This is a genomic window from Clostridium manihotivorum (assembly GCF_004015185.1).
Classification (GTDB): domain Bacteria; phylum Bacillota; class Clostridia; order Clostridiales; family Clostridiaceae; genus Clostridium_AR; species Clostridium_AR manihotivorum.
In genome coordinates this window covers 3402206-3459876 of sequence record NZ_CP025746.1, presented here as the reverse complement: position 1 = coordinate 3459876, position 57671 = coordinate 3402206, and the positions used below count along the sequence as shown (strand labels likewise).

Annotated in this window: 48 protein-coding genes (2 of these 48 running past the window's edge); 31 read left to right on the top strand and 17 right to left on the bottom strand. The window is 31.2% G+C overall.

What is annotated here, in order from left to right; all coding sequences use genetic code 11:
* The 9 genes from C1I91_RS15730 to C1I91_RS15690 form a co-directional block, all read left to right on the top strand.
* On the top strand, nucleotides 1-159 hold the 3' portion of the coding sequence (locus C1I91_RS15730; protein WP_128213710.1) for an extracellular solute-binding protein. It extends 1116 nt beyond the left edge of the window; 159 of the gene's 1275 nt are visible here — the last part of the coding sequence; its start codon lies off the left edge, out of view; it ends in the stop codon at nucleotides 157-159.
* A 4-nt stretch (nucleotides 160-163) separates the two neighbouring features.
* Nucleotides 164-1960 carry a sensor histidine kinase gene (locus C1I91_RS15725; RefSeq protein WP_128213709.1) on the top strand — a complete coding sequence of 599 codons (1797 nt, stop codon included), beginning with the start codon at nucleotides 164-166 and terminating at the stop codon, nucleotides 1958-1960.
* A gap of 4 nt (nucleotides 1961-1964) precedes the next feature.
* On the top strand, nucleotides 1965-2768 hold the full coding sequence (locus C1I91_RS15720; protein ID WP_128213708.1) for a response regulator transcription factor: 804 nt from the start codon (nucleotides 1965-1967) through the stop codon (nucleotides 2766-2768).
* 745 nt (nucleotides 2769-3513) lie between these two features.
* Nucleotides 3514-5088, top strand: a complete 1575-nt coding sequence (locus C1I91_RS15715) for an ABC transporter substrate-binding protein (RefSeq protein ID WP_128213707.1) — start codon at nucleotides 3514-3516, stop codon at nucleotides 5086-5088.
* A 72-nt stretch (nucleotides 5089-5160) separates the two neighbouring features.
* Nucleotides 5161-6114 carry an ABC transporter permease gene (locus tag C1I91_RS15710; RefSeq protein WP_128213706.1) on the top strand — a complete coding sequence of 318 codons (954 nt, stop codon included), beginning with the start codon at nucleotides 5161-5163 and terminating at the stop codon, nucleotides 6112-6114.
* Between the two features lie 5 nt (nucleotides 6115-6119).
* Complete coding sequence (locus C1I91_RS15705; RefSeq protein WP_128213705.1) at nucleotides 6120-6971, top strand: ABC transporter permease; 852 nt, start codon at nucleotides 6120-6122, stop codon at nucleotides 6969-6971.
* A gap of 4 nt (nucleotides 6972-6975) precedes the next feature.
* Nucleotides 6976-7956 carry an ABC transporter ATP-binding protein gene (locus tag C1I91_RS15700; RefSeq protein WP_128213704.1) on the top strand — a complete coding sequence of 327 codons (981 nt, stop codon included), beginning with the start codon at nucleotides 6976-6978 and terminating at the stop codon, nucleotides 7954-7956.
* Nucleotides 7957-7967: 11 nt separating this feature from the next.
* A complete protein-coding gene (locus C1I91_RS15695) occupies nucleotides 7968-8966 on the top strand; it encodes an ABC transporter ATP-binding protein (RefSeq protein ID WP_128213703.1) in 999 nt (332 codons plus the stop codon).
* A 569-nt stretch (nucleotides 8967-9535) separates the two neighbouring features.
* Nucleotides 9536-10717: a serine/threonine-protein kinase gene (locus C1I91_RS15690; protein WP_128213702.1), complete on the top strand. Its 1182-nt coding sequence runs from the start codon at nucleotides 9536-9538 to the stop codon at nucleotides 10715-10717.
* A gap of 115 nt (nucleotides 10718-10832) precedes the next feature.
* On the opposite strand, the gene C1I91_RS15685 is transcribed toward C1I91_RS15690, so the two are convergent.
* Complete coding sequence (locus C1I91_RS15685; protein WP_128213701.1) at nucleotides 10833-11690, bottom strand: cation diffusion facilitator family transporter; 858 nt, start codon at nucleotides 11688-11690, stop codon at nucleotides 10833-10835.
* Nucleotides 11691-12266: 576 nt separating this feature from the next.
* Here C1I91_RS15685 and C1I91_RS15680 point away from each other — a divergent pair.
* Complete coding sequence (locus tag C1I91_RS15680) at nucleotides 12267-13217, top strand: alpha/beta hydrolase (protein ID WP_128213700.1); 951 nt, start codon at nucleotides 12267-12269, stop codon at nucleotides 13215-13217.
* 407 nt (nucleotides 13218-13624) lie between these two features.
* On the opposite strand, the gene C1I91_RS15675 is transcribed toward C1I91_RS15680, so the two are convergent.
* A complete protein-coding gene (locus C1I91_RS15675) occupies nucleotides 13625-14584 on the bottom strand; it encodes an alpha/beta fold hydrolase (RefSeq protein WP_128213699.1) in 960 nt (319 codons plus the stop codon).
* Nucleotides 14585-14891: 307 nt separating this feature from the next.
* Between C1I91_RS15675 and C1I91_RS15670 the strand changes: the two genes are divergently transcribed.
* From C1I91_RS15670 to C1I91_RS15630, 8 genes are all read left to right on the top strand, one after another.
* A complete protein-coding gene (locus C1I91_RS15670; protein WP_128213698.1) occupies nucleotides 14892-15323 on the top strand; it encodes a MarR family winged helix-turn-helix transcriptional regulator in 432 nt (143 codons plus the stop codon).
* 97 nt (nucleotides 15324-15420) lie between these two features.
* A complete protein-coding gene (locus C1I91_RS15665; protein WP_128213697.1) occupies nucleotides 15421-17160 on the top strand; it encodes an ABC transporter ATP-binding protein in 1740 nt (579 codons plus the stop codon).
* Between the two features lie 31 nt (nucleotides 17161-17191).
* Entirely contained in the window at nucleotides 17192-19066 is a 1875-nt protein-coding gene (locus C1I91_RS15660) for an ABC transporter ATP-binding protein (protein ID WP_128216013.1), read from the top strand.
* Between the two features lie 405 nt (nucleotides 19067-19471).
* The gene (locus C1I91_RS15655) at nucleotides 19472-20191 is read left to right on the top strand and encodes a nitroreductase family protein (RefSeq protein ID WP_128213696.1); all 720 of its coding nucleotides are present in this window, start codon (nucleotides 19472-19474) and stop codon (nucleotides 20189-20191) included.
* A gap of 308 nt (nucleotides 20192-20499) precedes the next feature.
* Nucleotides 20500-23499: an exonuclease domain-containing protein gene (locus C1I91_RS15650; RefSeq protein WP_128213695.1), complete on the top strand. Its 3000-nt coding sequence runs from the start codon at nucleotides 20500-20502 to the stop codon at nucleotides 23497-23499.
* 309 nt (nucleotides 23500-23808) lie between these two features.
* Nucleotides 23809-24513, top strand: coding sequence for a histidine phosphatase family protein (locus C1I91_RS15645; protein WP_128213694.1), 705 nt, complete (start codon nucleotides 23809-23811; stop codon nucleotides 24511-24513).
* A 605-nt stretch (nucleotides 24514-25118) separates the two neighbouring features.
* Nucleotides 25119-25445: an ArsR/SmtB family transcription factor gene (locus tag C1I91_RS15635; RefSeq protein ID WP_128213693.1), complete on the top strand. Its 327-nt coding sequence runs from the start codon at nucleotides 25119-25121 to the stop codon at nucleotides 25443-25445.
* Between the two features lie 131 nt (nucleotides 25446-25576).
* Entirely contained in the window at nucleotides 25577-27925 is a 2349-nt protein-coding gene (locus C1I91_RS15630) for a YhgE/Pip domain-containing protein (protein ID WP_164880553.1), read from the top strand.
* 104 nt (nucleotides 27926-28029) lie between these two features.
* Here C1I91_RS15630 and C1I91_RS15625 read toward each other — a convergent pair whose 3' ends face one another.
* Nucleotides 28030-28782, bottom strand: coding sequence for an SDR family oxidoreductase (locus C1I91_RS15625; RefSeq protein ID WP_128213691.1), 753 nt, complete (start codon nucleotides 28780-28782; stop codon nucleotides 28030-28032).
* Between the two features lie 590 nt (nucleotides 28783-29372).
* On the opposite strand from C1I91_RS15625, the gene C1I91_RS15620 reads away from it, so the two are divergent.
* Nucleotides 29373-33128 (top strand): alpha-L-arabinofuranosidase C-terminal domain-containing protein, encoded by a 3756-nt coding sequence (locus C1I91_RS15620; protein ID WP_128213690.1) that lies wholly within the window; start codon nucleotides 29373-29375, stop codon nucleotides 33126-33128.
* A 219-nt stretch (nucleotides 33129-33347) separates the two neighbouring features.
* On the opposite strand, the gene C1I91_RS15615 is transcribed toward C1I91_RS15620, so the two are convergent.
* Together C1I91_RS15615 and C1I91_RS28980 are read right to left on the bottom strand one after the other, a co-directional pair.
* The gene (locus C1I91_RS15615) at nucleotides 33348-34217 is read right to left on the bottom strand and encodes an IS4 family transposase (RefSeq protein ID WP_238475796.1); all 870 of its coding nucleotides are present in this window, start codon (nucleotides 34215-34217) and stop codon (nucleotides 33348-33350) included.
* 162 nt (nucleotides 34218-34379) lie between these two features.
* The gene (locus C1I91_RS28980) at nucleotides 34380-34661 is read right to left on the bottom strand and encodes a hypothetical protein (RefSeq protein ID WP_238475795.1); all 282 of its coding nucleotides are present in this window, start codon (nucleotides 34659-34661) and stop codon (nucleotides 34380-34382) included.
* 398 nt (nucleotides 34662-35059) lie between these two features.
* Between C1I91_RS28980 and C1I91_RS15610 the strand changes: the two genes are divergently transcribed.
* Both C1I91_RS15610 and C1I91_RS15605 read left to right on the top strand, forming a co-directional pair.
* Nucleotides 35060-35407, top strand: coding sequence for a hypothetical protein (locus C1I91_RS15610; protein WP_128213689.1), 348 nt, complete (start codon nucleotides 35060-35062; stop codon nucleotides 35405-35407).
* Nucleotides 35408-35425: 18 nt separating this feature from the next.
* Complete coding sequence (locus C1I91_RS15605) at nucleotides 35426-35794, top strand: hypothetical protein (RefSeq protein ID WP_128213688.1); 369 nt, start codon at nucleotides 35426-35428, stop codon at nucleotides 35792-35794.
* A gap of 185 nt (nucleotides 35795-35979) precedes the next feature.
* On the opposite strand, the gene C1I91_RS15600 is transcribed toward C1I91_RS15605, so the two are convergent.
* The 5 genes from C1I91_RS15600 to C1I91_RS15580 form a co-directional block, all read right to left on the bottom strand.
* Nucleotides 35980-36276, bottom strand: coding sequence for a spore coat protein (locus tag C1I91_RS15600; protein WP_128213687.1), 297 nt, complete (start codon nucleotides 36274-36276; stop codon nucleotides 35980-35982).
* A gap of 122 nt (nucleotides 36277-36398) precedes the next feature.
* On the bottom strand, nucleotides 36399-36638 hold the full coding sequence (locus C1I91_RS15595; protein WP_238475794.1) for a spore coat protein: 240 nt from the start codon (nucleotides 36636-36638) through the stop codon (nucleotides 36399-36401).
* Nucleotides 36639-36668: 30 nt separating this feature from the next.
* The gene (locus tag C1I91_RS15590; RefSeq protein WP_128213686.1) at nucleotides 36669-37805 is read right to left on the bottom strand and encodes a zinc-dependent alcohol dehydrogenase; all 1137 of its coding nucleotides are present in this window, start codon (nucleotides 37803-37805) and stop codon (nucleotides 36669-36671) included.
* A gap of 15 nt (nucleotides 37806-37820) precedes the next feature.
* Nucleotides 37821-38183 carry a spore coat protein gene (locus tag C1I91_RS15585; RefSeq protein ID WP_205694219.1) on the bottom strand — a complete coding sequence of 121 codons (363 nt, stop codon included), beginning with the start codon at nucleotides 38181-38183 and terminating at the stop codon, nucleotides 37821-37823.
* 14 nt (nucleotides 38184-38197) lie between these two features.
* Nucleotides 38198-38416, bottom strand: coding sequence for a spore coat protein (locus C1I91_RS15580; RefSeq protein WP_338032620.1), 219 nt, complete (start codon nucleotides 38414-38416; stop codon nucleotides 38198-38200).
* 414 nt (nucleotides 38417-38830) lie between these two features.
* Here C1I91_RS15580 and C1I91_RS15575 point away from each other — a divergent pair, with 414 nt between their 5' ends.
* The 3 genes from C1I91_RS15575 (at nucleotide 38831) to abc-f (ending at nucleotide 44252) form a co-directional block, all read left to right on the top strand.
* On the top strand, nucleotides 38831-39301 hold the full coding sequence (locus C1I91_RS15575; RefSeq protein WP_128213684.1) for a hypothetical protein: 471 nt from the start codon (nucleotides 38831-38833) through the stop codon (nucleotides 39299-39301).
* Nucleotides 39302-39506: 205 nt separating this feature from the next.
* Entirely contained in the window at nucleotides 39507-41987 is a 2481-nt protein-coding gene (locus C1I91_RS15570) for a cation-translocating P-type ATPase (protein WP_128213683.1), read from the top strand.
* 624 nt (nucleotides 41988-42611) lie between these two features.
* Entirely contained in the window at nucleotides 42612-44252 is a 1641-nt protein-coding gene (abc-f, locus tag C1I91_RS15565) for a ribosomal protection-like ABC-F family protein (RefSeq protein WP_128213682.1), read from the top strand.
* Nucleotides 44253-44726: 474 nt separating this feature from the next.
* On the opposite strand, the gene C1I91_RS15560 is transcribed toward abc-f, so the two are convergent.
* Together C1I91_RS15560 and C1I91_RS15555 are read right to left on the bottom strand one after the other, a co-directional pair.
* The gene (locus C1I91_RS15560; RefSeq protein ID WP_128213681.1) at nucleotides 44727-45146 is read right to left on the bottom strand and encodes a hypothetical protein; all 420 of its coding nucleotides are present in this window, start codon (nucleotides 45144-45146) and stop codon (nucleotides 44727-44729) included.
* A gap of 47 nt (nucleotides 45147-45193) precedes the next feature.
* The gene (locus tag C1I91_RS15555) at nucleotides 45194-45727 is read right to left on the bottom strand and encodes a nitroreductase family protein (protein WP_128213680.1); all 534 of its coding nucleotides are present in this window, start codon (nucleotides 45725-45727) and stop codon (nucleotides 45194-45196) included.
* A gap of 168 nt (nucleotides 45728-45895) precedes the next feature.
* On the opposite strand from C1I91_RS15555, the gene C1I91_RS15550 reads away from it, so the two are divergent.
* Both C1I91_RS15550 and C1I91_RS15545 read left to right on the top strand, forming a co-directional pair.
* Complete coding sequence (locus tag C1I91_RS15550) at nucleotides 45896-47071, top strand: sensor histidine kinase (RefSeq protein WP_128213679.1); 1176 nt, start codon at nucleotides 45896-45898, stop codon at nucleotides 47069-47071.
* A 16-nt stretch (nucleotides 47072-47087) separates the two neighbouring features.
* Nucleotides 47088-47747 (top strand): response regulator transcription factor, encoded by a 660-nt coding sequence (locus C1I91_RS15545; RefSeq protein WP_128213678.1) that lies wholly within the window; start codon nucleotides 47088-47090, stop codon nucleotides 47745-47747.
* A gap of 46 nt (nucleotides 47748-47793) precedes the next feature.
* On the opposite strand, the gene C1I91_RS15540 is transcribed toward C1I91_RS15545, so the two are convergent.
* Nucleotides 47794-48681 (bottom strand): AraC family transcriptional regulator, encoded by an 888-nt coding sequence (locus C1I91_RS15540; protein ID WP_128213677.1) that lies wholly within the window; start codon nucleotides 48679-48681, stop codon nucleotides 47794-47796.
* Between the two features lie 264 nt (nucleotides 48682-48945).
* Here C1I91_RS15540 and fabF point away from each other — a divergent pair, with 264 nt between their 5' ends.
* From fabF to C1I91_RS15525, 3 genes are all read left to right on the top strand, one after another.
* Nucleotides 48946-50181 carry a beta-ketoacyl-ACP synthase II gene (gene fabF, locus C1I91_RS15535; protein WP_128213676.1) on the top strand — a complete coding sequence of 412 codons (1236 nt, stop codon included), beginning with the start codon at nucleotides 48946-48948 and terminating at the stop codon, nucleotides 50179-50181.
* Between the two features lie 418 nt (nucleotides 50182-50599).
* Complete coding sequence (locus C1I91_RS15530) at nucleotides 50600-50914, top strand: Hpt domain-containing protein (RefSeq protein WP_128213675.1); 315 nt, start codon at nucleotides 50600-50602, stop codon at nucleotides 50912-50914.
* 49 nt (nucleotides 50915-50963) lie between these two features.
* A complete protein-coding gene (locus C1I91_RS15525) occupies nucleotides 50964-51548 on the top strand; it encodes a response regulator (protein WP_128213674.1) in 585 nt (194 codons plus the stop codon).
* A 199-nt stretch (nucleotides 51549-51747) separates the two neighbouring features.
* On the opposite strand, the gene C1I91_RS15520 is transcribed toward C1I91_RS15525, so the two are convergent.
* The 4 genes from C1I91_RS15520 to C1I91_RS15505 are packed head-to-tail and all read right to left on the bottom strand — an operon-like array spanning nucleotide 51748 to nucleotide 56167.
* Complete coding sequence (locus C1I91_RS15520; protein ID WP_128213673.1) at nucleotides 51748-52632, bottom strand: glycosyltransferase family 2 protein; 885 nt, start codon at nucleotides 52630-52632, stop codon at nucleotides 51748-51750.
* 4 nt (nucleotides 52633-52636) lie between these two features.
* Entirely contained in the window at nucleotides 52637-53776 is a 1140-nt protein-coding gene (locus tag C1I91_RS15515) for a glycosyltransferase family 4 protein (RefSeq protein WP_238475793.1), read from the bottom strand.
* Nucleotides 53777-53805: 29 nt separating this feature from the next.
* On the bottom strand, nucleotides 53806-55020 hold the full coding sequence (locus tag C1I91_RS29785; protein WP_420808477.1) for an oligosaccharide flippase family protein: 1215 nt from the start codon (nucleotides 55018-55020) through the stop codon (nucleotides 53806-53808).
* Between the two features lie 10 nt (nucleotides 55021-55030).
* The gene (locus C1I91_RS15505) at nucleotides 55031-56167 is read right to left on the bottom strand and encodes a glycosyltransferase (RefSeq protein WP_128213670.1); all 1137 of its coding nucleotides are present in this window, start codon (nucleotides 56165-56167) and stop codon (nucleotides 55031-55033) included.
* Between the two features lie 114 nt (nucleotides 56168-56281).
* On the opposite strand from C1I91_RS15505, the gene C1I91_RS15500 reads away from it, so the two are divergent.
* Complete coding sequence (locus C1I91_RS15500) at nucleotides 56282-57373, top strand: hypothetical protein (protein WP_128213669.1); 1092 nt, start codon at nucleotides 56282-56284, stop codon at nucleotides 57371-57373.
* Nucleotides 57342-57671, top strand: partial view of a hypothetical protein gene (locus C1I91_RS15495; RefSeq protein WP_205694218.1) — the 5' portion only. The gene runs 4236 nt beyond the window's last position; the window shows 330 of its 4566 coding nt (coding positions 1-330); its start codon is at nucleotides 57342-57344; the stop codon falls past the right edge of the window. Before C1I91_RS15500 ends, C1I91_RS15495 begins: the two co-directional genes overlap by 32 nt.

Here is a 57671-nt window from a genome sequence, read left to right as displayed (position 1 = left end):
AATCTTACTGCAAGTGGAAAATATCTTCTATACTGGGATATCTATTTAGGAGAGGAGAAAGGCAATAAACATAAGGAACTTGTCTATAAGTTATTTCAGAAAAAGATAAGTCCAGAAGAATTTGCCAATGAGATGAAAAACTTGGAGGAAAAACATTAAGATTATGAAAAATAAGTCAATTAGTTTTAGCTTTAGTTTCATATTAGATAATATAAAAAGTAAATATTTAAATTCAAAGATAAGTTTAAAAATAGCCATATACTTTTCAATACTTTTTATAGTAGCTATTTTTGCTCTTACTTTTATTTATGAACATATAAATAGAACTTATAACACTGAGAAATTAAAGCAAAGTTCCTTCGAAGCACTAGATACAGCAGAAGCAAGTACAAATTTAATAATTGATAATGTTTCAAATGCATCGAAAATGATAGTGTCTAGCGATGATATACAAAATAACTTGAAAAACATAGATATCCAAAGTGATTTGGAGACTCAATATAATATAAATAAATACTTGACCCAGTTCACTAATTTTAATCCTAATATAGCATCCATTTATATTCTGGATAACTACAATAACAAATACTATTCTGAAAATAATACTTTTAAAAGCTTCAGTGTGGATGATATAAACAATATGAAGTGGTATAAGGAAGTATTAGACAAGCAAGGTGGCTTTATATTAAAGCTAAATGGTGGAGGTCTATTTCACAATAAGGAAGGAAGTTATGAGTCCTATGTATCCTTTATAAGAATAATAAATGATATCAACACTCAAGAAAAAATTGGAGTTCTCATAATTAATATAAATGAAAAAGCCTTTTATGATTCTATAGTAAGCGTAAGTAATAAGTATGGCACAAAACTGATTATTGAAGATGAAAATAACCACATAATAACTAAGCCTGATATTGATAAACAAGTATTGAGTGAGGCAGAAAAAGAAAAAGCTTATACAGAAAATAAGGGGTTTATTATTAAAAGATTAAAAAATAAAGACTACATTATATCAAGTATAAAGATGGCTAATAACAATTGGAATCTGATTAGTGTAAGTGAATATAGTCAATTGAGAGAGCAGTCTAACTATGTGAAATACTTTGTTATATTATTTATAGTTGTAAACATACTTTTAATCACCTTTGGTGCACTTGGGATATCTAGAATGATTACTAAGCCTTTAACAAAACTGCACTCATCTATGAAGGCAGTGAAGGATGGAGAGTTTAACACTGTAGACATTGAAACCTACAATGATGAAGTTGGGGCTGTTAAGGATGTATATAATTTAATGGTTTTTCATATTAAGTTTCTTTTAAATAAAATCAGAGACGATGAGAAGTTTAAAAGAAAGGCAGAACTGGATGTGCTAATGTCACAAATAAAACCTCATTTTTTATATAATACCTTTGATACCATAAGTTCCTTAGCTCTATCAGGGGAAAATAGAAATGTTTACGAAGTTATAAAAGCATTAGGAATATTTTATAGAACAAGCTTAAGTAATGGTAAAGATATCATCACCATAGATGAAGAAATAAAAACTATAAAAAGTTATTTGATGATTCAAAAGGTAAGATATAGAGATAAATTTGAAGTGATATATGATTTGGATCCAAGCTGCAGTGAATTTAAGATAATCAAATTAGTATTGCAGCCTTTAGTTGAAAATGCGATTTATCATGGGCTAAGAAACAAAAAAGAAAAAGGAATAATTAAAATTTCTAGTATATTGAAAGAAGATTTTATTCAACTATCAGTAGAAGATAATGGATGTGGCATAGATGAAGAAAGATTAAAAGATATTTTGGAAAGTTCAGCTTCTGGCATTGGAGTTAGAGCTACCAGAGAAAGATTAAAAGTATTCTATGGAGCTGAATGTAGCTTTTCTATCACCAGTGAAAAAAATATTGGTACTAATATAGTTATAACTATACCTCAGAAGGAAGTGGAGTAATAGTATGAAGGATGTATTAAAATTAATCACAGTGGATGATGAGTATTTGATTAGAAATCTTATAAAAAATTGTATTTCTTGGGAGGAAATCGGGATATATATAATCGGAGAGGCCTCAAATGCAGAAGAAGCAATAAGCTTGATTGAACAAAATACTCCAGATATAATTCTAACGGATATCTGTATGCCTTCTACAGATGGATTAGATATGAGTAGTTATATTCTAGAAAGATATAATAAAGTCAAAGTAGTTGTAATTACTGGTTACGATGAATTTGAGTATGCTAAACGTGCAATAAAAGTGGGGGTAAGTGATTTTATCCTTAAACCAATAAATGATGATGAGTTAAAAAGCACTATCTTGAAGCTGAAAAATGTTATATTAAGTGAGAGAAGTAAAGAGAGGGACTATAATCAAATTAAGGATAGAATCAACACTTTTGGATCCATTGTAGATCTAAAAGAAAATTATGAATGTGAAGACAAGTGCCTAAATATTGAAGAAATAAAAAAGTTTATACTTAAGAATATTTCAAACGATGAGCTTTCCTTAAAGCTAGTATCAGAATTTTTTTATGTAAATTCTAGCTATTTAAGTAGAGTTTTTAAAGCGAAAACAGGTATGAACTTTTCCGAATATATAATAAGTGTAAAGATGAAAATTGCTATGGATATGCTTAAAAATTCAGATTTAAAATCCTCTGAGATAGGTAGAAAGATAGGTATACATGATCCGAATTATTTTAGCGCATGCTTTAAAAAATATACAGGATTTTCAATAAAGGAATATAAGAAACTGGTTCTATAGAGACCAGTTTCTTATATTCCTTAAGAGCTTTTATCTTAGTTGAATCTGCAGATAGATAGCATGGAATTATTATATAAAAATATTGTGCTTTTTCGACTGAAAACGATTATGTTTTTGCTAAAGAAATTCTATTTTATTAATAGTTATATAATCAATTTAAAAAAATATCCAATAATAGTTGACAATAAGAAGAATATGGATTAATATTAATTCATACAAAACAGATAAGAAATATAGGTTTTAGACGATGAAGAGAAGAGTAATTTAAGAGTATTCTAAAGAGAGAAACCTCCTTGGCTGGAAGAGGTTTTAGAGGAAGCTTAGAAGAAGTGCATCTCTGAGTTCTGAATTGAAAGCTAGTAGACTTCAGCGGGAACGCCCGATATAGCGTTGCGGTATGTTTGTACCAATACATTAACTAGATTTTATGTATTATTATATAAATCAGAGTGGATAACGAAGTTTATAACCTCGTCTCTGAAAAGGAGACGGGGATTTTTTGCTGTTAAGGAAAGTTTAAAATATTTTGTTAGCTAAACCTAGCAACTCAATAGGTTTATAACAATTTGTTAAGTTATACAGTAAAAAAGAAAATGCTTCTTATAGAATTGGCTATAAATCTGTATATTAAAAAATTAATCTAAGGTTTTGTTAAAGCTGTATAGCTTCGATTAGAAAATACAAATTTTATTAAGAAGCTGTACATCTATATATTGACTTAAATTATCAAGGGGGAAGAAAACAAATGAAACTCAAAAAAGTATCAATGCTACTTACAGCATTAACTACAGCAGCTCTACTAATGACTGCTTGCGGTACAACAAAAAGTGCTTCTAATACAGCAGCAACAGCAACAAAAACAGATACCTTTGTTTATGGTATTGATGGAGATCCAGGTAATTCTGTAAATGTAATTACTACCAGTGATCGTTATGGACTTATGGAGATAAAGGCTTTATATTCTCCATTATATATGTACAATGTAGATGGAGTTAATTACTTCTTAGCAGAAAGTATGACACAATCAGCAGATAAGAAAACTTACACTGCAAAGCTTAGAAAAGATGTTAAGTGGAGCGATGGAGTTAAGTTTACCGCTGATGACGTAGTGTTTACATATAATGAGATGTTGAAGGAAAAGAATGCAGGTTGGGCATATAGCCAGCTAGTATTTAACGGAAAGCCAGTACAAGTTACAAAAGTAGATGACTACACAGTTAATTTTACACTTCCAGAAGTAAGCGCACCAGGAATGGAACTTTTAGGTAACATTTTCATAATGCCTAAGCATGTATATGAAGGTGAAACAAACTTTGAAAATAGTGCAAAAAATGCTAAGCCTGTAGGTACAGGTCCTTATAAGTTAGAAGAATACAAGGCTGGTCAATACGTTAAGATGGTTAGAAATGATGACTACTTCTTAGGAAAAGCTAAGATTCAAAACGTTGTATTCAGAGTAATTCCTGATGCTAACACAGCTAAGCTTTCCCTGCAAAAAGGAGAAATAAATGCATTATCTGTTCAATCAAGAGATTTAGATAGTCTTCTAAAAGGAAGTAATCTTACACCTTACAAGTATGACGAAGGTAGAATAGCTTACATGGTACTTAATTCTAATTCCGATAAGCTTAAGGATGCCAGTGTTAGACAAGCTATATTCTATGCTCTAAACAGAACTGATTTAATAAACGCTTCTTTTGGATCTGAAGAGTATGCTAAAAAAGCTTATTCCTTCCTTCCAAATGAAAGCAAATACCATACTGATGATGTAGAAAAGTATGAATTTAACCAAGCTAAAGCTAAGGAACTTTTATCTAAAGCTGGAGTTTCAGGTCTAAAACTTAAACTTGGCTATCCAGGAAGTAATGTACCTTACCAAAAGGAAGCTGCTATTATCCAACAAAACCTAAAAGCAGTTGGTATAGATGTTGAGCTTGCTGCTGGTGAAGATGCAGCTATAAGCAAACAAATGAAGGATCCTAAGAGTAACTACGATATGTTCCTTGGTGGATACATTATGGGTATAGATCCAGATACTTTTAATTCATTATTTACATCTGATAGTTCATACAACTATAGCCACTACAAGGATAAGCAAATTGATGACTTGTTCAATGCGGGAAGAGTGGAAACAGATGAAGCAAAGAGAAAAGATATATATGATCAAATCCAAAAGAAATTACAAGCTAATGCTTATTTCTATCCAATTCTTGAAAACAAGAGAATAGTTACAATGAGTTCTAACTTAGATGGAATAAAAGATGCTCAATTAGTACCAGTATATACTTTTGAGGATATGTCTAAGCTTTATTATAAATAAGAGTTCTGATTTTAATACATGGGGATTAATAGTCTCCATGTATAATTTATTAATTAAGGAAGTGAGAATAAAGTGGCAAAATATATACTTAAAAGAGTACTTCAAGCTATTCCGCTGCTTTTAATAATTACAATAATCTGTTTCATATTAATTCATCTGGCACCATACAATGCTGTTGATGCAATGACAACACCAAAAATGCCACAAGAAACAGTTAATCTAATAAAAGCTAAGTACGGATTTGATAAACCTGCCTATGTGCAGTATTTTTTATGGCTAAAAGGTATGGTTACAGGTCAATTTGGATATTCTATCGTAACGCATGAAGCAATTTCAAATGATTTAGCTGCAAGGCTTCCAGCTACTATGATATTAGTATTACCGGCTTATTTGATAGCCTTGGTTATTTCCATAGTGCTTGGGTTAGTTGCAGGAGCAAATAAAAATAAGTTTGTGGACAAAATCGTTGATGGCTTCTGTTCCTTAAGCATAGCAACGCCAACCTTTTGGTTTGCAATGATCTTGATCTATATATTTGGTTATAAATTTGCTTTATTACCTATATTAGGAATGAACACTATAGGGGTTGAAGGATCCGCCAGTGACTTTTTACTTCATTACATAATGCCTTGTTTAGTTTTAGTTATTGCATATACACCAGAACTTATAAGATATGTAAGATCCTCAACTATTGGACAAACTTCTGAAGGGTATGTAATGGTGCAAAATGCCTTTGGAGCTAGTAAAAAAGAAATATTGTTTAAACATATATGCAAAAATGTACTATTACCTATAATTACTAAGATAGGAATGGCATTGCCTATGTTAGTAACTGGAGCTATGATTACTGAAACTGTGTTTGGTTGGCCAGGGGTTGGACCTTATTTTGTTACTGCAGTTCGTGGGTTAGATTATCCAGTAATTATGGCGATTTTAGTATTATCCTCCTCTATGGTTATAATAGGTAATTTATTATCAGACATATTATATTCTATTGTTGATCCTAGAATAAAAGAAATGGAGTAAGAGCTATGAAAAGCATAAGATTAAAGAACGTTATAGATGAATTAAAAGGTAATAAAAGTGCTTTGTTTTCAGTAGCTTTTCTAGCTTTCATAATATTAATTTCTATATTCGCATTTTTACTACCAATGGACCCTGATGCAACAAATACAGCAATTATATTGCAAACTCCAAGCTCAAGCCATATATTTGGAACTGATGAACTTGGAAGAGATTATTTAGCAAGAACTATTTATGGTGGTAGAGTATCACTTATTGTTGGAATTCTTGCTATGCTTATCTCTACAAGTATAGGTATTGGAGTTGGTACAATAAGTGGTTATTTTGGAGGGAAGATAGATAACTTACTGATGAGATTTGTTGATATAATATCCTCAATTCCTTGGATGATACTTGTTACTGTAGTAAGTATATTTTTAAAACCAGGTTTTCAAGCAATAATTATAGTAATTGGATTGTTCTCATGGATGGAGACAGCAAGATTAGTACGTGCAGAGACTCTTTCCGTAAAGCAAAGGGAGTATGTACTATATGCAAATTCCATTGGAGAATCCTCGAAGAATATAATTTTTAGACACATTATACCAAGTGTATTTCCTACAATAATAATAGCTTCAACTTCAAGTATCGCAAATGCTATAATGACTGAATCTTCCTTAAGCTTTTTAGGTTTAGGAATTCAGCAGCCAATGTCTTCTTGGGGAAACTTATTACAAAATGCTCAAACTAATCTGCAAAATGCTCCATACATGGCTATTTTACCAGGGGTACTTATAATTTTAACCATATACTCCTTTAATAAATTAGGCAATGTATTAAGAGTATTTGCTGAACCAAGAACTTCAGGGGGTGGAAAATAACATTATGAAGGAAGAAAAGCTTCTTAAGGTTGAGAACTTAAAAACAACCTTTTATAATAAAGATAAAAGGATACAAGCAGTAAGAGGGGTAAGCTTTCAGGTTAATACTGGAGATATACTTGGTATTGTTGGAGAGTCAGGCAGCGGGAAAAGTGTTCTTATGAGGTCTGTAATGAAGATTCTTCAGGAAAATGCTAAGATTGACTCTGGTGAAATCAACTTTGAAGGAAAAGATATACTAAAACTTTCTCCTAAAGAAATGAGAAAAATTAATGGTAAGGAAATGGCTATGATCTTTCAAGACCCTATGACAGCCTTAAATCCATTAAAAAAAGTTGGAGACCATATTGTTGAGATATTGGTTAGGCATAAGGGTGTAAGTAAAAAGGAAGCAAGAGAACTAGCTGTTGGACTACTAAAAGATGTAGGAATTCCTATGCCTGAAAAGAGAATAAATCAATATCCTCATGAGTTTAGTGGTGGTATGAGACAAAGAGTTTTAATAGCAATGGCACTTGCTTGCAAGCCTAAGCTACTAATTGCTGATGAACCTACCACAGCACTGGACGTAACTATTCAAGCACAAATACTGGAGCTTTTAAAAGCTCTTAAAGAAGATAATGATATGTCTATTATACTAATCACTCATGATCTTGGGGTGGTAGCAAATATTTGCAATAGGATTGCTGTTATGTACGGCGGCTTGATAATGGAAGAGGGGCTTACAGAAGAGATATTTTATGAGACTAAGCATCCTTATACAAAGGCCTTATTAAATTCTATACCGAAGGTAGAAGGAGAAGAAAAGATAAGACTAAAACCTATTCAGGGTTCTGCGCCTTCTTTACTAAATCCACCTAAAGGATGTCCTTTCGCAGAAAGATGTCAGTATGCTGAAGAAAGATGTTTTAATGAGATGCCAAGTTATAAGGAACATTCAAAAACACATAGATCTATGTGCTTTTTATCAGAAAAGAACCTATAGTAAGGAGGATTATGGTGAATAACTCTGAAGAGATATTAATAGAAGTAAAAGACTTAAAAAAACATTTTCCTGTAAAAAACGGTCTTATAGGAGGCAGTAAAAAAGTTGTAAAGGCAGTAGATGGAGTTTCCTTTCAAATAAGAAAAGGAGAGACCTTTGGATTGGTAGGAGAGTCAGGTTGTGGTAAATCTACTCTTGGAAGGTCTATAACCAGACTTTATGATATAACAGATGGTGATATATTCTTTGAAGGCAATAATATATCCAAGCTTAATAAGAAAGATATGAAAGAATACCGTAAGAGGATGCAGATTATTTTTCAAGATCCGTATTCTTCACTTAATCCCAATATGACGGTTGAAGAACTAATCAGTGAGCCGCTGCTCTTACATACTAAGCTCAATAAAGAAGAAAGAACAAAGAAAATTGAAAGTTTACTTGAGATGGTTGGGCTTAAGAAAAGCGACATGGAAAAGTTCCCTCATGAATTCAGTGGTGGACAGTGTCAAAGAATAGGTATTGCCAGAGCTATTTCAACTGAACCAGACTTTATACTTTGCGATGAACCTATTTCAGCTTTAGATGTTTCTATTCAAGCTCAGGTAGTTAATATGCTTGAAGATCTACAAAAGAAAATGGGACTTACTTATCTATTTGTAGCTCATGACTTATCTATGGTAAGACATATATCAGATAGAATTGGAGTAATGTACCTGGGTAACATAGTAGAGATATCTGAAAGTAATAATCTTTACAATAATCCGCTGCATCCATATACAAAAGCTCTTCTATCAGCAATACCAGTAGCGGACCCTAATAAAGCAAAATTATCAGAAAGACAAGTAATTGAGGGAGACATTCCAAGTCCAATGGACATACCTTCAGGCTGCAGATTTCATACTAGATGTCCTTATGCTAAGCCTATATGTAAAAAAGTATCCCCTGAAATGATAGAGATTGAAAAGGGCCACTCTGTAGCATGCCACCTATATTTAAATAAAAATGATTAGTATACTTGTGCTAGGTATAAAAACACTAATGAAGGATTTCGTTAGTGTTTTTATATTTTGCTGTTAGGTAAAGCGTAAATTCTTTTATCATCTAATCCTAGTAATATCAATCAAGTCTTTAAAGTAGTAGTTTAGAGTAAACAGAAAAATAACTTAATTAAACGAGTACATTTTATAATAATGAATTATTATAAAATTATACCCCCTAAAAAATACTAATTCTATACGTAAAATATATAAGTGATAAAAAGCTAAAGTCATATTAAGTTTATTAATATAGGAATATTATAGATTATTGCTGAAATTAATTATTTATACAGTAGATAAAGATGTAGCCTATTAAAGTGATATTTTCAAATTTACTATAGATTTAAAATATTCTACTAAGATGTTAATAAATTCAACAAGAAATTAGTATACTACAAAGGTATATAGATTTTTAACTATTATATGTTAGTTTTATTGATTTATATATTTACTTTGAATTGGTACATCTACATATACTTAGTTTCAGCTAATATTCTAGCATTAAATATAATATTATAATAAGGATTTATACGGGGGAAACTATGCTAGCTACAGGATATATTTTAGATAATAAATATAAAATAATAAAGCTTCTTGGTAAGGGAGGTATGGGTACTGTTTATTTATGTGAAAATATAAGACTTAACAACCTTTGGGCCATAAAAGAAACCAAGAGAAATGATAAATTAGATATGAATCTTTTATCGGAAGCTAACATACTAAAAAAGCTTAATCATCCAGGTATTCCTAGAGTTGTAGATGTATTTTATGAAAATGATTTTGTTTATATGGTGGAAGATTATGTAGAAGGGCAAACATTATTTGATTATATAAATAGCAAGGATATAAGTGACTTAGAAGGTATTGTAGCTATAACACTTCAGGTCTGTGATATAATTAAATACTTGCATAGTTTTACACCAGCTATCATATATAGAGACCTAAAGCCTTCTAATATTATGATTACTAAGGAAAACAGCATTAACCTAATTGATTTTGGAATTTCAAGGATTTACAAGTTTGACAAGGATACAGATACTGTTTTAATGGGGTCAAGTGGATATGCTGCACCTGAACAGCATGGGTCGATGCAATCTTGTATGCAAACTGATATTTATGGTATTGGAATGGTAATGTATTTTATGGTAACAAAAAAAGTGCCTTTTAGCGGTGCAGAACCATTAATAGATGAGAATTATGGAAATGCTATTAGCCGAAAGCTAGTAAAGATAATACAAAAGTGTGTTCAAGTAAATATCAAAGATAGATATTCTTCTGTATTAGAGCTAAAAAATGAGTTAGTAGAATTAACTAATGAGCATTATTATGACAAGACTGCGGTTATACAAAATAATGATACAACTGTAATTGAGGAAATAAAAAAAACTAAATCAAAGAAAATCAATAAATTCATTATAGCTATTCCATTGTTAGTGATATTAATTTTAACATCGCTATATTTTCTAAATCAACACGAAAATAAGCTTAATGACTCTAAGCTTATTGATAATGCCACAAGTGTTGATAATTCTAATAATAAAGCTCAAGAAACTAAAGCTTCTAAGGAGCAAACAACGGACAGTCCTTCAAAGGAGCCTGAAGCAAATACTGATAATCAAAAGAAAGATGGTTCTACAAATGTTACAGAGCAGCAGAACTCAAATAACGCTCAAGCCCTTTATAATACCCAGAAAGGGAAGGGGCATAGTAAAAAGAAAAAATAAAAAGGTCGCTTAAGCGGCCTTTTTCAGTGAACTTATTTTGAGCATGTCTACTATCGTTTCTCATTTACAGCCTCTCTATATAGAGGTGATTAAGGTATATTATAGTATATAGATCTTATTCTGGGGATTCTAAGTGTATCATAATTTGGGTGTATCTTAATGACTGTTCTATATCATATTCAATTTTATTGCATATATCATGGGCAGCTTTTATTGAAGTATTGTCGTCAAAAACTAAATGCATTTCTACATATTTTATTCTCCCAGCTTTTCTTGTTTTAAGATCATGATAGTTACAAAATAAAGATGAATATTTATTTATAATATTTTTGATAACTTCAATTTCTTCATTTGATAGTTTTACATCTAAAAGAGGATTAAATGCCGTAATTAGTAAAGCAAAAGCTTCTCTTAATATAAACAATGCAACTAAAATTGCAACTATTGGATCTAAGTAATTAAGCTTAGTTATCCAAATAAAAAGTAATCCAATGCCAACACCTAAGGAAGTGTATACATCAGTTCGTAAGTGAAGAGCATCTGCTTCTAATGCAATTGAGTCCTCTTCTTTTGCAACTTTATATAGTTCTTTAGATACAATAAAGTTTACAACTGAAGCGAAAAACATAACTAGGAATCCAATCCCAACATTATCAACATCTTTGTAATGAATTAGTTTTTTTATGGATTCAGCAATTATCAAAAATGCTGCGCCAAAGATAAGTAATGCTTCTATTACTCCAGAAATATTTTCAACTTTACCATGGCCGTAAGGATGAAGCTCGTCTGCTGGTTTATCAGAAATTTTTACAGAAAAGAAAGCTATAATTGCAGCAAGTAAATCCATAGTTGAATGAATAGCCTCAGAAATTATGCTTACAGAACCGGTAAAAATTCCAACAGTTAATTTTAGCACTATTAAAATTGAATTTGACATAAGAGATAACCTAGCTACTTTTACTTTATTGTTCATTTAAGATACCTCCAAATATACTTAAGAATCTTATCAAGTGATAAATACATTAACTATATGATATACCATATATAAGTGAAAATCAATGATTAAGTGTTATTAGTTATTTTCAATTGATAATGAGCTGTATTATTGATATAGAATATGAATCATTAGTAACTACTATATTTGTACTGAGTCTTTATAGCTATTCAATAAATATATAATTGAGATTAATTTCTACATGATCAATCTTATAGTGCATTAAAATCATTGAAATCATAAAAATTATTAGGAGAGTATCAACTAAATCATTATAAAAAATTTAATTCTTTGTGCAAATCCATTCAAATATCTGACGATTTGACACATAATTTAAGTAAGGTATTGTTATATAGTTTTAATATTAAGTATTGTAAATTGGCTAGTTACTGAATTAAAGATTGGTAACAAATTATTCTATCTTCATAGATATTTTGTTTGGAGTTAGACATATCTATAGCTTATAATAAATAAGTAACTAATTTATTAATATCTATAATATTGGTATAAATTATTACTACATATTGACGGGGTGAAAGTAGGGGGATAAATTAAATGAAGAAAAAACACATAATTATAATAACTTCTGTTATAGTTGTATTGCTATTGGGAGCAGATATTTTTGCTAGTTTCTTTTTCTATAACTTAGCAATAGGAAGGAACAGTAAGGATTTTCTTAACAAAAGTAGTGATTTGCCTGCTTCAAACACAGGTGCAAAACCTAAGATAAGCAGTGGTGAACAATGGATTAATGATACAGGATATGAAACTGTTAGTATAAAGACAGAGGATGGACTTAACTTAGTAGGGTATTACATTAAAGCTAAGACTACTACTAATAAAACTGCTATAATAGCCCATGGTTATGGCTCTAGAGGTAAGGGAATGGGAGACTATGCTAAAATATACTATGATTTAGGTTATAATGTTTTAATGCCAGATGATCGTGGACATGGTGCCAGTGAAGGAAAGTATATCGGTTTTGGTTGGCCAGATCGTAAGGATTACTTAAAATGGATAAATCTGATGATTGAAAAGGTTGGAAAGAATTCTGAAATTCTTCTTCATGGTGTTTCTATGGGTGGAGCAACGGTAATGATGGTAAGTGGAGAAAATCTTCCTACCCAGGTAAAGGTTATAGTTGAAGACTGCGGATATACATCTGTTAAAGATCAATTAGAGTATGAGCTTAAAAGAATGTACAAGCTTCCTACTTTTCCTATAATTCCATCCACTAGTTTATTGACTGAGATTAAAGCAGGTTATAACTTTAGTGAAGCATCTGCAATAAAGCAAGTAGAAAAGGCCAAGGTACCAATGCTCTTTATACATGGAGGCAACGATACTTTTGTTCCTACAGAAATGGTTCACAAAGTATATGATGCTTGCAAGACTGATAAAGATCTTCTTATAGTTGATGGGGCAACGCATGCAGCATCCTTAGCTAAGGACCCATATACCTATAAAAAGAAGGTAGAAGAGTTCGTGGGTAAATATATAAAATAGTAGTGGTAAGTTGATAATTTGAACGAATTTTTAAAAATAAACTAATTTAAAGAAAATCATGCATAGCAAGGGTATTAACATTACATTCTCATGGAATGTAGTATACCCCTTATATGCATGATTTTTTCATATAAATAATCTAATAAAAATTAGAACAAATAGATTTATTGGTTTGAATATGTTTAAGAGAATAAATAGGTTAGAGCTGGAGTTCTCGTATAAGTTGATTGGTAAGAGTTCCATTTATAAAGTATATATGATAATAAAAATCATATGAAACTTGAATAAACCATATGCTTAAATACTGAAATTTTTAATAAATATAGGCTTGCTTAATTTCATATAGAACTTTAAGATAGCCTAAGTATAATATTTAGTGGTATATTGTACTGTAATAAACTTAATCTTTATTTGTGATTCTTTAGCATTTCTTCAATAGCATCTAATACATATTGTGGTTGCAGCAAATGGATATAATGTGTAGTATTAGGTACAAAAGTTAGCTTTGAGTAATTTGAAGAAGCAAGCCACTCTTGTCCATGTCTAGCACGCATCTCATTATATTCAGGTCCTTGTCCTGAATCAGCTGCCATTAGAATTGTCAATGGAATGTTTCTTAGAACATCTCCAGAATTTTTAGCTTGCAGTTCGCTAAGTAATATTTCATCTAAAGTTCCATCTGTTTTTGAAAATTGATTTTTAAATAAGTCTACAAGTGAAGGTTGGTATTGCTTTGCCCAGTTAATGGCGTCTCCAACTATATTTTTATTTGAAGGCTCAACCATAACTATCCCAGCAACTTCTTTAGGATATAATTTTGCAAACTCTAATACATCTAAACTACCTATTGAATGAGATACCAAAATATATGGAGCCTTTACTTTTGAAGCTTTTAGCAAGCTATGTAAATTTCTTGCCTTATCAATTGCAGTTTTTCCATGACCATAGTTATAAATTGAGCTATTATATGGTATTAGGCCTCCATTCAGTAGAGTATCTTCATCATTTTTGTTTAGATCAGGTCTATTTACAGTATCATCGCTTTTACCTATACCAGCTCTATCATAAGTCAAAGTTTTAGCGTATTTAGCTATAATCGGTTGTATCTTTCCCCAGTTTTCTAATGCTGAGCCATCAGTACTTCCATCGGTAGTAAGAATGCCGTCACCATATCCTGACTCGAATACAACAGATGCTTTGCCTTTACCTTCAATTCTTGCATTAAGTTTAATATCCCCTATAGTGTACCTTTTTTCTGTGACCTTCAAATCCTTGCTTTTTGCTAGGGCTGTACTTGAGTAAGCACCTATGCTTAATGTCATAGACAAACAAACAGTAATGACTTTTTTTAGATAATTTTTATGCATTTTAAAACCTCCTATTAATTAAATATACAGCATATATGATACCTTATTGTATCATATAAGGAAATGGTTAGTTTTAATTACCTATTATTCCATGAAGTTAGTTAGATATTGAGATGTTATAAATACAAGTTTTTAGATTATTGTTAAATTGAATTAATAATAAAAATATATAACTATACAGTTATGTATCAAATAAATTCTAGCAATCCTTAAGTAGGCAATAAATACTTATAATATTGACAATTATATAAAAGGAATCTATACTAAATAATAGTTAGATACCTAACAAAACTTTAGGAGAATTATTATGGATAGAGATGCACATATAGGAAGAATTGTTACTATTTTTGCAAACAGAATTAATAGAAGAATAGGTAGTGAGGCTTCAAAATTTGGTATAACAGGAACTCAGGGAAGAATACTTGGTTTTCTATATCATGAGTCAAAAAACAGGGATATTTTTCAGAAGGATATAGAAGAAGAATTAAACATAAGAAGGTCATCGGTAACTAGTATTTTGCAGTTGATGGAGAAGGATGGATACATAAAAAGAGTAAGTGTAGCAGAAGATGCTAGACTTAAAAAGATAATTCTTACTGAGAAGGGATTAGAGATTCAAGAAAATGTTTATAATTTTATTCTTAAATTTGAGCAGTCTTTAATTGATCAGTTAGATGATGACGAGGCTGAAATATTAATTAAGTTATTAAACCGATTATCAGATAAAATTGCAGACTAAATTTAGACAATAAATATAATTACATAAATAATAGAAAAAGCTATTGTAGCTTTTTTTTATAATAATAGTTAGAAATCTAACAATAGGAGGGATGAACATGATAAAAAAATTAGTTAGTTATGTAGGCGAATTTAAAAAAGACTCTATCTTAACGCCTCTCTTTGTAACCTTAGAGGTTGCTATGGAAGTAATTATTCCATTACTTATGTCTTGGATAATAGATAAGGGAATTGGAAAAGGAGATATAAGCTATGTTTGTGTTATTGGGACAGTAATGATAATAGCGTCCTTCTTAGCGCTTACCTTTGGCTTCTTATCAGGAAAATATGGAGCCAGTGCTTCTACAGGTTTTGCAAGGAATTTGAGAAAAGCAATGTATTACAACATTCAGGATTATTCATTTTCCAATATAGACAAGTATTCTACTGCAGGTTTAGTTACTAGGTTAACCACAGATGTGACTAATGTACAAAATGCATATCAGATGGTAATAAGAATGTTCGCTAGAGCGCCAATTATGCTTATTTCAGCTATGTTTATGTGCTTTTATATCAACTCTAAGCTTTCCTTAATATTCTTAGGAGCCATAGTTTTTTTAGGAATCTTATTATACTTTATTATGACGAAAGCACATCCTTATTTTTTACAGGTATTTAAAAAGTATGATGCCTTAAATGCTAGTGTTCAAGAGAATTTAACTGGTATACGTGCAGTGAAAGCCTATGTGAGAGAAGAGCATGAGGTAAGTAAATTTTATAAGGCATCAGAAACTTTATACAAGTATTTTATGAGAGCAGAAAAGGTTATTATACTTAACGCCCCTGCCATGCAGTTTTCAGTATATGCATGTATTCTCCTGCTTTCTTGGCTTGGTGCAAAGATGATAGTTTCTAAGTCTATGACTACAGGTGAGCTTATGAGCTTATTTACCTATACCACCAATATATTAATGAGTCTTATGATAATATCTATGGTTTTCGTTATGGTTATAATGTCTAAGTCTTCTGCAGAAAGAATATTAGAAGTTTTAGAAGAGAAAAGTGATCTAACAAACTGTGAAAGCCCTACTTACGAAGTTAAAGATGGATCAATAGCTTTCAATAACGTTAGCTTTAGTTACAACAATGATACTAATAATTTAGTGTTAGAAAACATAAATCTTTCTATTAATTCTGGTGAGACCATAGGTATAATAGGTGGAACCGGTAGTGCTAAATCAACATTAGTTCAGCTTATTCCAAGACTTTATGATGTAACAGAAGGGAATGTTTTGGTTGGTGGAGTTGATGTAAGAAACTATGATATAGAGACTTTAAGAGACAAGGTTTCAATGGTGCTTCAGAAAAACGTGCTTTTTTCTGGTACTATAAAGGAAAATTTGAGATGGGGAAATAAGAATGCTACAGAGGAAGAAGTGATAGAAGCCTGCAGACAAGCACAAGCAGAGGAATTTATAGAAACTCTACCTAATAAATATGATACCTTCATTGAACAAGGTGGTACAAATGTTTCAGGTGGACAAAAGCAAAGGCTATGTATTGCAAGGGCCTTATTAAAGAAACCTAAGATACTTATTTTAGATGACTCCACTAGTGCTGTTGACACTAAAACTGATGCACTTATAAGAAAAGCATTTAAAGAAACCATACCTAATACCACAAAAATAATTATTGCTCAGAGAATTTCTTCAATACAAGAAGCTGATAAGATAATTGTACTTAATGATGGAAAAATAGACGGTATGGGAACTCATGAAGAGTTGCTTTTATCAAACAACATATACCGTGAAGTATATGAATCTCAAGTGAAAGGAGCTGAAACCGTTGAGTCAAAATAATAATGAAAGCAAAAATACTAGCAGCACTACTATGAAAAATAAAAGAAAAGGAATTTCTCTAAAAACTCTAAAGAGATTATTAGTTTATGTTCTTAAGGAATATAAATTATTATTTTCCTTAGTAACCATAGCAATTATAATGAGTTCCATTTCAAATGTTGTTGGAACCTTATTCTTGAGAAACTTAATTGATGATTACATCGCTCCATTACTTAAAAGTTCAGAAAGAAATTTTGTACCATTGCTAAAAGCAATTACCACAATGGCTGCAATTTATGGTATAGGTGTTTTATCAACTTACGCATATAGCCGTATGATGATTATTATATCTCAGGGATCACTAAAAAAGCTTAGGGATGATATGTTTACCCATATGGAAACTTTGCCTATAAAGTTTTTTGATACCCATGCTCATGGAGATATTATGAGCTTATACACAAATGATACAGATGCCTTAAGACAAATGATAAGTCAAGGTATTCCTCAACTTTTATCAGCTTTTATCACTGTTGTAAGCATATTTTTTTCTATGATATTTATAAGCATACCACTTACCTTTATTGAAATACTAACTATAATAGCAATAGTCTATGCTACAAAGATAATTGGGGCAAAAAGCGGAAAGTATTTTGGTCTTCAACAGAAGGATTTAGGAGCTGTTAATGGATATATAGAAGAGATGATGGAAGGCCAAAAGGTAGTAAAAGTTTTTTGTCATGAGGAAGAAGCTAAAAATGATTTCGATAAATTAAATGATATGCTTTTTAATAGTGCTAATAACGCTAACAAGTATGCTAATGTTCTAATGCCAATCATGGGCAACATCGGCTATATAAGCTATGTACTTATAGCTATTTTCGGTGCAATCCTAGCAATTAGCTCTTTTGGTGGACTAACCTTAGGTGGATTGGCTTCCTTTTTACAGCTGACAAGAAGTCTTAGTCAGACCACAAGTCAAATGGCTCAGCAGTTCAATTTTGTAATTATGGCTTTGGCAGGAGCTGAGCGTATATTCAATCTTTTAGATGAAGAAAAAGAAGTGGATGAAGGTTATGTATCCCTTGTCAATGTAGAGAAAGATAAGGCTGGTAGTATACAAGAATGTAAGAATCCTACTGGTATGTGGGCTTGGAAACACCCTCATTCTGATGGTACTTTAGAGTATACACAATTGCTTGGTGAAGTTATATTTGATGACGTAGATTTTGGATATAGTGATGAAAAGATAATACTTCATAACATAAAGCTTTACGCTAAACCAGGTCAGAAGATAGCCTTTGTTGGTGCAACTGGTGCCGGAAAAACAACAATAACCAATTTAATTAATAGATTCTATGATATCCAAGATGGAAAAATAAGATATGATGGAATAAATGTAAATAAGATTAGAAAGGGCGATCTGAGAAGATCACTAGGCGTAGTTCTTCAAGATGCCCATTTATTTACTGGAACAGTAGCTGACAATATTAGATATGGAAAGTTAGATGCCACAGATGAAGAAGTTTATGCTGCTGCAAAGCTAGCCAATGCTCATGGATTTATTAAGCATTTACCTAACGGTTATGACACTGTACTTACAGGTGACGGTGGAAGTCTATCTCAAGGGCAAAGACAGTTACTTACTATAGCTAGAGCAGCTATTGCTGATCCTCCAGTGTTAATACTTGATGAGGCAACCTCGAGCATTGATACTAGAACTGAAGCTATTGTTCAAGAGGGTATGGATAAGCTTATGGAAGGTAGAACAGTATTCGTAATTGCCCATAGACTTTCTACGGTTAAGAATTCAGATGTTATCATGGTGTTAGAGCAAGGTAGAATCATTGAAAGAGGAAGTCATGAGGATCTAATTGAACAAAAAGGTAAGTACTATCAGCTATATACAGGAGCATTTGAACTGTCATAACTTAGCAAATAGTTTCATTAAGTAAAAGCATACTCATATAGGTTAATAGAAGAGATGTAAAGAAATATAATAGAAGAACTTGAATCATTATTTTTCGAAGCTCTCCGGTACTAGGGATTTTTTTGCACGAATAAATCCCTAGTTGACTAAACTTGTATATACAACTATAATTCAGTTATATGATTAATTGTTTGCAATTTAATTTATATAAGTTTTATTCAGATGTATTGAAGGAATAACCTTTGAAACATATAATTAATGCAGTAACTTGAATAAAACTCATGTAAAATTGCATACAATGACTTATTGTAAATAAAATATAAATAGAGAAGTACCACTTCATATTAAAATCTATGTTTTCAAATAGAACTGGTACATCTTTATATGAATTAATAGGAGTGTAAAATGGATAATTTGCAAGCAATTGATAAAAGAATATCTAGAAGAAGTTACTTATCTACCCCAATATCTAAAGATAAGGTTGATACTTTAGAAAGGTTTATAGCTGAATATAATAAGCAAGGAAACATTTCTATACAGTTTATAGAAGATGGAAGTGAAGCCTTTAATGGCTTAAGTAAAAGCTATGGAATGTTTTCTGGAGTGAAAGCTTTATTTGCCCTAGTAGGAAAAGCAGATGATCCTAACTTAAGAGAAAAACTTGGTTATTATGGTGAGCTATTAGTGTTAGAAGCTACTAAATTGGATCTTGGAACATGCTGGGTAGGTGGTACTTTTGACAAAAAAACACCAATAGTCACTGTAAAGGAAGATGAAGCTTTAGTTTGTGTTATACCTGTTGGTAATGTAAAAGAAGACAAAACTATTAAGGAAAAGCTTATATATAAATTATCTCATCGTAAAACAAAGGAAGTTCAAGAGTTTTACTCAGCAGACGGCGAAGTTCCCAATTGGTTTGTTGAAGGTATAAAGGCAGTACAAAAGGCACCTTCAGCTATGAACACTCAGAAGGTTAAGTTTAACTATTCCAATAATACAGTAACTGCATCTATAGAAGATACCTATGTGTTTGATCTTGTAGACCTTGGTATAGCTAAAGCTCATTTTTCTTTGGCTTCTAAAGGTAACTTTGAATTTGGAAACCCAGGTAAGTTTACTAAATAACAATGTAGAAAATTCGCTAAATATATATTATTTAGCGAATTTTTTTGCGCATATGCCTTTATGAATGTATTATTAGGAAAATCTTGCAGGAGACAACATATTGAAAGCTTTAATAGGTTAATAAGTTTTGATTTTTACTATAAAGGCAACTCACCAAAAATTCACTTGTTTCATATCTAGCTTCAAGTTATAATTAAATAGTTTTTAAATATGTATCATCTCAATCAGAATATTTAAATTTATTATGAAGTGATACATCTACATAAAATTAATTTGATAGTTTTAATTTAGAGCACTGGAGAGAAAATATGGAACCTTATAGTATATTAAATAACGTAATATTTTTAGATATTGAAACTACAGGTATAGATCCTGAAAGGGACACTATCATAGAAATTGGTGCTGTAAAGATAAAGAATAATGATATAACCAGGTTTAGTTCCTTGGTAAATCCTAATAGGACTGTTCCTCTTAATATATTGGATCTCTGTAAGGATATGACTCAAGCTGAATTAGACAAAGCTCCACAGTTAGATGTAGTTATGAGAGAATTAAAAGCTTTTATAGAAGATATGCCTATTATATGCCATAATGCTGCTTTTGAACAAAGCTTTTTGGACATTGATAATGAATTCTTAGATTCCTTAGAACTAGTTGCAATTCTGTTTCCAGAGCTGCAAGAGTTTAATCTTCAGTATTTGATTAATAGGTTTTTAAAAGGATCAATAGAAGAGAAACATAGAGGACTAAGCGATTCAGAAGATACTATTAAAGTTCTTAATATGGTTATAAGCACGTTTTATCTAGAAAGTGGTTTTACTTTGCCAATGACTATTGTAGAGCTAGAGCACTGGAAATGGTATAGATTTTTGACTAACATTAATATGGATTATGTTAAGTACTTTATAGATAATTCTTATATAGAACCTAATAATGAGACAAAGCAAAAAGCATATCCTGTATTTGCACTAAAGGATTATGAAAAGTTATTTGACAATAAAGAGATATGGACTAGAAATGGGAGAGGCTATAAACTGAGACCTCAGCAAAGGGATGCTTCTAAGTTTATTAGAGAGGGTTTACAAAATAGTAAATTCACAATCATGGAAGCCCCTACAGGTCTTGGAAAAAGTTTGGCTTATCTTCTACCTGCTACTATATATTCCTATTTAAATAATGAAAAAGTGATTATATCAACTAATACTAAAAGCTTACAAAGTCAATTGGTAGATAAAGATATACCGAACCTTTTAAAGTCGCTTAACCTAAAAGATGATGTAAGCTATGATTTGATAAAGGGTAAAAGTAATTACTTGTGTTTTGATAGATTCGAAGATATAGACTATCCTACGGATATTAATACTCTCCTTGGTTATATATATCTAAAGAGACTTATAACTGAAAAAGGCTTAGGAGACATTGAAGACATAAACTACGGTATTAAAGAAAAACTAAAGCTTAATAACCTTTTAGAACAATGCTTTTGTGATGCAGAGCTTTGTGATATAGAGAGTTGCAGTTATAGAGAAAGATGCTACTATGCATCTAAAGTAGAGGCTCTAAGGGAGTCAAAACTGGTGGTGGTCAATCATTCATTATTATTAAAGTGGCCTTATCAAAATGTAGCTCCACTTGAAAACATAATAATTGATGAGGCCCATAACCTTACACAAGAGGCCTATGACGCTTTTGAAAGTTCACTTATTTCTTACGAGTTCGAGAAATTTTTAAAAGAAATATATAATAGTAAAGAAAAAACAGGCTATCTTTACTACTTATCCTTAAGAGCAAAAGATAAGAATCTGCCACTAAAGGAGATTGAAGCGGATATCCACCAGTGTATTACTCAAATTTTTAATGTCAAAACTGCTTTTGAGAACTATATAAATCACTCAGGCATTAGTAAAGATTATAATATTAAGGAACATCTTAAAAAGAGTAATCCTAACACTGAGCATATAGTTAAAGCCTTGACCTTCTTAAAAGAAGATGTATCGTCACTTAATTTATATTTAGATAAATGCGCCTCGGTTTTAAAAGAAATAAAAGCACTTGAAAAGGATAAGAGACTTAAGGTTTTAACTGAAAAGGTTGAAGTAATAGGCAATTATATTAGGTTAATTGAAGATATTATCTTACAGAATAAAGAAGATTATTGCTTTTATTTTGAAGTTGATAAGAACCTAAATTGGTGGAGAATTTGTAGTATTCCTTTAGATGTATCTGGTGATTTTTATGATAAGATACTCAATGGAGCAAAAAGTTGTCTTTTTATTTCAGCCACTTTAAGTACAGACAATGGATACAACAATTTGAAAAACTCCTTAGGTATAAACATAGCTAAGTCTCAAAATAAAGAAATAGTTGAGGTCCCTCCTATTAATCCGGTTTTTGATTATAAAGGAAAGAGTGCGGTGTATGCTATAGAAAATATAGATCCAAACGACATAGGTTCTTTTGCTGAAGAAATGAAAAACTTTGTTCTGAAGCTACTTCATAACATAGAAGGGAATATCATAATACTATTCACCAGCAGAAAAAGATTAGAGGCTTTTAAAAACGAAAGTTTAGATTCATTTTCTTCCTTAGGCATAAGACTGGTGGAAGGTAAGAAAGATATAGTAAAGCTTAAGTCAAGAGATAATAGGTATATCCTTCTAGGTTCTAAAGGATACTTTGAAGGTATAGATATACCTGGAGATTCTATGACTACGGTGATCTTAGATAAGGTACCTAACATTAATAGTAAAGAACCTTTCTACAAATCATTAGTTGAAAATAGTATTGAAAAAGGAAAAAGCTATTGGCAGGCATACGCAAACATTAACTTTCCAATCGTATCCATAGATTTAAAACAAATTTATGGAAGAATTATAAGAACTGAGTATGATTATGGAGCACTTTTTATTATGAGCAAGTTTGACAGTACTAACTCTACTGTAAGAAAGCTTGAAAAGCAGCTTCATGGAGTTCCTATAATAAGAAAGGATGACGATGAAATATTCAAGGACTTGAAGAGAAGAACTCAGAGATGGAAGCAAATTAACCTATACAAGATAATGAAGGAAGTCAAAGAAACCATAAAAAATGATCTGAAGGAATGCAAAACTTCAATCAAGCTTGATGATCCTGGAAAAGTAGAGGAGTTCGTTAATGTCTTCTTTAAAGAGGAGTATGAGAAGAGAAATCTACAATACGATGTCCATATAAGTTTAATTCATGGAGTACATATATTTATAGCAGATAAAGAGATAAACCTTGGAAAAAGTAAAAAAGATATTGTTGCTTATTTTGACGATATTTTATGAAGATAATTAATTATTAAAAAGCACCTGTAATATATTTTACAGGTGCTTTTTGTCTTACACTTAGTAATACAATTTAGACATTACGTAGAAAGTTCCTTCTAGTAGTTATTAAAATATTTCAAAGTACAGAGATGAAAAAAGTTATTTTCAGATTTTGAAAACAAAAGGTAATAGCTTACATTTGTTAAATCGATTATAATTAATATAGAGATATTTTAAAAAATCTTTTATTAAAAGCATCAATACCTAAGGGTAAGAATATATATTTTAGTTAGATGAATTTTTAGTATGGGTGATAGGAGTGAAGTAATGAGTAAGGTAACATTATATTTAATGAGACACGGACAAACTATAATTAATAAAGCTGAAAGAGTTCAAGGCTGGTGTGACGGCGTACTTACTGAAGAAGGAATAGAAGTTGCTGAAAATGTAGCATATGCCCTTAGAGATATTGAGTTTAAGGCTGTTTATAGCAGTGATCTCGGACGAGCTATAAAGACTGCTAGAATAGTATTGAAGGAAAATAGAAATTCAGAGAATGTGGAGCTGATAGAATTACCTGAGTTGAGAGAAGTATACTTTGGCAAGTACGAAGGTGAAAAAGAAATCATAATGATGAATGACATACTAAGGCATTTAAATTTAAAAGAAATTGAAGAAATTTTTAAATTCTCAGACTCAGGAAGAGCTTTTACTGATAGTTGTGCAGCCCTAGATGAAACAGGAAAAGCAGAAAATTATGATCAAGTTATAGAGAGAATAATGAAAGCCGTAAAATTAATATGCACTAAGGCTGAAGACAATGGTGGAGGAAATGTTCTTGTTGTAGTTCACGGGGGAATACTTATGAACTTACTGGAGAATTTGGACAAGAATTTAGAGCTTACTGGAATTGACAACTCAAGTATTTCATTAGTTGAGTATGAGAATGGTAGCTTTAAGGTAGTTTCAGTAAATGATATGAGTTATTATAAAAACGGGTTAGAAATAAGAAAGACTCTAAAAACATTATAACATGTTATAAAATTCGGTTTTATTAAAATACCCTGTTGAAGTTAAGTTGGCAGTCTTTCGATGCTTTAATGAGCTTTCGAAAAAAATTAATATGACATAGCCTAAAATTAAATACTATATTAGTAGAAGTGGCATATGGTAGAGATTAAGTATTTTTTTAAATGCTTATGTTTTAATATAGTGTTGAAATATAGCCACAAAAAAATGCAGGTGGAGTTGTCCACCTATAATTCTCAATAAAAGAATATTATGAATTAATTTGTACTAATCCTGAAATATTTCCATAAGTCTTTCAGGATTGCTTAACCTATTGAATCCAAATTTTGTATAAAATTCATGTGCATCTTTTGTGGCAAGACACCAACGCCTTAAATTTTGCAAATCTGGATATTTAAAAACACATCCAATAAAAACTCGTTGCTATGTTAATTTCTACGACTTTAGCACTCTTCCTAATTAGGACTTAACGTCGGTTTTAATAAAGTAAATAAAAAAAATATAATGTAATTGTCTACATTATAATTAGTATATTGACAGTAAAAATTAAAAAATATATTATAGTATTAGTTTAAAAGATTAAACCAATCAACTAATAGGAGGTAGGTATGAGTAATAAAGAGAGCAAAGAAAAAATACTAGATCAATTTAGACTGTGTATTCCATATTTTAATGTTTTATCCGATGAAAATAGACAGAGCATAATAATGCTGTTGGCAGAAGAAGAGGAAGGTCTTAATGTAAATAAAATTACTGAAGGTATCCCACTTTCTAGACCTGCTATTTCACATCACTTAAAGATATTAAAGCAAGCAGGATTTGTAGGAATAAAGAAGATAGGAACAGAAAATTTTTATTTTTTAACACTAAAAAAACCTATAGAAGAAATTGAACAACTTCTACATTTTATCGAAGGTACTTGTCATTTTAGATAAATTTTTTATCTTATTGGTTTAACTGATTAAACGAATGAACTTATAATAAACATTACTCATATTATCTCTTAATTATAGAAGCTTTATCTTTAATGATAAGTACACGTACTAAGGTTAAGGGAGGTAAAAAGATGAATTCTAAGAATAAACCAAGTAGCAAAAAATCTTTATTTATTATTTTATCTATAGCAGTCGCAGCCGTAATGTTTATACCAATGCTTTATTCTTCTATTTACCTTGGAGCTTTTTGGGATCCATATGGTAGACTTGACAACGTTCCTGTTGCTTTTGTAAATAATGACAAGTCAGTTACAAAGGATAATAAAGAATATGCAGTAGGTAAGGAACTTGAGAAAAATCTAAAAAGCAATGATAAGGTAGCATGGAAGTTTGTAAGTTATGATGAGGCTAAAAGAGGAGTCCAGGGTGCAGATTATTATGCAATGATTGAAATACCAGAGGATTTTTCACAAAAAATTGCAGATTCTCAAGATGGAAAGTTTAGCACTCCTGAGGTAATTTATGAGGCAAACAAGGGTAGAAACTTTGTTTTCTCACAAATTTCTGAAAAGGTAGCTGAAAGCATAAAGACTGAGTTAAGTTCAAACATACAAAAGGAAGTTTCAAAGGCATTAGTTGATAGCTTATATGATGTGAAAGTTTCTTTAAAGGATGCTGGTGATGGTGCCTCAAAGCTTCAGGATGGTACTCAGAAGCTTTTAGATGGTAGCAAGACTTTAGCTGATGGACTTGGGACTGCTGCTAATGGCTCAAGCCAACTTAGAGATGGATTAAAGCAGGCAAGTGATGGTGCTTCTAATCTTCAAAATGGTACTAAACAATTGTTAGATGGTAGTACTACTTTATCAAATGGTTTAGGAACTGCTGCTAGTGGTTCAAATGATCTAAAAGCAGGACTTAATACATTAGCAAATGGTGAAAGTCAAATAGTTGATGGTTCTGGAAAATTAGTTGATGGTCTTAATACCTTAAAACAAGGATTAACTGCTAAGAATGATCAGTTACCTTTACTAGTAAGTGGAGCAGCTCAGTTAAGTGAAAAAACTAGTGAGCTAGCACAAAAAACTTCAGCTTTAAATTATGATAACTTTAGCGCCTTAGCTAACGGAGCAAAACAGACTGAACAAGCAGTTAGTAATGCCAATGCTGTTATAGATAATAAGTTGCTGTCTGATTTAAATACTAATAATTTAACTCCTCAAGATATTGCAAAGTTACAAGCTGTAATTGGTACAGTTCAGAAGGTTGATACAGTAAATAAAACAGCTAATATTGGTGCACATCTTTCAGCTATGGCTGAGGCTGTAAAGCCATTACCTAGTTCAATGCAGCTATTGAGTCAAGGGGCAAGCAATCTTTCAAAGGGAGTAAACCAACTTGTTAGTGGGCTTGCAGATACTCAAGGTAAAGCAGCAACAGGAGTAGATCAGCTTCTTACTGGAGCAAAAGCAATTCAAAGTGGTAGTACTGCTTTGAAAGCTGGCTTAAGCACAGCGGCAGAAAAAACTGGTGAACTTTCTAATGGTTTAGGTCAATTAAGTTCAGGATCTGTTTCATTACAGGCTGGATTAAAAGCAGCTAACGATGGAACAGCTACTCTTAAGGATGGGTTAAGTACTGCAGCTACTAAAACTGGAGAGTTGGCAGATGGACTTAATAAGTTAAGTACAGGGTCAGTTACTTTAAAGGATGGCTTAAATGATGCAAATGACGGTGCATTTAAGCTGAAGGATGGTTTGAACAGTGGCTACGTTAAGATGAATGATAACCTTAAGTTTAACTCAGATAATATGTCAAAGTTTGTATCAGAACCAGTTGATTTGAAGGATAGTTCTATAAATGGAGTTAAATACTACGGAGAAGGACTTGCACCATACTTCGTTTGTTTATCTCTATGGCTTGGATCTATGTTTATAAATCTTATTTTATCAATTTCTAAGAAATTAAAGGTTACTGATAACAAATTTGTTACAAGCTTTGGCGGAAAATTACTTATTGGTGCATCTTTGGCAACCCTACAAGCACTGATTTTAAGCTTTGCTTTGGTAAAAGGATTAAAAATTGATGCAACGAGTATATCAAGTTTCTATGTTAGCAATATATTCATAGCTATTGTATTCTTCAGCGTAATGTATGGAGTTTCATATGCAATAGGTATAATAGGTACACCAATAATGTTTATAGTATTCTTACTACAATTGTCTTCTTCCGGTGGAACTTTCCCTATAGAAACAGCTCCAGCATTTTATAGAGCTGTAGGACAAGTTTTCCCAATGACCTATGCTATCAGCACTCTAAGAATGATAATAGGTGGTATTAATTCATCATTATTACATAAAAATCTAATAATACTAGTAAGCTTCATGGGAGCTTTCTTAGTTGGTGGATATGTGGTTAGAGCTATTATAAATGTAACAAAGAAAACTGATGATGACATGGAAGAGTTAAAGGCAGCATAGATAACTTTTAATTAACACTTATTTTAAAGTTATAGAAGGCAATTATATAAATATATAGTAAAAGGGGCTGTCGTGCTAAATAATTAGTGGACAGCTCCTTTTTATTATTTCTTATTCATGATTTGAAAAATTGTATCTAGTTCTTGTTTTGAACTTTTTAGCGCTTTTGCAGAAGATCCATATCCAATTTCAAAAATATCATTTTCTATTCCATCTAGTACAGCTAGAGTGAATTCATTAGGTTTTAGATCTATATTAGTAAAGTTTAATCTTTTACGTGCTTCAATATTTAACTCAGTATCTACTGCTGGTGGTATTATTTCAAATACTTTTATTTTGGTATCTGAAAGTTGATGACGTAATGTCATTGTAAAAGAATGAAGACCAGCTTTTGTAGCACAATACACAGGAACTCGTGATAGTGGAGTGAATCCAAGTCCAGAAGATACGTTTATAATAGCAGCTGATTCCTGTTTCATTAGAAATGGAACAAAGAGAGCTGTCAAATATATAGGTGCCTCAAGATTTATTGCTATTTCATTACCTCCATCTAGTAAATCATCTATACCTCTTTTAAAATCAATATCTCTCTGGATTCCAGCATTATTGATAATAATATTAAGGCTTTCAAAATTGCTAGTAACCCATTTAAATAAATCCAATCTTTCTCCATCTTTTGCTACGTCACAAACTTTTATATGTAAGTTAGGTATGGCCTTTTTAGCTTCAAATAACTTATCTTCTCGACGGCCACATATTATAACTTCATTTCCTAACTTAATAAGATTTTCTGCTAACGAATAGCCAATTCCTGTAGCACCACCAGTGATCAATATTGTATTCCCTGTAAGTTTCATAGAATAACCTCCTAAATAATTTGCTCCTAAATTATATCACCTTCTAGAATTTATTCACATACAATCGGAAAGGTAGATGTGCAAGAAAACTCGCTTCAGCAACTTTTTTATAGTTTAAGTGTTTTTAAGCTATATAATTCATTAACTATTTATTTTTCTAGAGAGATATAGTATTAGTCACATATTTTCCTGCTCTATATACTTATGTATTAATAAATTGTTGTTACAGCAATCTAATGCATTCATATATAACGTTATATGGTGAAAAACAAATAGATTATAAGCTGTCTAATAATTATTTATCACTTAGAGAAAGATCATTTGTTTTATAATTTGTTGAATAAAAGAATAGTCTTGAAAATAGTAATAGAAGTGAAAAGTTTATGGAAATCATAAATGTAATATAAAAACATATGGTGTATCCTGGAATATAAAGGGGTTACTGTTGTAGCTATATACAAAACATCATATTTGTAGATAAGTTGGGGATTTAAAAGTTGACATACTGTTTTATTTCAAGGTAAAATGTTTTATATAAACATAAAACATTTTAATAGTAACTAAGTAAATAGGATGAAAGGGGTTTTTTCATGAGACAGAATGATGGTAAATCTAATTATAGGGAAAATTTAATTGCTCATTATAGATTTGATGATATAAATAATGTGGGCAAAGATAGCTCAAAAAATGGTAACCATGGTGAGGCACTAGGGGAAGTAAAGCCAAGTATAGGAAGTGTTGCAGGTAAGACAGCATTAAAGTTATTAGGTGGAAACCATAAAACTTCATATGTAAATTTGCCTTCTAACTTGCTTAAAGATGTAAATGATAACACTGGTATAACTATATCTACTTGGGTTTATTTAAATAAGGGACTAAGTGTATGGGAAAGAATCTTTGATTTCGGTAAAGGTCCAATGGGGCCATACGTGTTCTTGACTCGTAATTTACGTGGAGTATGTAATGCAGGTGCTGATATAGTTGCAGATGCAGGTCAAACTTATCCAGTAGGAGAGTGGCTACATGTTGCTTATACTATTTTAGGAACAGAAAGTGGAACTCTTAGTAGTGCAGGTCCTATTGTATATGTTAATGGTAAAATAGCTGCAAACGGTTTAATAAGCCAGACATCTAGTGGAAATTACGCAAAGTTGAGAGAGTGGTTTGAATCATTTAAGGATGAGGCTAATTACACTAGTAACAGCATAGGTAAGTCTCAACATGATGTAGATGGTGATTTTTGTGGTTCACTATCTGATTTTAGAGTTTATAGAGCAGGTTTATCAGAAGATGAAGTAATAGAAGTTATGTGTGAATCTCTTACTGACGAAGGTATAGTAAATCTTGCAAAGGAAAAGTATTTATCCTTCCCAGCAACTATTATATCGAAAGATATAAAACTACCAGAAACTTTGATGGGTGGTAAGGTTAAGGTTTACTGGAAGTCAAGCAATCAGGAAGCAATTACTGATGATGGAATAGTTAAGGGGATAAAGGAAGCTAAGGGTGTAAAAATAACGGCTAAGCTAGTAAGAGGAGAATATAGTACAGAAAAAGAATTTGAGATATCTGTTCTTCCTAAGAATCTTCCTCCGTATAGTCTGACAATTGATGGAAGTAAAGAAGTGGTTGATATTAGCCAAACACTATATGGATTGTTCTACGAGGATATTAACAACGCAGCAGATGGCGGTATATATGCTGAACTAGTTAGAAACCGTTCCTTTGAAGCATTTACCTTTGATACTTATTCTCCTGAGTCGGGAGAAAATGCAGCATCTACTGGTAGAATTCATAATCCTTTGGAAGCTTGGTTTGGGGATTTAGATAAGGTTACTGTAAAAAATGAAGGTGGATTAAATGAATTCTTTAATATTGAAGACAAAGAAATTAATTCTTATTATGTAACTGTAGCTAATGGTGCAAAACTTTACAACAGAGGTTTTTGTGATTCAAATAACTATTGTTCAATGTATATAAAAGAAGCTGCAAAGTATGACTTTACAATATGGGCAAAGGCTGAAAATGAAGGAACCATAACTCTTCAACTAAAGGATTCAAATAACGATACTATAAGTGATGTAGCAGTAATTAAAGTAGATGGTAATAACACTTGGAAGAAATACGGTGTAGAGCACAAAATTGTGTTAACTGGCGAAAAAACTACTTTAGGACAACTTTCTTTAAATTTTGAAGGTGATATATCAATAGACATGGTATCTTTAGTGCCAGAAGATGTTTGGGGAGCAGCAGAAGAAGTAACTTCAAACACTGCACATACTAACTTTAAAGGAAATTCAAACTACAGATTAAGAAGAGATTTAGTTGAAGCATTAGTAGAATTACACCCAACCTTCTTACGTTTCCCAGGAGGATGTATATCCGAAGGATCATATATATGGGAAAATGTATATGACTGGAAGGACTCTGTAGACGACGTAGAGTTACGTAAGGAAAACTTCAATGTATGGGGCTATGGAATGACTATGGGGCTTGGATACATGGAGTACTTCCAATTAGCAGAAGATCTTAATGCTACGCCACTTCCAGTTATGGCTTGTGGAGTTTTATGTCAGGCTCGTTCAGATTATGCTAATCCAGCTGGTGGAGCACTTAGAGATAAGTATATAAAGAACTTTACTGATCTTATAGACTTTGCAATAAATACAGATTTTGAGAATAATCAATGGGCAAGACTACGTAAAAAAATGGGACATGAAGCTGCTTTTGACCTACATTATTTAGGAGTTGGAAATGAAAACTGGGGTACAGAATTCTTTGCTAGCTTTGAGATCTTTAAGGCTGAAATTGATGAATACATGGAAAAGAATTACCCAGGTTATGTACTATACATTATATCAACTGTAGGTGCTCAGGCAGATGATGATGCATACCAAAACGGTTGGAAGTTCTTAAGTGGTAACCTTACAGGAACAGCGAAGGTAAGCTTTACTGACGGTAAGACAAGTACTGAAGAAGAAGTTTCTTGGTATAACACTCAAAGTCATTACATGGAAACAATTGCTGATGAACATTATTATCGTTCAAATCAATACTTACTAAATAATGTGGATAGATATAACTATTACTATAGAGCTTATAATGCAGATGGTAGCCTAAATGAAAGTGAAACTTCAAAGGTATTTGTGGGTGAGTATGCATCAACAGATAAGAATACCTTAGCAGGAGCTATAGCTGAAGCAGCTGTAATGACTGGTTTCGAAAATAATTCTGATGTTGTAAGACTTGCAGCAACAGCACCATTATTCAATAAGGTTTTAACTGACAATCTTTATAGATGGACTCCTGACTGTATTTGGTTTGATGATGAAACAGTATGGCGTACACCAAATTACTATGTACAACAGCTATTTGCAAAATACCTTGGAAAGAAAACTTTAAAAACTTCTTTCTCAACCCATAGAAAGGGTGAAAAGAAAGCTTTAATTCCTCACGGAGGTATAGAGATTGCAACTGGAAATGCAGAAGTTGTAATTAAGAGCGTAAAAGTGATTTGTAATGTAAGCGGAGAAGTTATTTTTGCACAAGACTTTAGAAAGGCTTTAAGCGATGAATGGAGTGTTATTCCAGGATCAGTAGGATATAAACTAGATTCAGAAAAAGGATTAATTCTACAACCACAAACTTCAGGTCTTAATGGATTATTTATAATAAATGAGAACTGGACTAATTACAAGGTTGAAGTAGTTGCCTCTAAAAAACAAGGGGTAGATGGATTCTATGTTGGAGTAGGCTTAACAGATATAACTTCTGAAAATAAGAACGTGTTAGAATATGCAATTGCTTATGGTGGAAATGCTACTGGTGTTAAGGTATTTAAGGACGGAATAGAAGGTTATACCCTAGGAGACTATTCATCAAGTACTGCAGCAGGCAATCTTAGAGCTTCTTCCTATGAAGAAATTAAGAATGATACAGAGTATACTATTACTGTAAACTATGGTGGAGATACAGGTGAAAACTTAATTTGTTCATATACTGATGGCAAAGCAGTAAGCAAAGTATTAGACTATAAGCTTGAGGCTTATAATAAGGAAATCTTCAGCTCTGTAACAAAAGATTCTAAGCATGTATATGTTAAACTAGTAAATGCAGATAATGTTGAAAAGAAATTAAATATAGATGTTAAGGATATAAGCTTAGCAAATACTGCAAAGGTTGTTGTTCTCACAGGTGAAGAAGAACTTGTTCACATTCCAAATGTAAATAAGAAGAATGATGAAAAGGTGGTTCCATCTGAAAAAGAATTACAATTGAGCAATGGCAATTTAGTTTTAGATTTGCCTGCAAATTCTGTGAATATTGTTGTATTGGATATTGTATAATATAACTTAAGATATCTAGTTAATATAAGATCAAAAAGTCGTTGAAGAGCCCATTCTTCAGCAATGTCATTAAGTTAATGTTTTGCCACAGCAAAATTAAAGTCAATTGAAAGTGTATATGCTTTCAACTGGCTTTTTTCTTTTGTATTGTATATTTTTTTGCATGCAAATAAGACAGAGTAAAATCTCTGTAAAAAAAAAATTTATATTAGCATAAATTTATGCTACTCTATATATGAAGCTAACTGCCGATTTGGTTTTGACTTTGCGAGGGTCTTTTCTGCCATTTCGAACAGGTAATATATTTCTTTTAATTAGTGCTTCAACATTAGGAGGTGAAGCTACATTACTACATCTGAAATATTGCATACAAACTGCTATGGCCATAGTGAAATTAACTTGATAGCTGTATTTTCTGTTTTTCTGTTGTACAACTACCTGTGTTGTTATTATTTCACAAAAGTTATACATGGTGAGTCTTGCAAATATCTCTTGTATGATGTAGTCCGCCTTTTTAGAATGAAAACTTGTTAACCCAATGGCATACTTTAATTCTCTAAATGATGTCTCAATTCCCCAACGCATGTGGTATATTTCTTTAAGATTCTCTATTGAAAACTCTTCTTTGCTAAGATTAGTAATAATAACTTCGTAAGTGTTGTCTGATATTGGAAATCGAACAACTCTAAAGTTTACCGGATAAGTTCCTTTATCTTTAACTGGAAGATAATCAAACCTTTGATTAGCAGGCATAAACTTATATTTTTCAGGATGTGCCTTTATATCATTAGTTTGACGTCTAGTCAGCAAAATACTATGCTCTATATCAAATGTTTCATCATTAGGTATAGATATTCCTGATACTATTCCATTACTATGTATATCTTTAACTCTTATAACATAATTCCAATTTTTCTTTATGATATGTTCAAAGACATTATAACTTTCGTATCCACGGTCGGCTATTATTATAGTTTTATCATTAATATTAGAGCGATCTACCATGTCAATTAATGCCTGAAATTCATTTTCTTCTCTACCTGATTGAATAACTGCATCCATATATGTTCTACTACATAAATCATACATAGCATTTAAGTGAAGAAGGTTATATCCTTTTGAATTTTCAGTAGCTTGAAAATGATTTTTTCATCTTTAGGATTATGTGCAATACATAAATCTGAACCATCAACTGCCAATAATCGATAGCCATTATAATATTTAGGGCTTACTGCTAATGATGTAAACTTACTAAAAAAGATAATTAAGTGCTTCAGGGAGAATCTTTTGCGGCCGCTGAACGAACGCGGAGCAAGTGGCTGATTCAGTATCATATGAAAAGTATTTTAGAAGCTCAAGGTTTAAGCTACTGCCTCCAATAGAAAGTAAAATATTTAGCATCTCTTTAAAATTCAACTTTCTATTTCTAGTGAAATCCTTATCGGGGTCGTTGACAAATAACCATGAGTATTCATGCATTTCCTTTAATACCGTATCTAATTTATTCTTTATAAAATCTGCATATTCGTTCATGAGCGAACCTCCTAAAAAACATTATATTTAAGGGGCTTCGCCACATTTTTCTAACTATTTGTCAAGCTTTTTCTAATATTTTGATAAAAATTAGTATATGTAAATTGTTATACAAAAAAAGAACAGGTATGTATTTGTAAACATACTCTGTTCCATAACTATAATATTTATTTCTTAACTTAATGACATTGCATTCTTCAGCGGCTTTTTTTGTGCATCTGTCTTTCCGAATAAATATGAGAAAAAATAGCAGTGGACATGATTTTTTTATTCTTTTACTTTAAATTAAGGTATTCTTAAGGAAAACCCTGTTTTGGCATTGTTTACATTAATTGTCTATAAGAGTATTATATATTTATTAGATACAAAAATATAATGAATTTTTAGAGGAGATAACTATGTGCTTTTATAATCTAACTCCTACAATATATGTTGTTAATAAGACCAACAAAGATATAGAAAATATATACTTTACACTGGATGACTATAATGTTAAAGACTCCAAGATAAAAAAGATTAAAAGTGGTGAAACTGGGCTCACTAGCGTTTACAATAGAGGCTATAGTGGAGTAAGAAACTTATATTTATACCATTTTGACGATAAATATAAGCATGAATATTTAATATATGATAAATTATCATCAAACTATGCTGGTGGAATAAGGGTAATAATTAATGGTTTGGATGAAAAGGGAAACTATAGTCTTAATGTAACTATAGATTATGATAACTTAAAAACTCATTAATGATAGGGGAGATGAACTATGCCAGGATTTGCAGGACCAGTAATAATACAAGCATGGCCTATTATTTATGTGATGAATAAAACAGATAAGCTAATTACTGACTTGTATTTTACAATGGATAATTATTCAAAAACCGATGTGAAAATAAAAAAGGTTAAAGTAGGGGCAACGGCCACAACTTCTATATACAATAGAGGATATCTGGGTACAAGAAATCTATATCTATACTACACTGATAAAAAAGGTTATAGATGTCAACATACTGTCTATGATAGTTTGCAAGCAAGCTATAATGGTAATATATTACTTACAATTACAGATGTAAATGAAGATGGTATTTTAAAGTTTAATGTTGTAATTGATTATGATCCTTTAAAGACTCATTAAAATTAGTTATTATAAGTTTCTGTTTATAATTATGTAAGGAAACTTTATAATACATATATGGCTCAATAATCCTAAGCCCAGAGATAATAATTATATCTATGGGCTTAGTTCCTTTATAAGTTTGAAGATTAAGATTGAGATGGTGAAGCATATCTTACTACATTAGAAAGTATGACCTTTTTTTGCTAATCTTTGAGTTTCAAAGCTGTATCTGTGACTTTCATATCTACTGCATATTGATTACTCATATTATAGGCGTCATAGTAGCCTTTCTTTAACATATAGTTAAATATTTTTTCATGGGTGGCAATAGCGGCATTAAGATGATTTCTTAAGGTTAATCTAAGCTCTGGGGTAGTTGCTTCGGTGAGGGCAATAGAATAGCTTCTTACAGCACTTTTAGCTGATACTAATAAATCTGTAGCTATTACCTGATCACTCATCTTATTCATTCCAGTAAGACTTTCAATTATTGAATTCATTGTGTAATCACCTCCTTGTGTTTATGCAATTATTAATAAGTTCATAGTTTAGTTGTTATTAAAAAAATTCTATACTTTATAAGTAAGAATGTACTTATGGTTGCTATAAGTTAATATAACTTTTAACTATTATTATTTTGAGCAACAGCAGATTGATCCATATATGCTTTTAACTCTCTAATCTGTAGCTGCTCAGCTGGAATGTTATCTTTAATTATAGTTTTTAGTTCATCATCTGAAACTAGTGGAGACATAGTAATGCATTTAGTTAAGCTAAGATTCTTTAAAGTAATAAGTTCATGAAGTTGTATTACTTCATGAGGTGTAATGTATTGTCCACACATATTATATTGATCACTCATAAGTTTAAGCCTCCTTAGTATGTCTAGAAATTATGGTTTTAGTACTACTTTTATACAATCTTCTGTTTTAGTGTCAAAAACATCATAGCCATGTGGAGCATCATCAAGAGATAATTTGTGAGTTATGATGTCACTTGGATCTATTTTACCTTCTGCCATTAAATTATATAAGGTAGGCATATAAGGAATTACTGGTGCTTGACCGGTTCTAAGATTTATATTACGGTTAATTAAATCTCCTAGAGGAAATGCGTTATATCTTCCTCCATAAACTCCTGTTACTTGAATCATGCCACCTTTTCTAACTGCTTGAGTTGCTATAGTAAAGCCGCTTAAAGATCCACTTTGCAGCTTAAGTCCAGATCCAACAAACTCCATTGGTGTCATCTTGCCATCCATGCCTACGCAGTCAATAACCACATCTGCGCCACCGTGAGTAATTTCTTTAATATATTCTCCTGTGTTGCCATGCTGTTCAAAGTTTACGGTTTCAACTTTGTTATATTCCTCTGCATGTTTAAGTCTATAATCTATATAATCTACGGCAATAACTCTTTCAGCTCCATGAAGCCAAGCAAATTTTTGAGCTAAAAGTCCTACTGGTCCACAGCCTAAAACTACAACAGTATTACCAGGTTTAACTCCAGCATTTTCTACACTCCAATATGCAGTGCCCATTACGTCTGCCATAAGCACTAAGCTGTCATCGCTTACTTCATTATCATCTGGTACTCTGAAAGGAGTAAAATTACCATATGGAACTCTTAAGTATTCAGCCTGACCACCAGGATATCCACCAAAGGTTTCGGTATATCCAAAGAAGCCTCCGTTTTCTCCATGAGGGTTAGAGTTATCGCACATACAGGTTAAATCATGTTTACAATAATAGCATTCACCGCAACTTACATTAAAGGGAACTACAACTTTATCGCCTTTTCTTAGTTTTGTAACATCAGGTCCAACTTCTTCTACGATTCCCATTGGTTCATGGCCTATTATGTAATCCTGATGCAGATTAGGAACCATATCATGAATGAGATGGAGATCAGAACCACAAATTGCTGTGTTGGTTATCTTTACGATTATATCATCTGCTCTTTGTATTGAAGGAGCAGGAACATCCTTAACTTTGACATTTTTTATTCCTTGAAAGGTTACAGCTCTCATAACATATCCTCCTTATTATTGATATGGTGTTGCGAAGTCTCCAAGTCTGCTTGTATCTCCAGGAAATAAATCTAGGCTGGCAATTTGAACTGCAGTTCTGGAAGATTCTTGATCCATTTGGAATTGTTTTTCTAAGTCCACTGGATGAAACCATCCTTTACGTATCATCATAGTTGTTATCTCTTCGTGAATGTTTATTGCATCATTTAACTGTTTAGTTAATTTTTCTCTTACTTCAGGAGTTGCTGCTTCAGTTAAAGCTATAGCATAATTTCTTACACCATTTTTAGCATTGAGTAAAAAGGCTAAGGCCATAGTTTCATCTACTAGTTTAGGCATACCTTCTGAATTTCTTACTTCTAAATAGTCGTTTATCATTAGTTTATAGCCTCCTATCTTAATTTTGGTGCTTTTCCTAACAGTACTTGTAAATCATTTATAGCTGTAATTGATTGTCTTACGTCTTTTTCAAATAGAGTTTTCAATTCTTGATCAAAGACTACGCCTTCCATCATTTTTGAGGAGGTCATGCATATAGTCTTAAAGTTTAGTAATTCATGAATTTGCATTGTTTCTGCAGGTGCTAAATAATTTTGTTCCAAAAAATTCACCTCCCATATTCTTATGTACCACTTCATATTAAAACTTATATTTTCAAATTCTCTTCTCAAAAACCAGAGGAGTTTTGAAAATATATATGAGACTGAGGCGGTACAGCTTTAGTAAACAAGTTTATTATTCCACTAAGGATATCTGTTATACTAAAAGCTTTTTAATGGCTAAGAATAACTGACGAATTCAAAGTCTTCACAAAGTATTGTAAAGAAATGCTTAATAAAACTTACGGATATTTTAAGATTGTTGAAAATTAACACTTACAAAATAGGAAATGAGTTAAGCGATCTGACTCTCGCATTTCCATTAATAATACATTATGTTAATATATATATTGTATCTAAGGATGTTTAATATCGATCTAAAATAAATAAAAAAGGTAGTATATACTGTTTAGGGGGAAAATTAATATGTCATATGATGAGAAAGATTTAAAAAGATTTTTAGAAAAATGGCAAGATATATTGAGATTAAGGGACTGGGATATAAGATATGTTCTTGTTAATAAAGACTGGAGAAAGTCTGGAGATATAAAGATAGATGCAGAAGATAAGAAGGCTGTACTTTTAATTAATAACTTCAACTCCAGATGGCCCAATCTTGAAGAGCTTGTAATCCATGAGCTTATACATGTGAAGCTCTATGGTATGGATCAACTTATTGAAGGTCTAATCTACCAAGTCTTCGGAAAAAATGAAGAAGATAAAAAGTTAGACTTTGCCTATGACAAATTTATGAGACTGCTAGAAACTACTACAGAAGATCTTGCAAAGAGCTTTGTTTCTGTAGGAGGAGAGGATAAAGAGTTATCCTTTGGAAAATTAAAAAGGCAAATAAATGAAGAAATTGGTGAAGGTTATGAAATTAGCAAGCTACAGTAGCATTTATCAATAAAGATAACAAATAAATTTATCAGTGACGGTATGACTATTTGAAGTATACCTATAATTCTGAAATAATTGCTTAAGGACTAAATGGTTTATAATAATACTTATTATCAATTGAAATTAACTATAGCTGAGAAAATATGCACAAATTAAGCTATATATCATAGAATACATTATATTAATTGATAATGAGGTAGTTATGTCACAGTATATTAAAGGTTTGAGCACGGAAGAAGTAATTAAGAATAAAGAAAGATATGGAACAAATGAGCTTTTTAAAAAGACAAAGTCAACATTTGTATCAAAGATTATTGATGTTTTTAAGGAACCGATGTTATTGTTGCTTTTGTGTGCAACAGTAATTTACTTTATCATAGGTCAATTTAGAGAAGGCATTGTCATGCTTGTTTTCGTTTCCTTTGTTTCAGCAATTTCTTTTATACAACAGTGGAAGACTGATAAAACTATGAATGAATTGAAGAACCTTGTATGTGCAAAGGTATATGTCTTTAGAGATGGTAAGAAAATACTAATAAATAGTTCAGATTTAGTTCCTAAAGATGTAGTTTATATATCGCCAGGTGAGAGAATTCCAGCGGATTGTGAAATTATAGAGGTCTCTAACTTCCAGGTAGATGAATCTGCTCTTACAGGTGAGTCAGAACCTGTTTATAAGCTTTGTAAGCAGGACATAACTGAGGACAAGGATCATTGGAAAAGGTACATGCTATATGCCGGAACACTAGCTGTATCAGGTACTTGTTTAGCTTTAGTAAAAACAATAGGGCTGAATACTGAATATGGAAAGATAGGAAAGTCTATATATGAAATAAAAGATGAACCAACCCCGCTTGAAAAAAAAGTTGGTAGCTTGGTAAAAAATCTAGCAAAGGTTGGAGCTTTATTATGTTTTATTGTAATAAGCCTCTCCTATATTACTAGTGGAAATATCTTAAAGAGTATAATGGCAGGAATCACTTTAGCTATGGCTATTATTCCAGAAGAGTTTCCTGTGGTTTTAACTGTATTTTTATCAATGGGAGCTTATAGGCTGGCAAAGAAAAATGTAATCATGCGGAAAATTTCGGCAGTTGAAACCTTAGGTGCTACTACAGTACTTTGCGTTGATAAAACCGGTACTATTACTGAAAACAAAATGAAGGTAAAAGAAGTTTTTTCAAAAGATCTGGGCAGTATAGGCTTAGAGAAAACTGATAAAAAGTTAGCACTATTAAGCATTTTATCTAGCGAAACAGATTCTAGTGATTCTCTTGAAAAGGCTATTTTGGAACAATATAGTAACAAGTTTTCTTTAGCTCAACTTAATGCTTTAGAGTTATATAAAAAGTTTGACTTTGACTCTAAAACTAAGACCATGGCCAATATTTATATAATGGACTCAGAGTATTACGTAGCTGCTAAGGGTTCGCCTGAAGCTATACTAGAGCTTACCAATCTAACTGATGAGGAAAAGCTTTCAATAAAATTAGAGTTTGATAAAATGGCTTCAAAAGGACTTAGAGTCTTAGCTTTTGCGGAAGGTAATGATAGTAGAATACTTGATAGCTTAAATCAATATAAGTTAGATTTTAGAGGCTTAATAGGCTTCCAAGATTCACCTAAAGCTGGTGTCATAGATGCAGTTAAAGGCTGTAATGCCGCAGGAATAAGAGTAGTAATGATAACTGGGGATTACTATAAAACTGCTATGGCAATAGGGCAGGAAATAGGCTTAAGGTTTTCTAAAAGGACTATTACTGGTGATGAAATAGAAAAAATGGATGCTTATGAATTAAGAGAAGCAGTTAAAGAATGTGACGTATTTTCAAGAGTGATTCCTGCTCACAAAATGAGAATAGTAAAAGCTCTTAAAGAAAATGGTGAAATAGTTGCTATGACAGGGGATGGAGTTAACGATGCTCCAGCATTGAAAGACTCAAATATTGGCATCGCCATGGGCAAAAGAGGAACCGAGGTTGCAAAAGAAGCTTCAGATATGATAATCCTAGATGATAGCTTTACTACTATAGTAGACACTGTTAGAGACGGTAGAAGAATTTTTACCAATATACGAAAGGCAATGATATATATTCTGATAATTCATATTCCAATAGTTGCTCTAGCACTGTTTTCTCCTATGTTTAATCTTCCTCAAATATTACTGCCGATGCATATAATGCTTTTAGAATTAATAATAGATCCAACTTGTTCAATAATTTTTGAACTGGAGCCTGAAGAACCTAATATAATGAAGCAGCCGCCGAGATCTCCAAAAGAGTCCTTAATTACACAACAAATGGTCAAGATGACTTTATTACTTGGTACTACAATGTTTTTATCAGCTTTTCTCCCATTTCACTATTTGGTAGATAAGGGTTTTTCTATAGAGTATGCAAGAAGTTTTTCTTTAGTAGTATTATTGATAGGAAATATGATTCTTGTACTAGTGAGTAGTTCAGGTTCAAAGCTCTTAATTACACAACTATTACAGAGTAAAAATAGGATAAGAACCATTGTAAATATTATATCAGTGGTTACTCTTTTGCTTATTGTATATAATCCATTCCTACAAGTATTATTCCAAACATCATCCCTAGAGTTACAAACGTTTACAATGGCTTTTATTCTTGGTTTAATATCTACAGGGTGGTGGGAAGTTGTAAAGTGTTTAAGAAAATAGAGTTTATACATTGCTGGTTTAAGTCAGTTTAATTTTTACCAGCAATGTATAGATAATATAAGAACGATGACTGTTAATTGCTGGAAGCATTCATAATTTTATTTATAGTTATAAACAAAATTATATTGACAATAATAAAAATTATTGATAAGTTACTTATTGTAGTATGTATTATTTTAAAGAAAGGGCAAGGTATTTGCAGAAATGAGATTATAATTCGCTTTCAAGACTATAAATGAATAATTTCTAGAGCTTTAATTAGCTTTATTTGTTGTACATTTTTGTGAGCGGATAGGATTTTCTGACTGTACTTGTCTTAATATTTTTAAATCTTAATAAAGACGTGGTAATGTTTGTTAATGAAATATATTTAGTTATACTTGCCGAAGGTGCTTAAAAAAAAAGCCTCTTTGTGTATGTATCTTGTTATGATTAGGATTGCTATATTTTTTCTTTTTATAGTATTTCACAGCATAAATCATATTTCATTATTATTTCCTTCTAAGTTTAGAATTTAACTATATATAAAGTTAATACATAACCTTAGTAAGCGTCAAAGATTTAAGAACAGATAATATATGGGAAATTTCTATCTTCTCCAAAATAAAAGGAGGAGATTTTTTTATGCTATTAATTGAATGTAACAAAGTTAAAAAATATTTTGGTGAACGACTAATATTAAATATAGATAATTTCAGGGTTTATTCTGAGGACAGAATTGGTATTGTTGGAATCAATGGGGTGGGTAAAACAACTCTGATTGATATTATAACTAAAAATATAAAACCGGATGAAGGAAGTGTAAAGATTTATGATAGCTACTCTTATATATCTCAGCTAAGAGAACCAGAAGATAAGAAACTTGATGAGGAAATAGCTTCGAAGTTTAACATCAATGCACAATATAAGGATAGTATGAGCGGAGGAGAAAAGACCAGATTTAAGCTTGCAAGTGCCTTTAGCAAGGATCAAGAATTAATAATTGCAGATGAACCTACAAGTAATTTAGATATTGAAGGAATAGAGTTGATAGAGAAAAGACTTGAAGAATACAAAGGTGCACTTATGATAATATCTCATGATAGAAACTTCTTAGATAAGCTATGCAACAAGATATATGAATTAGAAGATGGTAAGTTAATTTGCTATAACGGAAATTATAGTGCATATTTTGATAAAAAACTTCGAGATAAAGAAAGAGCAGAATTTGAATATACACAATATACCAAAGAAAAAACTAGACTTAAACATGCAATTGTGGATGCTAGAGAAAAATCCTCAGGAATTAAAAATGCTCCTAGTAGAATGGGAAACTCAGAAGCAAGACTTCATAAAATGGGAGGACAAAAGGCTAAAGCAAGTATTGATAGAGCTGTAAAAAACTTAAATAAACGAATAGATCATCTAGAAATAAAAGAAAGGCCAAAGGTACATGAGAAAATCAAACTTGATATTTCAAGTGTTAATGAATTGCATAGTAAAATAATTATTGAAGGGCGCAAGATAAGTAAGAGTTTTAAAGATAAGATAATATTTAATAGTGCAGATTTTGAGATATATAAAGATTCTAAAGTGGCTGTAGTTGGTCCTAATGGCTGTGGCAAAAGCACACTTGTTAAAATGATTATGCAAGGAGATAGCTCCATACGTATCTCTAACAGTGCCAAGATAGGCTATTTTAGTCAAGATATGAATATACTTGATGAAGGTTTAACAATAAAGGAAAATGTCCTTAAAGAGAGCATTTATGATGAAACCTTTGCTAGAATACTTCTATCTAGACTTTTATTTAGAAAAGATGATATCTTTAAAAAGGTTAGAGTCTTAAGTGGAGGGGAAAGAGTTAAAGTTTCTCTTGCCAAAATATTACTTAGTGATTTTAATATGCTTATTTTAGATGAACCGACAAATTATATGGATATAGATTCATTAGAGGTAATTGAAGAAGCACTAAGAGGTTATAATGGAACTTTACTTTTTGTGTCTCATGACAGAAGATTTATTGAAGAAGTTGCTGATAAAATAATGACTATGGAAGATAATAAGATTAATCTCTTCAATGGTGGCTATAAAGAGTATATAGATAAAAAATCAAAATCAAATACCATGAAGGAAGTAGAAAAAGAAAAGCAGTTAATGCTGCTGCAGAACAGGCTTTCAGAGGTGCTTGGTAGATTATCAATGCCATCTAAAAAGGATAATGTAGAAGAATTAGATAAAGAGTATTATGAACTTCTAGGGAAGATAAAAGAACTTAAACTATAGCAAAACCTAACAGCTTTCAAATATCACTGCAATTTTTATTATTTTAGTTAACGCACTGTATTAAGGTTAATTATATTTTTATTAAGATAGGGAATAACTAAGGTAATGTTGTTGAAGGTAAATCATAACTTAAACTACTAATAAGGTGATAATATGAAACTAAGACCATTACAAATAACTATTTTATCCGTACAAAGTTTAGCGCTAATTTTGAATCTATATGCAATTTTTATTAAAAAAGTAAAAGACTATAATGGTCACATAGTAGGAGCTTTTCTAATTTGTTTAATAATGGTGCTAAGCTTAAAATCCTGGTCACTTTCAGAGAAGAATAAGAATAAGATTTGATAGCAGCTTAAATTAAAAGATATGTTTAAGAATAAAATTGATAATAATATGTTTTTAATAGGACATCATATGATGTCCTATTAAACTAATTTATTAAAACTATTAATTTACTTATAATATAAAATACTAATTTTTATCATAGTAATGTTTTAATTCATTAGTAATATTTTTATTTATTTCACACCAGGTAGACTTATCGTCTACTGTATAACTCATAATAGATGATAGATAACTGGCAGAGAACTTACTTCCGTTACTGTAGGTTATTATAACACCATATCCAATACCATCACGTGGTTCCACATTTGACTTTGCAATTTTCACACTATTGACTAAGTCAATTATATTATCCCTATCAGATTTATCTTTTATTTCCTTTACTTCTCCATTTACATTGTGGATTTTAAAACTTCTTATATTATTACTGTCAATAAAATTCGTTTTGCTTTGAGTTTGGTTTTGGTGTTTGCTATCACACCCATAATATAATGAAGATAAGGTAACTATAAGTATAAAAAGTATTAAATTTTTTTTTAGCCTTTTCATATCAAGCACCTCCTTAAAACTATATACATGTAATTATAGGATTCTGCTTACCAGATTTCATTATGAACCATATCTTGAAGAGCCTTTCTAGGACGTGCTTTTGGATTCTCATTAGGATAACCTACTGTAATAACACCTATTACATATTTATCTGAAGGTATGTTTAATACTGGTCTTATCTCTTCTTGAGTAAACTCTGCAACCCAGCAAACCCCTAATCCTAAATTGTTTGCTTGTAAAAGCATATATCCAGCAGAAATTGCTGTATCTCTAATTATTCTTTTTACTTCATCTTCTGGACTGTTATCATTAATGATTACCTCTTCTTTTATCCTACAGCGCACATCTGCAACACATACAATAAATACAGGAGCAGTTAGCATCCATTTCTGATTATGGGAGGCCTCAGTTATTTTTTGTCTCATTTCTTCTGATTTTACTACTATATAATGCCAGGGCTGAGTGTTGTTACCTGATGGAGCCAATCTTGCGCTTTCTAGGATTTCAGTTATTTTTTCATTTTCAACCGGCTTGTCTATGTATTTTCTTATGCTTCTGCGCGTTTCAATTTCTTTAATCATCAATAATTTCTCCTATCCATAAGTATTTTTGTGCATTTAATTAATAAATTTTATTATACATCAAGTGGTTAATACTGGCTATAATTATCATTACTTTAGTAATATGTGGATTATGACAATAAAATGGTATAATAGAGTTAATTTCTAAGATTATGAAGGTATATATATATGAGAAAATATTCATCAACTAGGGGCAGATTATTGTTTTGCAGGATAATGGAGATTGTAGCACTTAATACAATTTTACCACATATCTTAAAAGGACATGAGGTACTAAATACATATACGTCCTTTTTGCTTTCTCTCTGCCTAATACTAGTATTAAATAATATATTTAGATACAAGTACTTAAAAGATTATAGAAATAAGACATATTACTTATCCTATGGTCTTAGTGTAGTTATCATAGGCTATTTCAACTACTATATGAAAAATCCAGGTACTGATATTTACTTCATACTTACACTTATCGAAGTAATGATAGTTAATAGGGATATTAAAACAAGATTAGTTACTTTTCATTTTATAATTTATTTAATATCTAATTTATACAAAATAGATTTGTTTGATTCCAAAGCTTTTATAAGTAGTTTAGTAAATGTTGCACTTAACTATGGTTCTTTCTTCTTAATTATCTTTCTTTTTAGAACTGTAGTAAATGAGAGGAATAAAGTTTTAGATCTTAATCAAGAGCTTCTAGCTAAGAATTTAACTTTAAATGAATACTCAGAAATAATTAAACAGTTAACCCTTGAACAAGAACGAACTAGAATAGCTCAAGAACTTCACGATTCAATAGGCCATTCACTTATAGCTTTAAAGATGAATATAGAGTATGCAGAAAATATATTAGATAAAGATCCGGAAAAAGCAAAGACCGCTATAACTAAAGCTAAGCAAGTTTCCAAAGAGTCTATGAATTCCTTGAGGGAAGTAGTTTCTATATTAAGAAAAGATAATTACGTAGATAAATTAAGAATTTCTATAAACGAAATATTTAATAATTTTAAGGAAAGTAATAGCATTGAATTTACTTTACATATGGATGAAGAGGTTGAAAAAGTAAGTCCTGACATTAAGAATTGTATATATAAAACTATTAGAGAAGCAGTTACTAATGGCATCAAACATGGCAATGCAACTAATTTTATTATAGAAATAAATAAAAAGGATAATAATATTAGTTTGCTTGTACAAAACAATGGCTTACCTTGCAGCAACATAATAAAATCAACTGGGCTAAAAGGCATAGAGAGTAGGATAAAAGCGCTGGGTGGTAATGTTAGTTTTATATCTGGTGAAATAAAGAATTTTACTATAAGTGCTAATATTCCTAATGTGTGATTGATTGGAGGATAGTATGATAAGAGTTATTATTGTAGATGATCAAGAGATTGTACGAGAAGGGCTGAAAATGATATTAAGTCTTCATGACGAGATAGAGGTAATTGGTGAAGCAAGCAACGGTAGAGAATTACTAAAATTACTAGAAACACATACTCCAAATGTAATCTTAATGGATATAAGGATGCCTGTAATGGATGGAATAGAGGCTACAAAAATAGTTAAAGTAACTTATCCGAAAATTAAAATAGTTATATTAACTACTTTCAATGAAGATGAATATATTTTTGAAGTATTGAAGGACGGTGCAGATGGTTATATTCTTAAAGATTCTGATTCTCAAGAGATTGTTAACTCAATAAAAACTGCCTATGCAGATCAAATATTACTAAATCCCAAGGTAACTATTAAAGTTATAAATCTTCTAAATTCAATTGAAGACAAGAAAAAAGCTAAAGCGAATAATAGTGAGGGAAAAAGACTTATAAATTCCCTTACTCAGAGAGAAAAAGAAGTAACTTCCCACATATTACAGGGGAAAAGTAATAAATCCATAGCAGAGGCTATGTACGTTACCGAAGGAACTGTTAAAAACTACGTTTCAAAAATACTTGAAAAGCTCCAGCTAAAGAACCGATCAGAATTAATTTTATTTTTACAAAAATATGGTGAATAAAAGCTTCCCTGAAGAATAGGCTTAATCTCTATCCTTCAGGGAAGCTTTATATATCTTCAATTGGCTGATATACATATAACTCGCAGTAATTATCTTTTGACATAGAATTATCAATATATTCAAACCTAAAGGTATCGGCAAATTTATACCCAGATTTAAAAATCCACCTGGAGTACATTTGAACTAGAAGTCGACCAACATGCCTTCCGTTTATATTATCAGGACTAAAAAAGCCAACAAACTTGAAAACTACGTATTTATGAGCAGGTATAGATATTCCAACCATACCTTCAGGAATTGATTCTAAGCTACTAACCTCAGCGCTTGGCATGTAGTATATGATGCCATTTTGATCTTCACTCCAATCTGTGTATCCAAAGTACACATTTTCTTTAGTTATATTAGTAATCTTGCTTCTTTGTTTATAGAAAAATTCTCTACCAAAGGCATTGGCGGTTTTATCTCCAGATTTACTCAATATTTTATGCTTAGTACCAATAAGGTTAAACTTTTGCTTAAATACAAACTGAGGATTGTAGGTTATTGAGTTTTCAACAGATAAAATATCCTTCGTATTTATCTTTTCCTTTATGATTAAGCTTAAGCTCATATTGTCAGATCTTAATTTTAAAGGTGTATGTCCGAAAAACTTCTTAAAAGCTCGTATATAGGATTGTTCATAATCAAAGCCATAATTTAAGGCAATATCTATTATTCTCATATCAGTATTCAGAAGTTCATTGATACTTGAAGTTAATTTTCTACCTTGAGTATATTCGATAATAGACTCACCAGTTAAAGATTTAAAAATCCTGTGAAGATAGTACTTAGAAACTCCAGTATGTTCTGACAAATCATCTAAGGAAATTTTATTATATAAATTCTGTTCAATATAAGCTATTGCGGAAACAATAGCTTCTTTTAAATCTTTCATATTTTTGCACCTTTTCATTTTAGTTTTAATATTAAAAGCAATATCTGTTCATTTTTATAAAAATACATTTACTACAATAATATTGAAAGGTGATTAACAAAACAGTGGCACTTAAATATTTGTGACAATTTTAAAGTTTACTTTCTCTACCGTAAGATGCTTTAAAATGAATTTGGAATTTAAGTGGCAGCTAATTAGATTAAATTTATTATATCTATTATATTTTGAAAAGTAAATACAGTTTGATATTTGGAGGTTTCTTATATGAGTAGAAGAGTAGTGATAACAGGTATGGGAGTAGTGTCTTCCGTTGGGATTGGAGCAAAGGAGTTTTGGCAAGATATTAAGATAGGCAAAAGTGGAATAAGTCTTATAGAAAGAGTGGATGTCTCAGAAATTCCAACAAAGGTAGCCGCTGAGATAAAGAACTTTGAACCTGGTGATTTTATAGAACGTAAGGAAGTAAAAAGAACTGATAGATTTTCTCAATTTGCTTTGGCTGCTACAAAAATTGCAATGGACAACTCAAAGCTTAACTTAGATAAAGTTGATGAAGAAAGAATGGGTGTAATTATAGGAACTGGGGTTGGAGGAATAGAGACTACCTTAGCTCAGCACAATATATTTCTTGAAAAAGGTCCTAGTAGGGTTAGTCCATTCTTAGTTCCTATGATGATACCAAATATGGCCTCAGGCTTGGTAGCTATAAAATACGGAGCAAAAGGCTTTAATGAGTGTACGGTGACAGCCTGTGCTACTTCCACTAATTCTATAGGAGATGCCTTTAAAGCTATTCAAAGAAGTGATGCTGATGTTATGATAGCTGGTGGAGCTGAGGCACCTATTACAGGTCTTACTCTTGCAGGTTTTTCTTCTAGTAAAACTATGACAACAAACATAGATCCTAAAAGTGCCAGTAGACCTTTTGATCTTAATAGAGATGGATTTGTGTTAGGTGAAGGCGCTGGCATAGTAATCTTAGAAGAACTTGAACATGCCTTGAAAAGAGAGGCAGATATAATAGCCGAAGTTGTGGGATATGGATGTACCAATGATGCTTATCATATTACTTCCCCTTCAGAAGGAGGAGAAGGTGCCGCAAGATGTATGAAGAGAGCGTTAGAAGATGCAAGTGTAGATATTTCAGCTATTGGCTACATAAATGCTCATGGTACTTCTACAAAAGCTAATGATAGAAGTGAAACTTCAGCAATAAAAACCGTTTTTGGAGATGCTTCTTATAACCTCATGATAAGTTCAACAAAATCTATGACAGGGCATCTTTTAGGAGCAACTGGAGCTGTTGAAGCCATTATAACAGCATATGCTTTGCAGGAAGGCTTTGTGCCTCCAACAATAAACTATAGTACAAAAGATCCTGAATGTGACTTGAATTATGTTCCTAATGAAGGAAAGAATTTTGATTTTAACTATGCACTATCCAATTCCTTTGGGTTTGGTGGGCATAACGCTACCTTAGTATTAAAGAAGTTCAAATAACAGTATTATAGAACAACACCTTAGACATCATCTAAAGGGTTACAAGATAAAACCTTAAGTTATGAGCTTTACTCACAATAGATTTTGCAAGACTTTAACGGTGAGTATAACTTAAACTTCGAGCCGTTAAACCTATATAGTGTTCCTATATCGAAACTTAAGTTATACATGTTCCATAATACCTGCGTCTGGGAATTATCGAGCATGCATAAATTAATAGTTGAAGTTGGTTCCCTATAGAAGCTAAATTATCTAGAAATATAATTTAGCTTCTATAATTTGAATAGTGTATCCATATTGTTGGTAATAATATATTTAGTAGCATATTTAACAGTATATAATTACGTTAATTCTTATAAAATTAAGTTTATGATGTTTATAACAAAAGATCCAGACTATTAATTAACAGGAGAAGGATATGAATATAACAGAAAAGGACTTAGTAGTTGAGGTTAAAGAGAAATACAGGGATCTTGTACCTATATTTTTAAATGCTAGATTATCAGATGTGGAAAAGCTAGAGGTCGCAGTTGAATTTTCTGATTTTGAGACTGTAGGGTTAATAGGTCATTCTATTCACGGAGCTGGTGGAAGTTACGGTTTTCAGTTCGCTTCAAAACTAGGCGAAGAGCTTGAGGCAGCTGCGGCTAGAGAGAATAGTACCGAAATAATAGCCATAATAAACTCATTAAGAGAATATCTTGCATCTGTAAAAGTTACATATATAGATTGATGCATCTAAAAATATATTATGTGTTCATGGATAAAGAAGGTGATATACTATGAAAAAATCCATTTTATTTGTAGACGACCAAGATGAAATATTACTTCTGCTTAAAAGGATGTTTCAAGAAGAAGATTATAACTTGTATTTTGCAAATGGCGGTCCTCAAGCAATTGAATTGTTAAAGCACAATAGCATAGATATTTTAGTAACTGACCTAAGGATGCCTGGGATGAGTGGGCTTGAGGTATTGAAGATTGTAAAAACTCAATATCCTGAAATAGTTAGAATAGTACTTTCTGGTTTTTCTCAGATTCCTTCTATAATAGAAGCCATAAATAGTGGGGATATCTTTAAGTATATAACCAAACCTTGGAAGGTAGATGAAGATGCTAAGAAAATAATAAAGGAAGCCTCTGATTATTCTGATTATCTTAAGTCTAAAAACACATCAGCTTCTGATAACTTTAATATAAAAAAAGAAGACTTTTTACAACTATTAAGATTTTTGCCTAATCCTTATATTTTTATAGAAAATAATGATGAAGCCTATAGTGAAAATATAAGAAAATTAGAAGAGAATAACATAGAAAAAGAAATTCTAATAGGTGATAGCTACAAATTATTGATTCTAAGAAAATAACTAGTTTTGCTTTATGAAAATTATAGTTTTTAGCTAAACATAGCAATGATAGCGTCACCAACCCTTTACCAAATATAGATTTATAAATTGAATTAATAAAATCCATGGATAAAGAAAAAGTTGATCTGCTTTTTTACCCATGGATTTTATTTTAGGATATATTTAATGACAATATTGAAATTAAACTGATAGCAAATAATCATTTCTTCTTAAACTTTGAACAAAGGATTTCATAAACGCCTATTATGCTTAAACAAAGATACATATAAAACATCCCTATAGTTAGTAAAGGGTGCTTTATATATCTCTTGAGATTATCCTTTCTATATAATACAGGTCTAAAAAAATACCATCTTTGAAGTGCTTTAAGAAAGCCACCTTCTTCAGTCGATAGAGTCTTATCCATAACAGAAAAATAATATCTTTTTTTGGCGATTATATTTTTCAAGGTTACATGCTTTTCATTATGATACATTCCAGTAAACTGAGCTCTTTTAATTAAACCACCTTTTTCAATAAACCTTATAGTAGGCTGTGTTTCCTCAAAGGCTATCTGATTTATGTTTATTCCACCAGTGCTATTGTAAGCATCTATTCTCCAAAACCTAGCTGCTTCAATTGAGTTTTTTCCTAAGTTCTCTCCTGCATTATTTATTGTATTTCTTTCAAATACCTTTACCTTAGAGTAAAAGTTATTGTAGTCAGAATAGGCTATTTCAGGGATAACAAGTGCTCCTACCTCTGGATGATCGCTAAAATATGTTATAACTTCTTTGAGTAAATGCTCCTTTAAAACCATATCAGAATCTATAATAAATAGAAATTTAGTACCTAGCTTCTTAGCTTTTTCGATTGCTTTAGCTCTAGCAATACCTCTCTCTCCATGAGGCAGTGGGATTAGATAAAAGTTGTCATAAACCGAAGCGGTTTTATTTAATACTTCTATAGTATTATCAGTTGAACCGTCGTCAGAGACTATTACATCAAAATTATCATAATCCTGTTCCAAACAACTTTTTAGACAGGACTGGACATATTCTGAACTATTGTAGGTTGAAAATATAATGCTGACCTTTTCATTCATACTTTCATCCCTTCCTTACTACTTCCATAAAGTCCTCAAAAGCTTTTGCTGTATTTCTCCAATGAAATTTTAGTGAAAACTCATAAGCTCTATTTCTATACTGTTCATACTCATCTTTATTTATAATAACTCTCTCCATAAATTCAGCTAAAGACAGCACATTGTTTTTTTCACAGAGATATCCTGCCTTTCCAAAGTCAACAGCATCTACTATACCTGGAGAGTTATAAGTTATACTTGGAGTACCTACTGCAGCAGCTTCCGTTACAATCAGTCCCCAACCTTCTCTTTGAGATGGAAACAACAGGGCATGTGAGCGACTCATAAGTTCTAATTTTTTTTCTGCACTTACAAAGCCAAAGAAAGTAACATCCTTATTCTCTCCCTCATCTCCATAGGAAAGTTTTTCTCTATCCAAGATAGGCTTTAGTCTTTCAGCTATATAGTTTTCGTTTTTCTTACCAACAATCCACAACTTGGCTGAGGAATAAATGGTTTTTAAAAGCGCAAAGGCTTTTATAGAGTCATCAATTCCTTTATATTTCGCAAATCTTCCTACATATATGAAGGTAGGCACAGTCTCCTTAGCTAAAAAATCTTCTTTTTTTACATGTTCAAACTCAATTCCTTCAGGTAATATATACACTTTATTAGGGTTAAAGCCTACATCAATAAGATCATTTTTAGTGGATTGTGATACGGTTATGGTGTAGTCGTTTTTGGATAATCTTAAAAGAGCATCCTCAGTATGATAACCAGCAATATTTAGTGGAAACTTAGTATTTATGTGCCAGATTTCTCTTGTAAGTTGATGGATAAAGAAGATTCTCTTCTTATCTTCAACCCAGAATCTAGTGAAAAATCTATGAGTATTGCACTGATCCACTACAAAATCTATGGTGCTTCTATTCAGTCTATAAAACTTAATAGCTTCAAGTATACTAGTGAGTTCATTACCTTTTCTTAGATATAATATGTTATCTATGATTTCCTCTTCTTTTGCTCCTTCGAACATAGGTGAAAAGTGAATTATTCTATATTTAGAATGATCGATACGCTTAAGCATTTCATGAGTATAAACCTCTGCACCACCTTTTTTAGGTGCATTTATATCTCTCCAAGATAGAAATAATATAGTAATCATTGATGAATCGGGCTCCGTATACATACAATCTACTCCTTTAACTCTTTTGTTAATCTCGCTATCAAAAATATAAACATCAAAAGGTAACATAGAATCTGAATAAATATAATTGATAATATGCTTTCATGATGCAATAAAAATAGTAGCAGCATGAATACTGATGTTATTAATAAATAAAGAAGATAGCGCTTTTTCTCTAAAACAATAAAAACATTTATGGCTAAAAAACAAGATACTAAAAAGATATAAGCTATACAGCTAAAAAATAAATAATTTGCAGCCTCTTCGTACTTGGTGCTGAAAAAAATAGAAACTGTATAGGGGAGTATGAAGTAATAGCCTAAAAGGGCTATTAACGATAATAGGGCAAATAATAAAAATGCCTTTTTAACGATACTCCTTAATTTTATCTTGTCATTATAGTTTGCACTAAAGGTTGGTATAAATACGGTTATTATACTAAAGGATGTAGCAAGTATAAGTTGGCTGTACTTCTGAATAACAGCATATATTCCTGATACCTGAGGTAGAAAATAGTTTATGATTAGCATATCTATACTTGTAAAAAAATAGATAAAGAAATTGGCTATATAAATGGATATCGATTGATTAAATATTTGTCGTACAGAAGTTTTTATTGAATGATCTACGGATATAAACTTTTTCATTTTTGAGTTTGTTAAAAAGCCGTAAAAAAAAGAAAATACCATTCCAAGCAATATGGATATCAAGGCAATATGTACGTTTTTTCTATAACTAAAGAGCCAAAATATAGCTATAAGTTTTACGAAGGTTTCTATATAGAAGCTTATATTTAAATGTAAATATTGATGGTTTCCTTGAAAAATCCCTCTAAATATACTCAAATATAAATTGAAGGCAAATATAACTATTAAAAATAATAAGGAAACATAGTCACTCCTAAGAAATCTCACAATTGGTTTAGCTAAAATTAAAGTACCTAACAATATAGGTAATAAAAAATATAATGTTGATAAATAAATGCTTTTAAAAGTATCAGCAGAGTAGTGACCTGAGGATACCTTTTTAGCTGTTAAGGTTTGAAATGAAATACCTAGTACAAATAATATTGCAGAAAAAGAAAGCAGGGAATTAATAGTTCCATACTGCTGTGGTAAGAGGTTCCAACTCAAATATAACTGAAAAAAATAATTCACTACGTTTAAAGCTATATCTAAAAAGGGGAAAATAATATTCTGTCTTTTTTTTATAAATCTCACCATGTGTAACATATTAGATTTTCCTTAAGGAGATATTTCGATGATTTTTATATATCTTAAAGATAGATTTTACAAAATGAATAGAATCTCTTACTATGTCTACGTGAGAACCTTCCATATCAATGCATCTAACTGGAAGCTGAAGTACTCTAAAGTTCATTCTCTTTGCCAAGTACACAAGCTCCAAATCGATTGCAAGTTCCGTTTCTGCATGAAGATAGGGAAGTATATATTGGGCAGCCACTGAATTTACCGCTTTAAGTCCAGTCTGTGAGTCATATACCCCCTTTGGAAGCATCGGTTTTGTCATTAGGCGTTTGAAAAAGCTTACGAACCTTCTTATAGGAGGTCTTTTTTCTGCAGTCATATCCTTTGTAGCAACTATAATATCATAGTAGCCGGCTTTAATAATATTTATCATCTTAGCTATATCTTCTATTTCAAAGGAGTTATCAGCATCTACAAAAACAAGGATTTCAGAGCGTATACTTTTTATTCCCTCAATATATGTTCCTGCTTTTCTTGTATTAACTTTCAGCTCATGGGAAGAAATTGTGCTTCTTTGTTTGATGTAATTTGTTTCTAGAAGATCATTGTCTATAAGTTTCTTTACCAAATCTTCTGTGTTATCCTTGCTTCCATCATTAATAAAGTATAGTGATGCGTTTATAAAGCCTTCCTCAAGTAAAACCTTTAACTTCTTCACAAATTCATATACATTATTGAATCTGCTAGCTTCGTTGTATACTGGAAGAACTATGGCTATATCAGTTTTTTCACTAGGATACTCAGGGTGTAACAGGCTTTGAATATATTCTAATATTTCATCTGAGTCACTGGCACGATAGTTTAAAGATCTTATTTGGCCATAACCTTCAATGTTTCTAAAGTATGTAAAATCTTTTGCTTCATCTAGGGTGCTGAGCAGTAATAATGGCATACTAGGCACTATATTTCTTATTTTATTTGCATAATTTATGGTATCTTCTGTATCCTTTAGATCTAATAAAATCATAGAATAATCATCCAAAAGGGTTGTTTCAATTTCACTACAATTTATAGTTTTATGAGAGTAAAAATCTATAGTATGTTCATAATCTATGTTTCTAAAATAATCGGAAATTATTAAAATGCTGTCATTATTAGTCATGTATAAATCTCCTTTCTCTAAATAATAATATACGTCGAAGAGCAATTATAATTCATTGAAAATATTAGAAAAGACACTATTAAAATACTGTATTGAAATTCTGAGGAGATAAAAATGAAAAAAACATATCATTACAAAAATATAATGTATATGATTTTTGCTGCCGGTATACCTATTATTCTATTCGTTATATTATTCTTATTTAGATTTAGAGGTTATTTTATCTCTGCTGCGGATACTAATCTTCAAAGCCTTAGAGATGAAAAAATTAACCTTATTAAAGAACACTATTCCAAGGTAGAGGAAAAGCAAGAGATATACTCTCAAACAATTGCTTTATCAATTTTAGGAGGAAAGGGAGAGCTTGTTAACGGGTGGGATTTTAATTCCTATGACAAAAATTCAGAGATTAAAAATATCTATGTCTTTGATACAAGCTATAATCTTATATACAAAAAGAACTCTGATCCTGACGTTATAAATGCAGCAGATACCTTAAAACAATATAAGTTTAAGGAGCCTTTTATATTAAGTGATTTTTTTACTACAAGTTCACAAAACTATCAATATCTATATTATAAGATTTCTAATAAGTCAGGAGCTCTTGGATACACTGTTTTTAAAATAGATAGTTCTCAAATACAATTGCTATTAAAAAACTCAAAACAATTAGGTGTAAAGATATATAACAACAAATTTCAAGTAGTTTGTGATACAGATGTTAAAAACATCAATAAGACTGAAATAACTCCTATTACCAAGAAGGCTTTGGATGGAAACACTGATATTGAAGCTTATGAAGGATATAGATATGCTTACAGTTTTATAGATTTAAACGGAGTAGCCTTGTATATAGCAGCCTATAATAGTGAAAAAAATATATTAGGTACAGTAAACAATATTAGGACCTTTATATTATTTGTTATAATACTTACCTTTATAGCTATCTTTGTTCTAGGCTGGAAGGCAGCTAGAAATCTAAAAGAAGCTATAGAAGATGAATTAAATAATATAGAAAATAATACTTCTCTCCATATAGATGAATTAAGTAAAAAAGCTAATAAAGTTCTGAAACATATTACAGACATAGAAAACTTATATGAACCTTTGTCAAAATTAAGAGAAGATTTAAATGAATTTGAAGATGAAGTAAGAAAGGAAGGATTACATATCAATGAAAAAGATAAACCTGAAGGAAAAACTTAAAGATTTAATCTATATTTACAGATATGATATCTTTTCATTGGTCATGATGTTGTTTTTGATTTTATGGTTCTTGCAACCCTTATTTGATAAAGGTCATGTGGTTTTTAGTGATATGGCTTTTGGCTTTACATCAGGCAGATACATGGAGGAGATTTTTGGAGTATGGAATGAACGTTGGAGTACAACTACCTTACTTAATATTCCTAGACTGCTTTATATTCTCCCTCCTTATATATTATCTAAGATATTTAACTATAGTGGTCCGGTACTGCTAAAAAGCTTTATAATCATCTTGATT

Bases quoted from the DNA above. Each gene is read 5' to 3' on its own strand.
- C1I91_RS15695 (WP_128213703.1), top strand. From the start codon at position 7,968: ATGGTGAATAACTCTGAAGAGATATTAATAGAAGTAAAAGACTTAAAA.
- C1I91_RS15665 (WP_128213697.1), top strand. From the start codon at position 15,421: ATGATAAAAAAATTAGTTAGTTATGTAGGCGAATTTAAAAAAGACTCT.
- C1I91_RS15560 (WP_128213681.1), bottom strand. From the start codon at position 45,146: ATGAAAAGGCTAAAAAAAAATTTAATACTTTTTATACTTATAGTTACC.
- C1I91_RS15620 (WP_128213690.1), top strand. From the start codon at position 29,373: ATGAGACAGAATGATGGTAAATCTAATTATAGGGAAAATTTAATTGCT.
- C1I91_RS15660 (WP_128216013.1), top strand. From the start codon at position 17,192: ATGAAAAATAAAAGAAAAGGAATTTCTCTAAAAACTCTAAAGAGATTA.
- C1I91_RS15550 (WP_128213679.1), top strand. From the start codon at position 45,896: ATGAGAAAATATTCATCAACTAGGGGCAGATTATTGTTTTGCAGGATA.
- C1I91_RS15670 (WP_128213698.1), top strand. From the start codon at position 14,892: ATGGATAGAGATGCACATATAGGAAGAATTGTTACTATTTTTGCAAAC.
- C1I91_RS15675 (WP_128213699.1), bottom strand. From the start codon at position 14,584: ATGCATAAAAATTATCTAAAAAAAGTCATTACTGTTTGTTTGTCTATG.
- C1I91_RS15690 (WP_128213702.1), top strand. From the start codon at position 9,536: ATGCTAGCTACAGGATATATTTTAGATAATAAATATAAAATAATAAAG.
- C1I91_RS29785 (WP_420808477.1), bottom strand. From the start codon at position 55,020: ATGGTGAGATTTATAAAAAAAAGACAGAATATTATTTTCCCCTTTTTA.
- C1I91_RS15680 (WP_128213700.1), top strand. From the start codon at position 12,267: ATGAAGAAAAAACACATAATTATAATAACTTCTGTTATAGTTGTATTG.
- C1I91_RS15605 (WP_128213688.1), top strand. From the start codon at position 35,426: ATGCCAGGATTTGCAGGACCAGTAATAATACAAGCATGGCCTATTATT.
- C1I91_RS15655 (WP_128213696.1), top strand. From the start codon at position 19,472: ATGGATAATTTGCAAGCAATTGATAAAAGAATATCTAGAAGAAGTTAC.
- fabF (WP_128213676.1), top strand. From the start codon at position 48,946: ATGAGTAGAAGAGTAGTGATAACAGGTATGGGAGTAGTGTCTTCCGTT.
- C1I91_RS15685 (WP_128213701.1), bottom strand. From the start codon at position 11,690: ATGAACAATAAAGTAAAAGTAGCTAGGTTATCTCTTATGTCAAATTCA.
- C1I91_RS15625 (WP_128213691.1), bottom strand. From the start codon at position 28,782: ATGAAACTTACAGGGAATACAATATTGATCACTGGTGGTGCTACAGGA.
- C1I91_RS15595 (WP_238475794.1), bottom strand. From the start codon at position 36,638: ATGAGTGATCAATATAATATGTGTGGACAATACATTACACCTCATGAA.
- C1I91_RS15585 (WP_205694219.1), bottom strand. From the start codon at position 38,183: ATGATAAACGACTATTTAGAAGTAAGAAATTCAGAAGGTATGCCTAAA.
- C1I91_RS15630 (WP_164880553.1), top strand. From the start codon at position 25,577: ATGAATTCTAAGAATAAACCAAGTAGCAAAAAATCTTTATTTATTATT.
- C1I91_RS15545 (WP_128213678.1), top strand. From the start codon at position 47,088: ATGATAAGAGTTATTATTGTAGATGATCAAGAGATTGTACGAGAAGGG.
- C1I91_RS15505 (WP_128213670.1), bottom strand. From the start codon at position 56,167: ATGACTAATAATGACAGCATTTTAATAATTTCCGATTATTTTAGAAAC.
- C1I91_RS15600 (WP_128213687.1), bottom strand. From the start codon at position 36,276: ATGAATTCAATAATTGAAAGTCTTACTGGAATGAATAAGATGAGTGAT.
- C1I91_RS15725 (WP_128213709.1), top strand. From the start codon at position 164: ATGAAAAATAAGTCAATTAGTTTTAGCTTTAGTTTCATATTAGATAAT.
- C1I91_RS15530 (WP_128213675.1), top strand. From the start codon at position 50,600: ATGAATATAACAGAAAAGGACTTAGTAGTTGAGGTTAAAGAGAAATAC.
- C1I91_RS15645 (WP_128213694.1), top strand. From the start codon at position 23,809: ATGAGTAAGGTAACATTATATTTAATGAGACACGGACAAACTATAATT.
- C1I91_RS15650 (WP_128213695.1), top strand. From the start codon at position 20,500: ATGGAACCTTATAGTATATTAAATAACGTAATATTTTTAGATATTGAA.
- C1I91_RS15615 (WP_238475796.1), bottom strand. From the start codon at position 34,217: ATGTATGATTTATGTAGTAGAACATATATGGATGCAGTTATTCAATCA.
- C1I91_RS15700 (WP_128213704.1), top strand. From the start codon at position 6,976: ATGAAGGAAGAAAAGCTTCTTAAGGTTGAGAACTTAAAAACAACCTTT.
- C1I91_RS15610 (WP_128213689.1), top strand. From the start codon at position 35,060: ATGTGCTTTTATAATCTAACTCCTACAATATATGTTGTTAATAAGACC.
- abc-f (WP_128213682.1), top strand. From the start codon at position 42,612: ATGCTATTAATTGAATGTAACAAAGTTAAAAAATATTTTGGTGAACGA.
- C1I91_RS15500 (WP_128213669.1), top strand. From the start codon at position 56,282: ATGAAAAAAACATATCATTACAAAAATATAATGTATATGATTTTTGCT.
- C1I91_RS15575 (WP_128213684.1), top strand. From the start codon at position 38,831: ATGTCATATGATGAGAAAGATTTAAAAAGATTTTTAGAAAAATGGCAA.
- C1I91_RS15540 (WP_128213677.1), bottom strand. From the start codon at position 48,681: ATGAAAGATTTAAAAGAAGCTATTGTTTCCGCAATAGCTTATATTGAA.
- C1I91_RS15515 (WP_238475793.1), bottom strand. From the start codon at position 53,776: ATGATTACTATATTATTTCTATCTTGGAGAGATATAAATGCACCTAAA.
- C1I91_RS15635 (WP_128213693.1), top strand. From the start codon at position 25,119: ATGAGTAATAAAGAGAGCAAAGAAAAAATACTAGATCAATTTAGACTG.
- C1I91_RS15590 (WP_128213686.1), bottom strand. From the start codon at position 37,805: ATGAGAGCTGTAACCTTTCAAGGAATAAAAAATGTCAAAGTTAAGGAT.
- C1I91_RS15555 (WP_128213680.1), bottom strand. From the start codon at position 45,727: ATGATTAAAGAAATTGAAACGCGCAGAAGCATAAGAAAATACATAGAC.
- C1I91_RS15715 (WP_128213707.1), top strand. From the start codon at position 3,514: ATGAAACTCAAAAAAGTATCAATGCTACTTACAGCATTAACTACAGCA.
- C1I91_RS15520 (WP_128213673.1), bottom strand. From the start codon at position 52,632: ATGAATGAAAAGGTCAGCATTATATTTTCAACCTACAATAGTTCAGAA.
- C1I91_RS15720 (WP_128213708.1), top strand. From the start codon at position 1,965: ATGAAGGATGTATTAAAATTAATCACAGTGGATGATGAGTATTTGATT.
- C1I91_RS15705 (WP_128213705.1), top strand. From the start codon at position 6,120: ATGAAAAGCATAAGATTAAAGAACGTTATAGATGAATTAAAAGGTAAT.
- C1I91_RS28980 (WP_238475795.1), bottom strand. From the start codon at position 34,661: ATGAACGAATATGCAGATTTTATAAAGAATAAATTAGATACGGTATTA.
- C1I91_RS15570 (WP_128213683.1), top strand. From the start codon at position 39,507: ATGTCACAGTATATTAAAGGTTTGAGCACGGAAGAAGTAATTAAGAAT.
- C1I91_RS15525 (WP_128213674.1), top strand. From the start codon at position 50,964: ATGAAAAAATCCATTTTATTTGTAGACGACCAAGATGAAATATTACTT.